Source organism: Streptomyces sp. NPDC043738 (assembly GCF_056436545.1).
In genome coordinates, this window is the sequence record NZ_JBWKCJ010000002.1 from 1 (window position 1) to 57,530 (window position 57,530).

At 70.8% G+C, this 57,530-nt stretch carries 51 protein-coding genes, 1 tRNA gene and 1 pseudogene (1 of these 53 running past the window's edge); 36 read left to right on the forward strand and 17 right to left on the reverse strand.

The annotated features are described in order from the left end of the window. Positions 1-376: 376 nt before the first annotated feature. Both AC0680_RS03105 and AC0680_RS03110 read left to right on the forward strand, forming a co-directional pair. Positions 377-895 (forward strand): RDD family protein, encoded by a 519-nt coding sequence (locus AC0680_RS03105; protein ID WP_478624483.1) that lies wholly within the window; start codon positions 377-379, stop codon positions 893-895. A gap of 269 nt (positions 896-1,164) precedes the next feature. Beyond that, positions 1,165-1,386: a hypothetical protein gene (locus AC0680_RS03110; RefSeq protein ID WP_468975629.1), complete on the forward strand. Its 222-nt coding sequence runs from the start codon at positions 1,165-1,167 to the stop codon at positions 1,384-1,386. 503 nt (positions 1,387-1,889) lie between these two features. Here the strand turns inward: AC0680_RS03110 and AC0680_RS03115 are convergent. Both AC0680_RS03115 and AC0680_RS03120 read right to left on the reverse strand, forming a co-directional pair. Next, positions 1,890-2,285 carry a DUF5958 family protein gene (locus AC0680_RS03115; protein WP_478624485.1) on the reverse strand — a complete coding sequence of 132 codons (396 nt, stop codon included), beginning with the start codon at positions 2,283-2,285 and terminating at the stop codon, positions 1,890-1,892. A 277-nt stretch (positions 2,286-2,562) separates the two neighbouring features. Next, a complete protein-coding gene (locus tag AC0680_RS03120) occupies positions 2,563-3,318 on the reverse strand; it encodes a GbsR/MarR family transcriptional regulator (RefSeq protein ID WP_478624486.1) in 756 nt (251 codons plus the stop codon). Positions 3,319-3,583: 265 nt separating this feature from the next. Between AC0680_RS03120 and AC0680_RS03125 the strand changes: the two genes are divergently transcribed. The 3 genes from AC0680_RS03125 (at position 3,584) to AC0680_RS03135 (ending at position 9,168) form a co-directional block, all read left to right on the forward strand. After that, complete coding sequence (locus tag AC0680_RS03125) at positions 3,584-4,246, forward strand: DUF4097 family beta strand repeat-containing protein (RefSeq protein WP_478624488.1); 663 nt, start codon at positions 3,584-3,586, stop codon at positions 4,244-4,246. Between the two features lie 194 nt (positions 4,247-4,440). Continuing rightward, a complete protein-coding gene (locus AC0680_RS03130; protein ID WP_478624490.1) occupies positions 4,441-5,676 on the forward strand; it encodes a serine hydrolase domain-containing protein in 1,236 nt (411 codons plus the stop codon). An 807-nt stretch (positions 5,677-6,483) separates the two neighbouring features. Beyond that, positions 6,484-9,168, forward strand: coding sequence for a tetratricopeptide repeat protein (locus AC0680_RS03135; RefSeq protein ID WP_478624491.1), 2,685 nt, complete (start codon positions 6,484-6,486; stop codon positions 9,166-9,168). Between the two features lie 342 nt (positions 9,169-9,510). On the opposite strand, the gene AC0680_RS03140 is transcribed toward AC0680_RS03135, so the two are convergent. Continuing rightward, positions 9,511-9,597, reverse strand: a tRNA-Ser gene (locus tag AC0680_RS03140). A gap of 52 nt (positions 9,598-9,649) precedes the next feature. Then, positions 9,650-11,149: a S1C family serine protease gene (locus AC0680_RS03145; protein ID WP_478624493.1), complete on the reverse strand. Its 1,500-nt coding sequence runs from the start codon at positions 11,147-11,149 to the stop codon at positions 9,650-9,652. Between the two features lie 366 nt (positions 11,150-11,515). On the opposite strand from AC0680_RS03145, the gene AC0680_RS03150 reads away from it, so the two are divergent. The 3 genes from AC0680_RS03150 (at position 11,516) to AC0680_RS03160 (ending at position 14,313) form a co-directional block, all read left to right on the forward strand. After that, complete coding sequence (locus AC0680_RS03150) at positions 11,516-12,367, forward strand: glycerophosphodiester phosphodiesterase (RefSeq protein WP_478624495.1); 852 nt, start codon at positions 11,516-11,518, stop codon at positions 12,365-12,367. Between the two features lie 53 nt (positions 12,368-12,420). Continuing rightward, positions 12,421-13,128: an ATP-binding protein gene (locus tag AC0680_RS03155; RefSeq protein WP_478624496.1), complete on the forward strand. Its 708-nt coding sequence runs from the start codon at positions 12,421-12,423 to the stop codon at positions 13,126-13,128. Between the two features lie 189 nt (positions 13,129-13,317). Next, positions 13,318-14,313, forward strand: coding sequence for a DUF5926 family protein (locus tag AC0680_RS03160; RefSeq protein WP_478624498.1), 996 nt, complete (start codon positions 13,318-13,320; stop codon positions 14,311-14,313). Positions 14,314-14,589: 276 nt separating this feature from the next. On the opposite strand, the gene AC0680_RS03165 is transcribed toward AC0680_RS03160, so the two are convergent. Both AC0680_RS03165 and AC0680_RS03170 read right to left on the reverse strand, forming a co-directional pair. Further along, complete coding sequence (locus AC0680_RS03165; RefSeq protein ID WP_478624499.1) at positions 14,590-15,252, reverse strand: hypothetical protein; 663 nt, start codon at positions 15,250-15,252, stop codon at positions 14,590-14,592. A 160-nt stretch (positions 15,253-15,412) separates the two neighbouring features. Then, entirely contained in the window at positions 15,413-16,123 is a 711-nt protein-coding gene (locus AC0680_RS03170; RefSeq protein WP_478624501.1) for a bifunctional DNA primase/polymerase, read from the reverse strand. A gap of 707 nt (positions 16,124-16,830) precedes the next feature. Here AC0680_RS03170 and AC0680_RS03175 point away from each other — a divergent pair. Beyond that, positions 16,831-18,393, forward strand: coding sequence for a PP2C family protein-serine/threonine phosphatase (locus tag AC0680_RS03175; RefSeq protein ID WP_478624503.1), 1,563 nt, complete (start codon positions 16,831-16,833; stop codon positions 18,391-18,393). Positions 18,394-18,512: 119 nt separating this feature from the next. Beyond that, on the forward strand, positions 18,513-19,979 hold the full coding sequence (locus tag AC0680_RS03180) for an aminopeptidase P family protein (protein ID WP_478624505.1): 1,467 nt from the start codon (positions 18,513-18,515) through the stop codon (positions 19,977-19,979). Positions 19,980-20,014: 35 nt separating this feature from the next. Here the strand turns inward: AC0680_RS03180 and AC0680_RS03185 are convergent, their stop codons facing one another. After that, on the reverse strand, positions 20,015-20,665 hold the full coding sequence (locus AC0680_RS03185; protein ID WP_478624506.1) for a TetR/AcrR family transcriptional regulator: 651 nt from the start codon (positions 20,663-20,665) through the stop codon (positions 20,015-20,017). 822 nt (positions 20,666-21,487) lie between these two features. Between AC0680_RS03185 and AC0680_RS03190 the strand changes: the two genes are divergently transcribed. The 4 genes from AC0680_RS03190 (at position 21,488) to AC0680_RS03205 (ending at position 24,842) form a co-directional block, all read left to right on the forward strand. Then, complete coding sequence (locus AC0680_RS03190) at positions 21,488-22,510, forward strand: ATP-binding cassette domain-containing protein (RefSeq protein ID WP_478625061.1); 1,023 nt, start codon at positions 21,488-21,490, stop codon at positions 22,508-22,510. Further along, entirely contained in the window at positions 22,507-23,298 is a 792-nt protein-coding gene (locus tag AC0680_RS03195) for an ABC transporter permease (protein ID WP_478624507.1), read from the forward strand. The genes AC0680_RS03190 and AC0680_RS03195 overlap by 4 nt, the downstream gene beginning before the upstream one ends. A gap of 94 nt (positions 23,299-23,392) precedes the next feature. Beyond that, positions 23,393-24,634: a cytochrome P450 gene (locus AC0680_RS03200; RefSeq protein WP_478624509.1), complete on the forward strand. Its 1,242-nt coding sequence runs from the start codon at positions 23,393-23,395 to the stop codon at positions 24,632-24,634. 4 nt (positions 24,635-24,638) lie between these two features. Next, the gene (locus AC0680_RS03205; RefSeq protein ID WP_478624511.1) at positions 24,639-24,842 is read left to right on the forward strand and encodes a ferredoxin; all 204 of its coding nucleotides are present in this window, start codon (positions 24,639-24,641) and stop codon (positions 24,840-24,842) included. Between the two features lie 124 nt (positions 24,843-24,966). Here the strand turns inward: AC0680_RS03205 and AC0680_RS03210 are convergent, their stop codons facing one another. After that, the gene (locus AC0680_RS03210) at positions 24,967-25,203 is read right to left on the reverse strand and encodes a hypothetical protein (protein ID WP_478624512.1); all 237 of its coding nucleotides are present in this window, start codon (positions 25,201-25,203) and stop codon (positions 24,967-24,969) included. A 373-nt stretch (positions 25,204-25,576) separates the two neighbouring features. After that, complete coding sequence (locus AC0680_RS03215) at positions 25,577-26,074, reverse strand: ATP-binding protein (protein ID WP_478624514.1); 498 nt, start codon at positions 26,072-26,074, stop codon at positions 25,577-25,579. 246 nt (positions 26,075-26,320) lie between these two features. On the opposite strand from AC0680_RS03215, the gene AC0680_RS03220 reads away from it, so the two are divergent. The 9 genes from AC0680_RS03220 (at position 26,321) to AC0680_RS03260 (ending at position 36,573) form a co-directional block, all read left to right on the forward strand. Next, positions 26,321-27,220, forward strand: coding sequence for a hypothetical protein (locus AC0680_RS03220; RefSeq protein ID WP_478624515.1), 900 nt, complete (start codon positions 26,321-26,323; stop codon positions 27,218-27,220). Between the two features lie 164 nt (positions 27,221-27,384). Next, positions 27,385-28,107, forward strand: a complete 723-nt coding sequence (locus AC0680_RS03225; RefSeq protein ID WP_478624516.1) for a YcnI family copper-binding membrane protein — start codon at positions 27,385-27,387, stop codon at positions 28,105-28,107. 71 nt (positions 28,108-28,178) lie between these two features. Beyond that, entirely contained in the window at positions 28,179-28,823 is a 645-nt protein-coding gene (locus AC0680_RS03230) for an SCO family protein (protein WP_478624517.1), read from the forward strand. Next, a complete protein-coding gene (locus AC0680_RS03235) occupies positions 28,820-29,266 on the forward strand; it encodes a copper chaperone PCu(A)C (protein WP_478624519.1) in 447 nt (148 codons plus the stop codon). The genes AC0680_RS03230 and AC0680_RS03235 overlap by 4 nt, the downstream gene beginning before the upstream one ends. A 60-nt stretch (positions 29,267-29,326) precedes the next feature. Beyond that, positions 29,327-31,351: a copper resistance CopC/CopD family protein gene (locus tag AC0680_RS03240; RefSeq protein WP_478624520.1), complete on the forward strand. Its 2,025-nt coding sequence runs from the start codon at positions 29,327-29,329 to the stop codon at positions 31,349-31,351. Then, positions 31,351-32,694 (forward strand): iron uptake transporter deferrochelatase/peroxidase subunit, encoded by a 1,344-nt coding sequence (efeB, locus tag AC0680_RS03245; RefSeq protein ID WP_478624521.1) that lies wholly within the window; start codon positions 31,351-31,353, stop codon positions 32,692-32,694. Before AC0680_RS03240 ends, efeB begins: the two co-directional genes overlap by 1 nt. Positions 32,695-32,899: 205 nt before the next feature. Then, positions 32,900-33,826 (forward strand): prephenate dehydratase, encoded by a 927-nt coding sequence (gene pheA / locus AC0680_RS03250; RefSeq protein WP_384424318.1) that lies wholly within the window; start codon positions 32,900-32,902, stop codon positions 33,824-33,826. Positions 33,827-34,456: 630 nt separating this feature from the next. After that, on the forward strand, positions 34,457-35,746 hold the full coding sequence (gene serS, locus AC0680_RS03255; protein ID WP_478624523.1) for a serine--tRNA ligase: 1,290 nt from the start codon (positions 34,457-34,459) through the stop codon (positions 35,744-35,746). After that, positions 35,743-36,573, forward strand: coding sequence for an HAD family hydrolase (locus AC0680_RS03260; RefSeq protein ID WP_478624525.1), 831 nt, complete (start codon positions 35,743-35,745; stop codon positions 36,571-36,573). Before serS ends, AC0680_RS03260 begins: the two co-directional genes overlap by 4 nt. Here AC0680_RS03260 and AC0680_RS03265 read toward each other — a convergent pair. Next, entirely contained in the window at positions 36,561-37,244 is a 684-nt protein-coding gene (locus tag AC0680_RS03265) for a rhomboid-like protein (RefSeq protein ID WP_478624527.1), read from the reverse strand. The genes AC0680_RS03260 and AC0680_RS03265 overlap by 13 nt on opposite strands. Positions 37,245-37,548: 304 nt before the next feature. Here AC0680_RS03265 and AC0680_RS03270 point away from each other — a divergent pair, with 304 nt between their 5' ends. The 7 genes from AC0680_RS03270 to AC0680_RS03300 all read left to right on the forward strand — a co-directional run bounded on the left by AC0680_RS03270 (position 37,549) and on the right by AC0680_RS03300 (position 45,370). Then, entirely contained in the window at positions 37,549-38,562 is a 1,014-nt protein-coding gene (locus AC0680_RS03270; protein ID WP_478624529.1) for a LysR family transcriptional regulator, read from the forward strand. Positions 38,563-38,833: 271 nt separating this feature from the next. Continuing rightward, the gene (locus AC0680_RS03275) at positions 38,834-39,244 is read left to right on the forward strand and encodes an SAV_915 family protein (protein WP_478624530.1); all 411 of its coding nucleotides are present in this window, start codon (positions 38,834-38,836) and stop codon (positions 39,242-39,244) included. Positions 39,245-39,259: 15 nt separating this feature from the next. Then, a complete protein-coding gene (gene lysA / locus AC0680_RS03280) occupies positions 39,260-40,717 on the forward strand; it encodes a diaminopimelate decarboxylase (protein ID WP_478624531.1) in 1,458 nt (485 codons plus the stop codon). A gap of 389 nt (positions 40,718-41,106) precedes the next feature. Next, positions 41,107-41,820, forward strand: coding sequence for a FadR/GntR family transcriptional regulator (locus AC0680_RS03285; RefSeq protein WP_478624532.1), 714 nt, complete (start codon positions 41,107-41,109; stop codon positions 41,818-41,820). A 183-nt stretch (positions 41,821-42,003) separates the two neighbouring features. Beyond that, positions 42,004-43,293 carry a CynX/NimT family MFS transporter gene (locus AC0680_RS03290; protein WP_478624533.1) on the forward strand — a complete coding sequence of 430 codons (1,290 nt, stop codon included), beginning with the start codon at positions 42,004-42,006 and terminating at the stop codon, positions 43,291-43,293. A gap of 270 nt (positions 43,294-43,563) precedes the next feature. Then, positions 43,564-44,385 (forward strand): endolytic transglycosylase MltG, encoded by an 822-nt coding sequence (mltG, locus tag AC0680_RS03295; RefSeq protein ID WP_478624535.1) that lies wholly within the window; start codon positions 43,564-43,566, stop codon positions 44,383-44,385. 140 nt (positions 44,386-44,525) lie between these two features. Continuing rightward, positions 44,526-45,370 (forward strand): IS5 family transposase gene (locus AC0680_RS03300; protein WP_478624536.1). Its coding sequence is split into 2 segments (ribosomal slippage): positions 44,526-44,865 and positions 44,865-45,370, totalling 846 coding nucleotides; the frame shifts between segments, so codons are not numbered across the junction. A gap of 137 nt (positions 45,371-45,507) precedes the next feature. On the opposite strand, the gene AC0680_RS03305 is transcribed toward AC0680_RS03300, so the two are convergent. From AC0680_RS03305 to AC0680_RS03320, 4 genes are all read right to left on the reverse strand, one after another. Next, entirely contained in the window at positions 45,508-46,227 is a 720-nt protein-coding gene (locus tag AC0680_RS03305; protein WP_478625062.1) for an ABC transporter permease subunit, read from the reverse strand. Positions 46,228-46,303: 76 nt separating this feature from the next. Further along, positions 46,304-47,215 carry an ABC transporter ATP-binding protein gene (locus tag AC0680_RS03310; protein ID WP_384424308.1) on the reverse strand — a complete coding sequence of 304 codons (912 nt, stop codon included), beginning with the start codon at positions 47,213-47,215 and terminating at the stop codon, positions 46,304-46,306. A 49-nt stretch (positions 47,216-47,264) separates the two neighbouring features. Continuing rightward, positions 47,265-48,176, reverse strand: coding sequence for an ABC transporter permease (locus tag AC0680_RS03315; RefSeq protein WP_478624539.1), 912 nt, complete (start codon positions 48,174-48,176; stop codon positions 47,265-47,267). Then, the gene (locus AC0680_RS03320) at positions 48,166-49,227 is read right to left on the reverse strand and encodes an ABC transporter ATP-binding protein (RefSeq protein ID WP_478624540.1); all 1,062 of its coding nucleotides are present in this window, start codon (positions 49,225-49,227) and stop codon (positions 48,166-48,168) included. Before AC0680_RS03320 ends, AC0680_RS03315 begins: the two co-directional genes overlap by 11 nt. A gap of 367 nt (positions 49,228-49,594) precedes the next feature. On the opposite strand from AC0680_RS03320, the gene AC0680_RS03325 reads away from it, so the two are divergent. The 4 genes and pseudogenes from AC0680_RS03325 (at position 49,595) to AC0680_RS03340 (ending at position 53,699) form a co-directional block, all read left to right on the forward strand. Beyond that, positions 49,595-50,461: a M24 family metallopeptidase gene (locus tag AC0680_RS03325; RefSeq protein ID WP_478624542.1), complete on the forward strand. Its 867-nt coding sequence runs from the start codon at positions 49,595-49,597 to the stop codon at positions 50,459-50,461. 104 nt (positions 50,462-50,565) lie between these two features. After that, positions 50,566-52,296, forward strand: a complete 1,731-nt coding sequence (locus AC0680_RS03330) for an SDR family oxidoreductase (protein ID WP_478624543.1) — start codon at positions 50,566-50,568, stop codon at positions 52,294-52,296. Positions 52,297-52,488: 192 nt separating this feature from the next. Next, positions 52,489-52,674, forward strand: a pseudogene (locus AC0680_RS03335) (metal-dependent hydrolase); the annotation flags it as partial. Between the two features lie 11 nt (positions 52,675-52,685). Further along, entirely contained in the window at positions 52,686-53,699 is a 1,014-nt protein-coding gene (locus AC0680_RS03340) for a MerR family transcriptional regulator (RefSeq protein WP_478624545.1), read from the forward strand. 161 nt (positions 53,700-53,860) lie between these two features. Here the strand turns inward: AC0680_RS03340 and AC0680_RS03345 are convergent, their stop codons facing one another. Together AC0680_RS03345 and AC0680_RS03350 are read right to left on the reverse strand one after the other, a co-directional pair. Beyond that, complete coding sequence (locus tag AC0680_RS03345; RefSeq protein ID WP_478624546.1) at positions 53,861-55,210, reverse strand: carotenoid oxygenase family protein; 1,350 nt, start codon at positions 55,208-55,210, stop codon at positions 53,861-53,863. Continuing rightward, a complete protein-coding gene (locus tag AC0680_RS03350; RefSeq protein WP_478624548.1) occupies positions 55,207-55,797 on the reverse strand; it encodes a DUF3159 domain-containing protein in 591 nt (196 codons plus the stop codon). Before AC0680_RS03350 ends, AC0680_RS03345 begins: the two co-directional genes overlap by 4 nt. A 124-nt stretch (positions 55,798-55,921) precedes the next feature. Between AC0680_RS03350 and AC0680_RS03355 the strand changes: the two genes are divergently transcribed. After that, a complete protein-coding gene (locus tag AC0680_RS03355) occupies positions 55,922-56,518 on the forward strand; it encodes a PadR family transcriptional regulator (protein ID WP_478624550.1) in 597 nt (198 codons plus the stop codon). A 60-nt stretch (positions 56,519-56,578) separates the two neighbouring features. Then, the gene (locus AC0680_RS03360; protein ID WP_478624552.1) at positions 56,579-57,121 is read left to right on the forward strand and encodes an RNA 2'-phosphotransferase; all 543 of its coding nucleotides are present in this window, start codon (positions 56,579-56,581) and stop codon (positions 57,119-57,121) included. A gap of 27 nt (positions 57,122-57,148) precedes the next feature. Here the strand turns inward: AC0680_RS03360 and pspAB are convergent, their stop codons facing one another. Beyond that, positions 57,149-57,530, reverse strand: partial view of a PspA-associated protein PspAB gene (gene pspAB / locus AC0680_RS03365; protein WP_478624554.1) — the 3' portion only. 182 nt of this gene lie beyond the right edge of the window; the window shows 382 of its 564 coding nt (coding positions 183-564); the start codon falls outside the window, past its right edge; the stop codon is at positions 57,149-57,151.

Sequence of the window (57,530 nt, forward strand, 5' to 3'; positions counted from 1 at the left end):
CGACCGTCTTGATCACCACGCAGTACGAGACCCTGGTGAAACGATCCGTCGTTCCCGCCGCTGACCTGGGGATTCACGGAACTGCGGTCAGAGCCCTGAATTCGGCCAAGGACGCTCCTTAATCCTCACCTGGTGGAAAGGCGGACGGTACGGGGGAACGCATGGGCACGGGGAGAGCGAGAGCGCACGGGGTTCATGGCAGGATGCCCCCGCATGACTTCCGGCCGACGGCCATCTTCGCGAGGGAGATGACCGCTGTCCGAGTGATCAAGCGGTTTACGAAGAACCAGGGCGGCCGGGCCGCGCCTGTTCGCCCCAGCCGTGACCGGAGGAACGGCCACGTGATCGAAAGCGTGAAAGAAGGATGCTCGGACGTATGTCATCGGGCGACGGCCTCGAAACCGACCTCGGCTCCGGCCTCGGCTCCTCATCGCTGCCCTGGATGGTCGTCGGATCCCGTTCGCGCCCAGGCTCCCCAGCCGACATCATGCGGCGGGGCGCTGCCGTGGCCGTCGACACGGTCATCGCCGTCGTCGTCGTACTGGGCCCGCTGATCGCCCTCGACCGGATCCTCGTGGCCGCCTCGATGGATGACGTCTGGCTGCCCGCGGCCGCACTGTGGTCGCTCGTCTTCCTGCTGCTGTATTCGCCGCTGAGCGTGTCCCGCAAGGGCGGCACGGCGGGCAAGCGACTCCTCGGCATGGAGGTCGTCCGGGACGCCGACGGGGCACGCCTCACCTACGGCGCCGCGCTGGTGCGCCACCTCGGCAACCTCGTGACGGCCGCCATCCCGGTGCTCCTGATCGCCAATGCGACGGTGACCAACCTCGACGCGAAGAGGCGGAGCCTGCACGACCGCCTGGTCGACAGCAGGGTCGTCATGCGGGGGCGGTGACGGGGCGGGATCACCGGCGACCGAGCCCGTAGACCGAGTACGTCTACTGCCGGGACCCCAGCCCGACATCGCGACGCCCTTCCGCGAGCCCTGTCCGCACCATGGCCACACATACTCATCAGCGATGAGGCCCAAAGGCACGGGGAGTAAGACCGCCAACGCCGGCAAACCGGGCCCCGGGTGACTCCGGAACCCACTCCGACCTGCATTTTTGTCTACCTGGGCGGAGGCTGCACACAGCTCCGCGTCTTGGGCGCATACTGAGGGCAATGACAAAGCCCGCTGCACCGAAGCGTCAATTGCCTACCAGCCCCTTCAAGGCCCCGGTCACACCGGCTCCCAAGCACTTCGCCATGGGCGACCAGGTCACACACGACATGTACGGCCTCGGCCGGGTGATCGGCATCGAGGAGGGAATCGCGGCGCTCGTGGATTTCGGCTCGACGCAAATGCGGATCTTGAGCCCGTACGCCAAGATGACCAAGCTGTAGGACCGCTGTGCCGGGTCACGGCACGCCGGGCCCCTTCGGGGGCCTGTAACGAAAGGGAGCTCTCTCATCGATCTGACGTCGCTGTTCTCCGCCCTGGAAGGGCAACCCCGCAGTTCCACCGCAGCGTCGCCGCCTCCGACGACAAACCCCTTCCAGGCCCCGGACTTCGGGGAAGACGAGACCTTCCTGCCCGAGGAGGAAAAGGGACCCGCCTCCTAACGCCTGGGTCAGCCTGCCGCGCCGTACAGCAGCGAAATACAGCAACCGCGGCGTTTTCAAGCGGCTGTCATCTCGGCGGCCCTCGTGCCGTAGTTTCCAACGAGCGGGCACCCAGCACCCACCCAGCACCCCCGTCCGGGCCGTCTCTGCGCCGTGCGGGGGGTGCTCAGCAGTGGCCGACGACGACCAATGACGGCCGGTCGGTCGGCCCCCTGCCACCACCGCTTTGACCAGCAAAGACGCAAGTCACCAAGGTCCCTGACAAGACCCGGCAAGAAGTAGCCCTAGATCGGGTCCTGCGGCTGACCTGACAAGTTGTGCCACTCGTGACCGCACCCGCCGGCGCAGTACAGCGTCCGCCTGCGGGTGTCGGCGATGCTGAAGAGGGCGACAAGCAGGCGGAATGCCTTCGTGAGTTCATAGGCCGGAAGTCGGTCCATCCTGAAGTGCCACTTGGTGAGCATCACCGCAGGCGTGTGGGTGGGGCGCACGCCAGAGCGCACGATGCTCTCCGGCACATCACCCTCGCGCGCACGGGCCTGCCCGCAGAACAGCTCCAGCATGTGCAATGCCTTGCGCTGGTCATCCTCCGAGAGGCGCTCGAACCATTCGACCCCCTCAGCCGTCGGTCGGAGCCCTTGTGCGAGTTCGTTCAGGACCACCTCGTATGCGTACAACATGAACTCCCCCCCATGCGATGCGGTCGACGGTAACTCACGACCGCTCGCGAGCAGCGCGGTTTTACGCGTTCCACGTGCCCCTCCCGTGCCCGATCCACCGGGGAATCACGGGGGGGGGAACGCCGGGCACCAAGGAAGTCCACCTTCCGCCGAGGGCGCGCCGAGCACCGGCGCTGCTTGGTGCCGGCGACGGGTGGGTTCACGGACGTTCCCGAGCACCGGGCCGCGAACTCAGCCGACTTCGTCGCATTTCCGTGGCGGCCATCGGGATGGCTGTCTATTCGCGATCTGAACGTGGCGTGGCGGTGCCGTCCTGGGGCGTTCGGGCTCTGGTGTAGAGGACCTCGCGACCCTGCTCCGCGGCGCGGATGAGCCCTTCGCTGACGAAGTCGAGGAAGCGGGCGGCATTCTCGAGGCGGGTGGCGGCCGGGGTGCCGTGACCGAGGATGCCGATGCCCTGCCGTGCGGTCTCGATGAACTGGTCGTTGGCCCGGGCGCTGCGGATCATCGCCTGGTACCAGAGGTCGTCGTCGACGACGTAGCGCTCACGGCGGCGTTCGTCGCGTTCCCGGCGGACGAGGTCCTGGCTTTCCAGGAAGGTGATCGCTTTGGAGATGGACGCCGGGCTGACCTGGAGGCGCTGGGCGAGTTCGGAGGCGGTGAGGCTGCCGGTGTCGGTGGTGTACAGGCAGCCCAGCACTCGGGCCATCATCTTGGGCAGGCCCGAGGCCATGTAGACGGTGGTGAGGGCCTCCTGGTAGTCGCGGACGGCCTCGGCGTCGCGTCCGTAGGGTTGCGGGAGGGCCTGCGCCCCCTGGGGCGCGGCCTGCTTGCGCCGCTGGGTGCGCTGCTGGGTGGCGCGGTGGGCCAGGTCGGCGCGGTAGCCGGCGGGGCCGCCGTTCCGCGTCACCTCGCGCGTGATCGTGGAGGTCGGACGGTCGAGGCCGCGGGCGATCTCGGCGTAGGCCAGGCCGTCGGCCAGCCCCACCGCGATCTGCTGACGCTCCTGCTGGGTGAGCCTGCCTTTCGGCATCACGACCCCCTTCATGTCCCACGGGTGCGCCGTGGTGCTGCTCTCGTGCTCCTTGACGCCTCCACCATAGCGTTCACCTTCAAAGCATTGCAACGATCGACCACTCCAACGTTGCATTAAGCGCGAGACCGTTGCAACGATTATTACCCATCTACCTGCATAAACGCCGACTCCAAGCAAAGATCTCGTTGCACAGATATGGAAAGCAACGTAGCGTTTCCAGCGTTCGGAAACCACCAGCCGCAAGGCGCAAAAGGAGACCACCATGCAGAAGTTCGACACCCCCGCCCCGATCTCCGCCGTCCTGGAGATCCCCGCGGGACGCGTGCAGTTCATCGCCGCCGACCGGGCCGACACCACGGTCGAGGTCCTGCCCGCGAACGCCTCGAAGAACCGCGACGCGAAGGCGGCGGAGCAGACCACGGTCGAATACGCCGACGGAGTCCTGCGGATCGAGAATCGGGCGAAGGACCAGTACTTCGGCCCCTCCGGATCCATCGAGGTGACGGTCAAGCTGCCCGCCGGTTCCCGCATCGAGGCCAAGGCGGCCAGCGCCGAACTCCGGACCGTCGGCCGCCTCGGCGACGTCGCCTTCGATGGTGCGTACCGTCAGATCAAGCTGGACGAGGCCGCGAGCCTCCGTCTCACTGCGGTCGACGGCGATGTCGAGGTCGGCCGGCTGGGCGGGGCCGCGGAGATCAGCACCGCACGGGGCGACATCCGGATCGCCGAGGCCATGGGGGGCACGGTCGTGCTCAGCACCCAGTCCGGCGACATCACGGTCGGCGCCGCCGCCGGCGTCTCGGCGGCCCTGGACGCCGGCTCCGGCCACGGCCGCATCAGCAACGCCCTCAAGAACGACGGCACCGCCGATCTCGAGATCCGCGCCACCACGCCCCACGGCGACATCACCGCCCGCAGCCTCTGACCCGCCCTCCAAAGAGCACCCTCGAAGCCCCCGGCCATCGGGGCGCGCACGAACTCGCGAACGCCATGGACGCCGCGCCGGGGAGGCGTCCCGCACGGCGAACGCGGCACGGCCATCGCCCGGACGCGCCCGACGGCAGCCACACCTCACCGCGCCGACCACCCACCCGTACACCCCACAAGGAGCACACAGCCATGTCCCTCAACCTCACCGGCCAGCACAGCGGCTTCTCCGAAACGGGGCTGCGCAGAGTCCGCGACGTGCTGGCACGGCACGTGGAGTCCGGAAAGATTCCCGGGCTCGTCGCCCTGGTCAGCCGGGGCGGTGAGACACACGTCGAAGCGGTCGGGACGATGCGCCACGACGGTGGCGCGCCGATGCGCCGGGACACGCTCTTCCGGATGGCTTCGACGTCCAAGCCGGTCACGATGGCGGCGGCGATGGTCCTGCTGGACGAGTGCCGGCTGCGCCCGGACGACCTGGTGCAGGAGTGGCTGCCCGAACTCGCCGACCGGCAGGTGCTCAAGCGGGTCGACGGCCCGCTGGACGACACCGTGCCGGCGCGGCGGCCGATCACCGTACGGGACCTGCTGACCTCCACCTTCGGTCTCGGCATGGATCTGACGGCGCTGGGCACCCCGATCATGGACGCGGTCTTCGAGCGGGGCATCTTCAGTCAGGCAGCGCTGCCCGCGCCGGACGAGTGGATGCGCCGCCTGGGCACGCTGCCGTTGATGCACCAGCCCGGAGAGCACTGGCAGTACCAGATCAGCCACGATGTGCTCGGCGTGCTCGTCGCCCGGGTCACCGGGCAGTCGTTCGAGACGTTCCTGAGTGAGCGGATTCTGGAACCGCTGGGCATGAAGGACACCGGCTTCCATGTACCCGCCGGCAAGATCGACCGGCTGCCGCCCTGCTACACGCCGAACCCGCAGACCGGGGAGTTCACCGTGTGGGACGAAGCGGTGGGCGGGCAGTACAGCGCCCCTCCCGCGTTCCAGTCGGGCGGCGGCGGTCTGGTCTCCACCGTCGACGACTACCACGCCTACTTCCGGATGCTGCTGAACCACGGGACGCACGACGGCGAACGCATCCTGTCCCGGCCGGCCGTGGAGCTGATGACCACCAACTGCCTCACCCCCGAGCAGCAGGCCGCCCGCAACGACCTGGCCCGCAACAACGTCCACATCTCCTTCGGCCAGGGACAGCACGGCGGCTGGGGCTACGGCATGGCGGTACGCACCTACCGCGGCGACTACGCGCCGATCGGCCAGTTCGGCTGGGACGGCGGTACCGGCACCACCGCCTACGCCGACCCGCACAGCGGACTCGTCGGCGTCCTGCTCACCCAGGTCGGACTGTCCCTCCCGGCCCCGGCACAGCTCATCCAGGACTTCTGGACCACGCTCTACCAAGCGATCGACGACTGACACGCCCGTAGCCGAGCCCATCGCCGCCGGCGTTCCCCTACCGGATCTGCCCACCGAGGCCAACGAACGGCTGGGCCAAGCGATCAGCTCACTGCGCGACCCGCACGGCGAGTGATCGGAAAAACCCCGCGCCCCGTCGCGCCCGTCCCACCGGGAAACCACGGGACACGGGGAACGCCGGGCGATCGCAGTACGCGGACAAGGCGAAGGCCCCCGACCGATCTTCCTGGTCAGGGGCCCTTTCGCGGTACCTGGCTGCGGAGGCTGTGGGATGTCAGCCCACGGTGACGTTGCCGCCACGACAGTTCGCAAACTGCTTTGTACACAGGCACTGCAACCGTCCTGACCTGGCGCGTAGCTACGCCGGCCACTTCCAAGTGCCAGCGTCGGGACACACATTGGCCACACCCGTCACAAGCGCCCTGCAAGGTTGCGGCTCCGGTCGTATCTTCTTCCTCAGCGACGAGTCCGTGGTGGAGACGATGGGTGTTGGGGGTTGCATCGGATGACACAGACCGTGCGTTGGCTGTTGGTGACGGTGGGGGGCTTGATCATCTTCGGGCTGTGCGTCTGGCTGGGCGACACGGTGCTGCCGTGGGATCGGCCCGAGCGCATCGCAACCGGAGGCGGGGCGGGGGCAGTCATCGCCGGTCTGATGGGGGCCTGGGCCGCGTCCGCCCTGAGTTCTACTCCACCACCCGTGGCGCCTCCGACAGGTCAGGGCTCAAGTGCGTCGGGTGAGCGTGCAGTTGTCACCGGGGACAACTCTGGGGTCATCGTGACTGGTGATGCGGGCACGGTACAGCAATGACCGCCAGTGCGTCCCCGTCGCCGTCCGCAGCGGGTGACCGGTCAGCAGCAACACGAACCAATCCCGGAGTCATCGCCACCGGTGACCACGCTCGCGTCGAGCAGCGCACCCTCGTGGTGCCGGATGGAGCATTGAGCACGGCGGTGCCCAATGAGACCGTGGCACGGCTGCACAACCTCCCCGCCCGTAGCAGCGCGGTGTTCATAGGCCGGGAGGAGGCCCTGGCCGCACTGGACGCGCTGCCCGCAGCGGAACTCGGAATCGTGACACAGCGCGTTTGGGGCCTCGGAGGCATAGGCAAAAGCACGCTGGTCCTGCACCACGCCCACCGGCAAATGGCGGCGGGAATCGGGCCAGTGTGGTGGATTGAAGCCGAGACCACGGCGTCGATCGTGAGGGGTTTGGCTGACCTGGCCGCAGCCCTGAATCCGGTGCATACTGCCCTGCCCCCCGAGGATGCGGCACAGTGGGCAGTCGCATGGCTTCAGGGGCGCACCGGCTGGCTCGTGGTACTGGACAACGTGGAAGATCCAACTCACGTGCAGCAGCTGCTCGGCCGGCTCAACACCGGTCGCGTAGTCATCACCACGCGACGGGACCAGTCCTGGCAGGACCTGGGCACTCCGTTGCGGCTCGATACGCTGGCCCCAGAAGCGTCACGGGCCGTCTTGCAAGAGCTGACAGGGCGTTTTGATGAATCCGACCAGCCTGCCCTGTCCGCTCTGGCCGACGAGCTCGGCCACCTCCCTCTGGCTCTCCAGCAGGCTGGCGCCTACCTTGCTCAGACCCGAACCAATGCCAGGGATTACCTGACTCGACTGCGCACCGACCCCGCAGATGTCCTTGCCACCACAGCTCCCGGGGACCCTCAACAGCGCACTATCGCCCGCCTGTGGACGCTTACCCTCCGCGCTTTGGAGAGCACGGATCCACGCTCGGTGGAGTTGCTGCAGATCCTGGCTCACTGTGCTGCCGAGCCGCTACCACGCGATGTACTCGCGACATCGCTCCCGACCCGCGACGCGGTTGATCAGGCCCTCGGCCTGCTCGCCGCCTACAGCATGGTCGTGCTCACCGACAGCACCGTCACGGTGCACCGGCTGGTTCAAACCATCGTTCGCGCCGACACTCCGTCTGCGCCCCCACCACCTCGGATCAGTCGGCTACGGCGGTGGCGGAGTCGCTCTGCCCCTGACACCTCACCACATCCCCATACGGCCACCTTGTGTCTCCTCAGCGACGCCGTACCGAGTGGCAGTCCTACAGAAGTGGTCAACTGGCCCCGGTGGCAATCCCTCTTGCCGCACATCCATGCCGCATTTAGCTATCAGACCGATGCGTCTTCCCACCCGCGCTTCGTCCGCCTCATGAACGAGACGGGCTACTTCCTTCGCGCGCGAGGCCAGGCTGCTCAGGCTTTACCACTGGAACGACGTGCTCTGCAGATCACCGAATCCACCCTGGGACCCGACCACCCCCGTACTGCTGTCAGCCTCGGCAACCTCGCCAGAACGTTGTGCGACCTGGGACAGCTCGCGGAAGCACTCCCACTGGACCAGCGGGCCCTACAGATCACCGAAACGGCAATGGGACCCGACCACCCCGATACCGCCGCCAGCCTCGGCAACCTCGCCAGAACGTTGTGCGACCTGGGACAGCTCGCGGAAGCACTCCCACTCGAACGACGGGCCCTGCAGATCACCGAATCCACACTGGGACCCGACCACCCCCGTACCGCCATCCGCCTCAGCAACCTCGCCACCACCTTGAGCGAACTAGGACAGCACGCAGAAGCACTCCAACTGGGCCAGCGGGCGCTGGAGATTACTGAGGCCACGCTGGGTCCCGACCACCCCAGTACCGCCATCCGCCTCGGCAACCTCGCCGCTGCCTACGACGACCTCGGGCGTTATGAGCAAGCATTGCCGCTGAAGCAGCGGGCGCTTGAGATCGCTGAGTCCACACTGGGACCCGACCACCCCAGTACCGCCACCCGTCTCGGCAACCTCGCCAGAACACTGAACGAACTGGGACAGCACGCAGAAGCACTCCCACTGGACCAGCGGGCCCTGCAGATCACCGAAACGGCACTGGGACCCGACCACCCCGACACCGCCAGTCGCCTCGGCAACCTCGCCAGAACACTGAGCCAACTGGGACAGCGCGCAGAAGCACTCCCACTGGACCAGCGCGCGCTGCAGATCACCGAAACCACACTGGGACCCAACCACCCCAGTACCGGCACCAGCCTCGGCAACCTCGCCTCCACTTTGAGCGAACTGGGACAGCACTCGGAAGCACTCCCACTGGCCCAGCGGGCCCTGCAGATCACCGAAACGGCGCTGGGACCCGACCACCCCGACACCGCCAGTCGCCTCGGCAACCTCGCCAGAATATTGAGCCAACTGGGACAGCACCCGGAAGCACTCCCACTAGACCAGCGGGCCCTGCAGATCACCGAAACGGCACTGGGACCCGACCACCCCGACACCGCCCTCCGCCTCAGCAACCTCGCCAGCACCTACGACTACTTGGGACGTTACGAGGACGCACAGCCACTGGCGGAACGGGCACTGGAAACTACCGAGGCGACACTGGGGTGCGATCACCCCAGAACCGCCTTGCGTCGCACGAATCTCAATCAAATCCGAGAAAACGCTGCATCAGATCGCAGTAGTTGAAGCTGGCGCTGAACTGCGCTCGATGGCAGATCAGCCGCCTTCTGAGGACCGCTTTGCCACGGTCCCGATAGGCCTTCCTGCGGCCAGGCGCCGAGAAAGTCGATCTCTGGCGCGAGGCGTATACCGGTGCACTCCAGGATCCGATTGATGACGCCCGGGTGGCGTCGGAGGGAGTCGCCACCACAGAGCGAGGTCGCGCCGCCGGCCGGAGCTTGGCCACAGGCTGGCCACACGTGCTGATCAGGACCGGGCCCCCGGGAATGCGGTGAGGCAGCAGACGAGCCGGAGCGGGGCCCGGATGACTCCGGACCCCGCTCCGACCTGCATGTTTTCCTACCTCGGCGGAGGCTGTGGGATTTGAACCCACGGTGACGTTGCCGCCACGACAGTTTTCAAGACTGTTCCCTTAGGCCGCTCGGGCAAGCCTCCCCGCTGCACCGGCGCGCGGTCGCGCGGGTGTCGCGGGGATCAGACTAGCGCGTCACTTGTCGCCGGTGCGCTGGCCCAGGGTCACTTTGGCGGTGTGCTCCTTGCCGGCGCGCTTGTACGTGAGGGTGACCGTGTCGCCGGGCTTGTGCTGCCAGATCTCGCTGATCAGGGTGGGGCCGCTGTCGATGACCGTGTCGTCAAGCTTGGTGATGGTGTCGCCGGGCTGGAGGCCCGCCTTGTCGGCCGGGCCGTTCGGGGTGACCGCGTCGGAGCCGTTGTTGCCGGTCTGGGCGATGGTCGCGCCGTCGCCGGTGTCCCGCATGCCGACCTGGACGCCGATCTGGGGGTAGACCGGCTTGCCGGTCTTGATCAGGTCCTGGGCCACGCGCTTGGCCTGGTCGATGGGGATGGCGAAGCCCAGGCCGATGCTGCCGGACTGGCCGGACTCGCCGCCCAGGCCGCCGTTGCCCGCCGACTGGATGGCGGAGTTGATGCCGATGACGTTGCCGGCGGCGTCCATCAGGGGGCCGCCGGAGTTGCCGGGGTTTATCGACGCGTCCGTCTGCAGGGCGCTCATGTACGAGGCGCTGCTGCCACCGCCGTCGCTGGAGGCCACCGGGCGGTCCTTGGCGCTGATGATGCCGGTGGTGACCGTGCCGGAGAGGCCGAAGGGCGCGCCGATCGCGATGGTGGCGTCGCCGACCTGGACGTGGGACGACCTGCCCAGGGGCAGCGGGTTGAGGGTGGCGTCGGAGGCGTTCTTGAGCTTGAGCACGGCGACGTCGTAGCCCTGGGCGTTGCCGACGACCTCGGCGTCGTACTTCTTGCCGTTGGAGAACGTCGCGGTGAGCTTGCCGCCGCCGGCCGCGCTGGCGACGACGTGGTTGTTGGTGAGGATGTGGCCCTGCTTGTCGTAGATGAAGCCGGTGCCCGTGCCGCCCTCGCCGGTGGCACCCTGCGCCTCGATCGTCACGACGCTCGGCAGCGCCTTCTGCGCTATGCCCGCGACCGAGGTGGGCTTGCGGTTCAGCGCGCCGGCGTCACCGGTCGCGGAGACCGTCGTCGAGGCGCCGTCGTTCTGGCCCGCGGCCCAGAAGCCGATGCCGCCGCCGATCCCGCCGGCGACCAGTGCGGCCACCAGGACGGCGGCGATCAGGCCGCCGTTGCGCCGCTTGGGGGCGGGGCTGTCGGGCGGCGCGCCCCAGGGGTGGCCACCGTACGGGGGCTGGCCCCAGCCGCCACCGGACGAGCCGTGGCCGGCACTCGCGTACGCGGGGATCTGGGCGGTCTGCTCGGCTCCGGTCGCGGGTTCGCCTCCGGGGTGGGCCGGGTGCGGTGCGTGCCCGGGGGAGCCCGGGGCGCGGTCCTGATCACCGGGGCCGCCGTCGACGGGACCGGCGACGGTCGGGGCGAAGGCGGGCGGCGGGGGCGCCGCGGCGGGCGCGTGGGGAGCCTGGGCGCCGGAGGCGGACGCGGGGGCGCGGTCCGGCTGCGGGCCGGTCGGCGGCGTGGCCTCCGGCGGGACGGCGGCTCCCTCGTTCTCGGTGCTCACAGCTCTCTCCTCAGCTTCACGCGGGCCTTACGGTCCCGTACCGGGCCGGCGGCGCCCGTACGGGGTCTTGCGGGTCGTACAGCTCCTCGCCGCGGGTCCACCGGGAACCCGTACCCCGTCACCCAGGATTCAGGATCCGGATGATCCGGGCGAGTCCCGGTGGGCCGGTCCAGGTCCGAAAGACCGGACCGGCCAGTACGGGCAAGTCTGTGTCCCAGCCTTTCCCACCGCGCGTCAGAGCGCCGTAAGCCGAGGCTGTGACTGTCCCCTCATTCTTTATGTCGGACAAAGCAGACGCATTGCCTGTTCCGCGCCCCGGGGGTACGCACCGGCGGCCGGTCGGCGATGGAATGGCACGATAACTCGGTGACCTCTGCACGCCCCGCCCAGGACGCCCGTCCGAATCGTCCGGCGATCTCCGTCGTAGCCCATCGGGGTGCCTCCGAGGATGCCCCGGAGCACACCCTGGCCGCCTACCGCAAGGCGATCGAGGACGGCGCGGACGCCCTGGAGTGCGATATCCGGCTCACCGCGGACGGCCATCTGGTGTGCGTCCACGACCGGCGGGTGAACCGCACCTCCAACGGGCGCGGGGCGGTCTCCGCCCTGGAGCTCGCCGATCTCGCCACCCTCGACTTCGGATCGTGGAAGGAAGGGGCCGAGGACGGGTACGGGGAGGCGCCGGACCGGCAGCACGAGGACCCGGAGCGGACGTCCGTGCTGACGCTGGAGCGGCTGCTGGAGCTGGTCGCCGACGCGGACCGGCGGGTGGAGCTGGCGATCGAGACCAAACACCCGACGCGCTGGGCCGGACAGGTGGAGGAGCGGCTGGTCGAGCTGCTCGACCGGTTCGGGTATGCAAAACCGGCCAAGCGCACCGATTGGACATCCCCGGTCCGCGTCATGAGCTTCTCGGCGCGCTCGCTGCACCGGCTGCGGGCCGCGGCGCCCGGCATCCCCGGCGTCTACCTCATGCAATTCCTCACCCCCCGCTACCGCGACGGCCGGCTGCCGATCGGCGTGGGCATCGCGGGCCCGGGGATGCGGATCATCCGGGCGCACCCGGAGTACGTCGCCAAGGCGCACCGCGCGGGCCACCGGGTCCATGTATGGACCGTCAACGACGCCGCAGATGTCGAGCTGTGCCAGGAGTTGGGCGTGGACGCGGTCATTACGAACCGCCCCAAACAGGTGCGAATGCAACTCGGCCTTGGCTAAAGCCCATCACAGGGTGTGCACCGGCGCATTCGACTCGTATTCGATCGTGTCTAGTGCGTCACTGCGTGCCGCCTGGCCGGTTTCCGGTCCAGTCCATTGGGGCATTCATCCCGTGGCGTGGGGCAAAGGAGGTCTCGGGGGTGGCGTTGGTGATGGCACAAGAGGTGCCGACGTCGTCGATCATGGCCGTACCCCATGGCCCAGCGGGTGTGGGCATGGCCAGGCGACGCATGCGAGAAGAGCTGTTGGCAAGCGGAGTTCAGGACAATGTCGTGGATGACGCGGTGCTCATCCTGTCGGAGCTGCTGAGCAATTCGTGTCGCCATGCGCGTCCGATATACGAAAGCGGATCACCGGGCTCCGCAAGGGCCGTGGCGGGTGACACGTCGCAGACGGCGCCCAAGGACGGTTCGCCGGGCGCCCCGTTCGCATCCGTACGCGCATCATGGCGCGTCGACGCACAGGGCCGGCTGACCGTCGCGGTCACGGACGGCGGCGGCCCGACCCGACCGCTTCCGGCCACTCCGTCGGTGACCGCACACGGCGGCCGCGGACTGGCGATCATCCGGTCGCTCGCGAAGGACTGGGGCGTACGCGACACCACGGCCGGTGAAGTGACGGTCTGGGCGGTGCTCTCTCTTCAAGGCGCGTTCGCTACGCGCGTGGAGCTGACGCCCGACATGCCGCCGTCGGTCACCGCCGGCGGGCGGCCGGTGATGCCGCTGGGGCCGGCCTTCGCGGACCTCGACGACCTGACGTAGCGGCCGCGCGCCGGGCGCGGGGCGCTCGGGCGGACGCGGCTCGCTCTCCCGACACGGGGCAGGACACGCCAGGGACACCAGGGCGGGACACGGCGTTGTCCACAGCCGAGCGCGACCTCGTACGCGATCCTCTAGGCTCGCGCCGAAAAGCGTCCGTACGTCCAGGATCGACCAGGAGAAGCCGTCGCCATGGCCAAGAAGCGCCGCCCTCAGCCCCAGGCCGCAGCACACGCCCGCACCAAAAACGGGGCGCCCGGCGGAGCCGCTGATGAGAACTACCCGGTCGTCGGCGCTCGTGAGCCCTGCCCCTGCGGCTCCGGCCGCCGGTACAAGGCGTGTCACGGGCGACGCGCCGCGCACGCCGCCACCGAGCTGGTGCAGCGCCCCTTCGAGGGCCTGCCCGGGGAGTGCGACTGGGTGGCGCTGCGGGAGCTGGTCCCCGCCGCCACCGCGGAGTTGACGCTCAAGGGCGGGCTGCCCGAGGGCGTGCCCTCCGTGACGCTCGCGACCGTACTGCCGATGGCCTGGCCCGCGCTGCGCCGCGAGAACGGCGCAGTGATGCTCGGCCTGCAGAACGACACCGCGTCCGGTGACCTCAGCCGCGGCCTCGCGGACACCCTGCAGCGCGCACTGGCGACGGAACCGGGCAATCCGGTCGCTGCCGGGCGGCCCTCCCCCGAGGGACCGCGGCTGCAGGACCTGCTCGACCTGGACGCAGGTTTTGAGCCGACCGTCCACACCGGGTTCGAGTTCTGGGTGGAGAACGCCGAGAACGCCACGGGAGAGGTCGCCGCCTCCCTGGAGCGGGCCAACGCGGCCGCCATCCCGACCGCCCGGATCCCCGGCCTGGAGGGCGCCTACTGGTGCGAGGCCCCGGAGAAGAACCATCTGCGCTGGGTCACCTCCCACCCCGAGGAGCAGCTGCTGGACGCCCTCGCCCGGCTGCATGCCGCGGGCACTTCCTCGCTCGGCGAGGGCACCCGGCTGGTGGGCTCGTTCCGTGCGCACGGCCTCGTCGTGCCGGTCTGGGACCTGCCTTCGTCGATGGGCGCCGAGGACGTCGCCAAGCCGGCCGAGGAGTTCGCCGAGCGGCTGGCCAAGGCCCTGGCGACCGACGCCCCGCTGACGCCCGACGAGCGCCGGGCGCGCGGCGGTCTCACCAACCGTCAGATCACCCTGAGCTGACGGTTGGGTCCCCCTGCGCGGAGCGTGGGGGAGACCCCGGTCGTGTGGGGCGTACGGCCCCGGTCGTGGGGACCGTACGCCCCTGGGGACACCCGCGTGACACCGGTCACAACTCCCCGTACCTGCCGGTAAATAGGCGTCCGGAAATCCACGATCGAATTTGCTAACCGCCGATCTCTTGTTACGGTTCTAAAAGCCCGGTCGCTGGTGCATCCCCCGTCGCCAGCGACCGGGCGCTTCCATGTCCGGAACCAGGCATTCCGATCGGCCCGGCCGTCAGCGGCCCGCACGCCCCCGCCGGTCCGAACCCCCGCCGCCCGCAGCCGAGTTGCTGCCGGAGCGCAGCAGCAGCCGCTCCCCCGCCGCGTCGGCGATCTCCGCCACCGCGGCGTACGCCTCCCGGCCCCTGCGCACGGTCCCCCCGGCGGGTGTCTCGCACAGGCCCGGGGCGTCGGCCGCCGGCAGGTCGCAGTCCACCTGGACGGTCCGGCCGTCCGGCCGCATCAGGGTCAGCACGGCGCGCAGCGGGCTGCCCGTGATGTTGCGGTAGTACGTGCGCGCCCAGGTCCGGCCGCGCTCGGCGAGCACACAGGTCTGCACCTCGACGCCCTGGGCGGAGGCGAGTTCGGGGCCGCAGCGGGTGGTGCGCCCGGAGAGCAGCGGGAGGCCGAGGCCGTCGAGGGGGCCGGTCGAGTGATCCGTGCCGACGGGCATCTTGCCCGGCTTGGCACCCACTTCACCCTTGGCGCCCGTTTCCTCCATACGGCTGTTTTCGGCCTTGGCTCTCGCCCGGGACTCGGCGCCCGACGCCGGCCTGTCCGGCCTGTCCGGCATCGCCGAGTCCGCCGGACCGGCGATCGCGGCGCCCAGCGGAACGGCGATGGCGAGCACCGCCGCCCCGCCGAGGCCGATCATGCGGAGTTTCTGCGCACGCTGCATGGGCCCCACCTGCGATTGAGTTGCCGCCGACGGCGGCTTGACGGTGGGCCGAACCTATCGGCCGGGAAGGGGCCACCCGGCCGCCCGGACACCCGTTTCCCGTAGTGATCCGGGGTGGTCACACCCGTACGGGTGAACCGGGCGCGGGTCGCCCGACGGCTCAGTACGCGAGCCGGCTGCCGCCGTCCGGAGTGGCGGTGCTCGCCATGACCAGGGCGTCGACGATGGTGTCCACCTTCGGCAGCCAGGGCGCCGCGGAGGTGGCCGCCGGCGGCCGCTCCCAGCGCACCCGGCCCGCGCCGATCTGGGACGGCGGGAGCACCACATAGCCGCCCTCCCCGTGGAAGCGCAGCGAGCTGGGCACCCAGTCCTGGGAGTACAGCAGCTCGCCCAACTCCGGGAGGCCGTAGGGCGATACGAGCAGCGACCACCGGCTGGGGGTGGCCACCACGGGGCCGAGGCGTACGCCGAAGTGGTCCAGGACCGCCAGGGCGCGGGCGCCGGCGACGGCGGGCAGGCTCACCGCGCAGGGCGCGCGGCCGCCGGTGGCCAGCACGACCGGGGCGTCGGGGCGGTTGGTCCACCACCAGCGCACCATCCGTGGATCGGTGGTGGCCGCCAGCAGCCCGGGGTCGAAGGGGTGCGCGCCGGGGACCACGCAGTCGGGGTCGAGGCAGTGGCACTGACGGGCGGGCCGCTCGGCGAGGCCGAGTCGGGCGCCCGCCGGCTGGCGGCCGCCGGACCTGAGTCCCACACCGGGAAGTACGGGCCACTGCCACTCGGTGGCGCAGTGCAGCGCCGCACCGAGCAACGCCGACCTTCCGCCGCGCCGGAACAGGAGCTTGCGTCGCCTTCCGAGGATCTCGCGCATGAGCGCTCGTTCCTTTCCGTTAACGCCGAGGGCTTCGTCCATCGCACTACAGGGCACTACTGGGCACTGCTCACCGGTTCACCTGCGCTTCGCGCCGCGCCGCTTCATGCCGTGGTGTGGCGTCTGTTGCGGCCCGGCCAAGCGCTCCGGGGTCGATCGCGCATCGATCACGCCACGTGGATCTCGGTCACCGCGTGTACAGGGCAGCGCATCACGCCGTACGCCGAGCGGGAAACGTGGCGGGGGGTGGCGCGCGCATGGCGCTTGCGCTTCCGTAGTGCAGTCCCGCCACTTGGGAGTGCGTCGCGGTGGTCGCCCTATGAGACGCCGGTGCCCGCCGGAGAGTTCCGGTGCGACCCCAACTGGCCCCGCACCTTTCCGATTACGTACCCGCCACTGTGGTGATGACGCGCTGCTGATCGCCGTCAGTCGACCTCAAATTGACGCTCATGGGGCTGTTTTCAGGCCAATCTACAGACCTCGCTGACACCACAAACCCCATGGGAACAGTGCTGGACATCACATCGCTGGTGCGTGTACATGTGGAGGCATTGATAGCGGAGCAGCATGACATGGGGGTTTGCGATGCTATTGACGAATTTGCGCGGCCAAACGCACCGCACAGCATCACTCAACGAAATGCAACACTCCCTACCAAATTCCAGTCTGACCTGGAGCAATGACTGTCGCGACGATAGCCGCCAGTCATGACCGCGCCACACGTACCGAAAGTGGCTGGAATCGAACCAGCTCTCCCCGCCCCCACGCACACTACGGACCCGCGCGTGGCACAGACCCCCGCGGACCCCGCCGCCCGCGCCCCCTCCGGCGCCTCGCCCGGCACCCTTCCGGCCACCCCTCAAGGCGCCGCCGCCCTCCCGTCCGGCACCTCCCCCGAAGCCTCCGCGATCGATCAACTCGCCGCGATCCAGGACCGACTGGCCGGCTGGATCTCCGACCTGAGCACCCTGCACGACCTCCTCGAACAGCTCGCGCGCACCCGCACGCTCAAGGACGCGCTCCACGAGCTGCTGCGGGCCGGCGCCTCACTGGTCGGCGCCCGCCGCGGCATGGTCGTGCTCGCACCGGCCGATGGACTCGGCCCCGAGACCACCGTCGGCCTCGGCCTGGGCCACGCCGAGATCGGCCACATCGAGACCATCCCGCGCAGCGCCCTGTCGTACGCGCGGATACTGGACGGCCTCCCCGAGCCGGGCGCCGACGGGGCGGACGCCGCCGAGATCGCCGAGCCCGACATCCCCGGCGAGAAGGACCTCGACCCCCGTCTGCGCGAGGTCGCCGCCCGCCTCGGATACGCCGCCAGCTACGCCGTCCCGCTCACCGCCGACCCCATCGGCCGGACCGGCGCGGCGGTCTGGCTCTACGACGAACCGGCCGAACCCACCGAACGCCAGCGCCACCTCGTCGGCCTCTACCGCGCGCACGCCGCCGAGCACCTCGCCCGCCTCCTCGAACTCCACCGCGCCCGGCAGGCCAACCGCACCCTCCGTGAGGAGCTGCTGCCGCGCCGGCTGCCGCGGATCCCCGGCGTACGCCTCGCGGCGCGGCACAGCAGCGGGCCGCGTGGCGGCGGCGACTGGTACGACGCGCTGCCGCTGCCCGACGGCGCACTGGGCCTGGCCATCGGTTCGGTGACCGGCTCCGGGCCGAGCGCGGTGGCCGCCATGGGGCGGCTGCGGGCGTCGCTGCGCGCGTACGCGGTCATGGAGGGCGAGGACCCGGTGGCGGTCCTCTCCGACCTCGAACTGCTGATGCGGCTGACCGAGCCGGCGCGCAGCGCCACCGCGCTGTTCGCCTTCACCGAGCCGCCGCCCGGCGCGCCCGGCGGACCGCCCGCGCCCCCGATGCCCGGCGGTATCACCGATCCCTTCGCCCGCAAGGTGGTGCTCGCCGGGGCCGGCCACTGCCCGCCGCTGATCCTGGGCGATCTGCGGACCGAGTACGTGGAGACCTCGCTGTCCGCGCCGCTGGGCATGCTGGGCTGCTGGGAGGCGCCGAGCGTGGAGATCGAACCGGCCGGCGGGGAGACCCTGCTGTTCTACAGCGACGGGCTGCTGCACCGCACCGGTGAGCCCATGGACCGCGCCTTCGCCCGGCTGCACGCGGCCGCCGCGGGCGTCCCCCGGGCGAGCCGCCATGATCCGGAGGCGGTGGCCGATCACATCGTGCGCGCGATGCTGCCGCGGGGCCTGGAGGACGAGTCGTCGGAGGAGGACGTGGTGCTGTTGGTCGCGTACTTCGAGGAGTAGCGCCTTCGAGATCGTGCACCCCATGGGGGAAATGCCCGAGAAGTCACACCTTCTTCCCCCTGGACGGCCTTCCATCCGCACATACGATGGAATGCGGTTCAGTCTTAAAAGGAGGCATAGTGACCGACGAGCTCACGCCGGAGACCCCGGACGAGGACGAGCAGCCGATCAAGCAGCGCAAGAACGGCCTTTACCCGAGTCTCTCGGATGAGCTCGCGGAGAACATGAAGAGCGGCTGGGCCGACACCGAGCTGCGCGATCTGCGGCCGATCGAGCAGGCCCCGAACGCCGCCCGCCGCCGTGCCGCGCTGTCCGCGCGCTTCCCCGGCGAGCGCCTGGTGGTCCCCGCGGGCAATCTGAAGACCCGCTCCAACGACACCGAGTACGACTTCCGCGCCGCGACGGAGTACGTCTACCTCACCGGCGACCAGACCGACGACAGCGTCCTGGTGCTGGAGCCCCGCAAGGGCGCCGACGGCCACGACGCGACGATCTACCGGCTGCCCCGCTCCAACCGCGAGAACGGCGAGTTCTGGCTCAACGGCATGGGCGAGCTGTGGGTCGGCCGGCGCCACAGCCTGACCGAGTCCGAGGCGCTGCTCGGCGTCCCCTGCAAGGACGTGCGCGAGCTGGCCGAGGCGCTCAAGGAGGCCACCGGCCCGGTCCGCGTCGTGCGCGGTCACGACGCCGGCATCGAGGCCGCGCTGACCGACAAGGTCACCGCCGAGCGCGACGAGGAACTGCGGGTCCACCTCTCCGAGGCGCGGGCGGTCAAGGACGAGTTCGAGATCCGCGAGCTGCAGAAGGCCGTGGACTCCACGGTGCGCGGCTTCGAGGACGTCGTACGGGTCCTGGACAAGGCCGAGGCGACCAGCGAGCGCTACATCGAGGGCACGTTCTTCCTGCGCGCCCGCGTCGAGGGCAACGACGTCGGCTACGGCTCGATCTGCGCCGCGGGCCCGCACGCCACCACCCTGCACTGGGTCCGCAACAACGGCCAGGTCCGCTCCGGCGACCTGCTCCTGCTGGACGCCGGCGTGGAGACCACCACCCTCTACACCGCCGACGTCACCCGCACCCTGCCGATCAACGGCCGCTACACCGACCTCCAGCGCAAGATCTACGACGCGGTGTACGAGGCCCAGGAGGCGGGCATCGCGGCGGTCAAGCCGGGCGCGGCCTTCCGTGACTTCCACGACGCCGCGCAGCGGGTGCTCGCCGAGAAGCTGGTCGAGTGGGGCCTGGTCGAGGGCTCGGTCGAGCGGGTGCTGGAGCTGGGGCTGCAGCGCCGCTGGACCCTGCACGGCACCGGTCACATGCTCGGCCTGGACGTCCACGACTGCGCCGCGGCCCGTACCGAGACGTATGTCGACGGCACCCTGGAGCCCGGCATGGTGCTGACCGTCGAGCCCGGCCTGTACTTCCAGGCGGACGATCTGACGGTGCCCGAGGAGTACCGCGGCATCGGCGTCCGGATCGAGGACGACATCCTCGTGACCGAGGACGGCAACCGCAACCTCTCGGCCGGGCTGCCGCGGCGGTCGGACGAGGTCGAGGCGTGGATGGCGGGCCTGCTCGCGAAGTAGGCCGCGGCATCACCCCGTTCCGTCTCCCGGTGGCGTCAGGCGCCGCCGGGAGACGGTCCGTATGACGGCGCGTCGGCCTGCCGCGCGTACGCACCCGCACGGGCCGCCGCCCATACGGCGGTGGCGGCGGACTCGGCGAGGGCGGCGTCGACGGGACGACGGGCGATCAGGATCCGGTAGTAGAAGGGCGCCCCGAGGGCCGCCAGCACCTCCTCCGGATCCGTCTCCGCGGGCAGCTCGCCGCGTTCGACGGCGCGCCGCACCATCTGGCCGGCCAGCACCAGCCGTTCGTCGAAGAAGGACCGCAGCGCCTTGGCCGCCTGCGGGTCGCGGGCGGCGGCGGAGACCACCGCCTCGATCAGCCGGGTCATCCGCGCCTCCCCGTAGAAGGCGCTTATCGAGCGGGCCAGCACGCGCAGGTCCTCCGGCAGCGTGCCGGTGTCCGGCAGCGGCACATCGGCGCTCAGGTCGGTCAGCAGCTCGCAGACCAACCCCTCGGTGCAGCGCCAGCGCCGGTAGAGCGTCGCCACGTGGATACCCGACCGCTGCGCGACCTTCTCCATGGTGAGTTCGGCGAAGCCCCCGTCGTCCAACTCCTGTAAGACGGCGGCCAGTACGGCCTGCCGGGTGCGGGCCGTACGCCCGCCGGGCCGGGTCGCGCCCGGGGCATGGTGCGCTGTCGTCACGACGGCTCCGTATTGCAGTGCGGGTTCACGCCAAGTATTGTCCGACAAAGACTAACGCGATTGGCTTCGCGTTAGCCCTGGTGTGCGCTGGTCTCGTAGGGACAGGGGACGCCGCGGGGGAGGTCCTCCCACCGCGAGACCGCGCTGCCCCGGGGTGATTTCCGGCCAGTCGTCAGACTGCCGATGTTCGCCCTGGTTTGACACTCTCAACGGTAGCCCCGGACGGCAACCCCTCATGGCGCCCGGACTTCACGGTCCGCCCGCCGGCCAGGACGAGGGCCTCCCGCTGCCGCGGCGCCACCCGTGCGCGCCGCCGCCCAACGGGAGTTGACGCGGCGGTACACCTCCCGGGACCACGACGTCCTCGCCACGACCCGCCGGACTCCGATTCACAGCAGCGCGCGAACGGGCTTCGTACGCGCCTCACCACGGCTCACCACTCCTCGCCACTCCTCACCTCACCGCGCCTCACCACTCGTCACCGCACCTCATCGCAGCTCAATGGCGCCGCCGTGGCGCCATGTATGCCAGCCTGGCGCCACATGGACTTGTCATGGCATCACGGTGGTGCCATAGTGGAGCCATGGACCTCGCGCCCCACGTCGTCGCCCTTCGGCACGAGCTCACGGTCGCCGCGGACGCCGGCGCCCAGGAGGCCGCTGCCCGGCAACTCCGCCGATGAGCCGGACGCAGGGACCGCGGAGCAGGCCGAAGTCACCTGCTCGGGCGGCGAGTTGCTGACCACGGTCGGCACGCTCGCAACTCCCGCACCGAACACCGAACGCCACACCACACAGCACGGAGGAGTGCCCTGTCATGCCCATGACGACCCCGCCACCTGCCGCTCCCGCTCCCCCACCCGCCCCCGCCCGGGCCGCCGCCACACCGGCGATCACCGCAACCGGCCTGTCCAAGTCCTTCGGCGACAAGGTGGTGCTCGGCGGCATCGACCTGCACATCCCCGAGGGCACGATCTTCGCGCTGCTCGGTCCCAACGGCGCCGGCAAGACCACCACCGTCCAGATCCTCTCCACCCTCATCTCCGCCGACGCCGGCCAGGCGCGGATCGCCGGGCACGAACTGGCCGGCGACGTCGATGCCGTACGCGCCGCGATCGGCGTCACCGGCCAGTTCGCGGCGGTGGACAACCTGCTGACCGCCCACGAGAACCTGATGCTGATGGCGGACCTGCAGCATCTGCCCCGCCGCGAGGGCCGACGGCGCGCCGCGGAGCTGCTGCACCGCTTCGAGCTGACCGAGGCGGCCAAGAAGCCGGTCGCCACGTTCTCGGGCGGCATGCGGCGCAAGCTCGACCTCGCGATGACCCTGGTCGGCGATCCGCGCATCATCTTCCTCGACGAGCCGACCACCGGCCTGGACCCGCGCAGCCGCCGCACCATGTGGGAGATCATCCGCGGCCTGGTCGCCGACCACGGCGTCACGATCTTCCTGACCACGCAGTATCTGGAGGAGGCCGACCAACTCGCCGACCGCATCGCCGTACTCGACCACGGCAAGCTGGTCGCCGAGGGCACCGCGGACGAGCTGAAGCGCCTGATCCCCGGCGGCCACATCCGGCTGCGCTTCGACGACGCGAACGGCCTCGAAACGGCCGCGGCCCTCTTCGCCTCCGCCGCGCGCGACACCGAAGAGCTCACCCTCCAGATCCCCAGCGACGGCGACATCCCCACGCTGCGTGCCGTCCTCGACGTCCTCGACAACGCGTCGGTCAAGGCCGAGTCCCTCACGGTGCACACGCCCGATCTCGACGACGTCTTCCTCACCCTCACCGGCCAGACCCAGTCGGGCGCCGGGGCCGACTCCCAGAAGGAGAGCGTCCGATGAGCTCCCTGTCCTACGCCGTCAGCGACTCGATGACCATGCTGCGGCGCAACCTCAAGCACGCGCTGCGGTACCCGTCCATGACGGTCTCGGTCGTCGCGATGCCCCTGGTGATGCTGCTGCTGTTCAACTACGTCTTCGGCGGCGCCCTGGGGAGCGGGATCGGCGCGATGCCCACCGGCGGCGGCGAGTACATCGACTACGTCGCGCCCGGCATCATCCTGATGGCCGCGACCTCCGGCGCGCTGTCCACCGCCATCAGCGTCTGCTCCGACATGACCGAGGGCATCGTCAACCGCTTCCGCACGATGTCGATCTCCCGCGCCTCGTTCCTGACCGGGCATGTCGTCGGCAGCGTCATCCAGACGCTGTTCAGCGTCGCGCTCGTGGTCGGTGTCGCGCTGCTGATGGGCTTTCGCCCCAACGCCACCGCCGTGGAATGGCTCGCGTTCCTCGGCGTCATGGTCCTGCTCATCCTGGCGCTCACCTGGCTGTCCGCCGCCATGGGCCTGATCGCCAAGACCGTCGAGACCGCCAGCAACATGCCCATGCCGCTGACGTTCCTGCCCTTCCTCGGCAGCGCCATCGTCCCGCCGGAGTCGATGCCCACCGGGCTGCGCTGGTTCGCCGAGTACCAGCCCTTCACCCCCGTCATCGAGACCCTGCGCGGCCTGCTCATGGGCACCGAGATCGGCAACAGCGGGATCGTCGCCCTCGCCTGGTGCGTCGGCCTCACCCTGGTCGGCTACCTGTGGGCGCGCTCGGCCTTCAACCGGGACGCCAAGCGGTGACTCCCCCGCCCCACAAGCCACTTCGCACCACGGCGCACCGCGCCGAGCACCACGCCTTAGCCCACCGCATCTGACCCCGTATCCGGAGGACACCATGCACGACGACCCGTCGACGAACGCTCCCGAGACGACCGCCGGGGACCCGGCACCGCTCTCCGAGCTGCCGGTCAACCGCCCCACGGGCTGCCCCTTCGACCCGCCCGCCGAACTGGCGCAACTGCGCGAGGAGCGGCCGCTGCGCCGGATGACCTACCCCGACGGCCACGTGGGCTGGCTGGCCACCGGCTACTCCACGGTCCGCGCGATCTTCGCCGACCCCCGTTTCAGCGCACGGTACGAGTTGATGCACTATCCGCTTCCCGGCGGCCCCGAAGGCGGCCTGCCCCCGGCGCCGGTCGGCGACATGACCGGCATGGACGCTCCCGAGCACACCCGCTACCGCAAGCTGCTCGCCGGCAAGTTCACGGTCCGGCGGATGCGCGCCCTGACCGACCGCGTGGAGGAGATCACCGCGCAGCACCTGGACGCCATGGAACGCGAAGGCGGCCCGGTGGACCTGGTGCAGGCGTTCGCCCAGCCCGTCCCGGCCCTGATGATCTGTGAACTGCTCGGCGTGCCCTCGTCCGAGCGGGAGACCTTCCAGCGGCAGACGCACACGATCACCGACCTCAGGGCCACCGACGAAGAGCGGTACGCCGCCATGACGGGGATGGGGGAGTATCTGCACGCGCTGGTGCTGGCCAAGCGGGCCGAGCCCACCGACGACCTGCTCAGCGACCTGACCACCAGCGATCTCACCGACGAGGAACTCACCGGCCTGGGCGGTTTCCTGCTCGGCGCCGGCCTCGACACCACCGCCAACATGATCGCGCACGGCACCTTCGCCCTGCTGAGCAACCCGGACCAGTTCGCCGCCCTGCGCGACGATCCGGACCTCGCCGAACAGGCCGTCGAGGAGCTGATGCGCTACCTGACCATCGCCCACACCTCCATCAAGTCGGCGCTGGAAGACGTCGAACTGGACGGTCAGCTGATCAAGGCCGGCGAGACGGTCACCATGTCCATGGAGGCCGCCAACCGCGACCCGCTGCGCTTCCCCGACCCCGACAGCCTCGACCTGCACCGCAAGGCCACCGGCCACCTGGGCTTCGGACACGGCATCCACCAGTGCCTGGGCCAGCAACTGGCCCGCGTCGAAATGCGCGTCGCCCTCCCTGCGCTCGTCACCCGCTTCCCCACGCTGCGCCTGGCCGTCCCGGCCGACGAGGTCCCGCTGCGCACCTTCTCGAACATCTACGGGGTGCGCCGGCTGCCGGTCACCTGGGACAAGGAGTAGCCCGATGGCCCTCACCATCAGCATCGACCGCGACCGCTGCGTCGGCGCCGGAATGTGCGTACTGACCGCGCCCGAGGTCTTCGACCAGGACGACGAGGACGGCCGGGTACTGCTGCGCACCACCGCACCGTCCGCCGCCCACACCACCGCGGCCCGCCAGGCCGCCGGCTTCTGCCCCGCCGCGGCCATCACCACGACCGAACGGTAGCCCGGCGGTTCCGCCCCACGCGGGGGGCGAACGCGCGCCCCCCCAGCACCGGAAGCTCACGGCCCAGGTCCCCGGACCTGGGCCGTGTCCGTCCTGGGAAGTCCGCCGTGCCGGCGCGCCCGCGCTACTTCTGGCCGGCCAGGCTGATGATGATGAGCAGGACGAGCAGGCCGAGTGCGATGGCGCCACAGCCGCCGCAGCCGCCTCCGCCGCCGCCTCCGTTGATCTGCTGGGCGCCGCCCGGTACGACGTCCGGATGGTGGCGGGCGTAGTGCTCGACGAGCCGCCGTTCCGCCTCGGATTCCTTGAGCCAGGGTGTGATGTAGCGGCACTCGCCGCACGCGTTCCTGAACGTAGCCACAACTCCCCCTTGGTCTAGGCCAATTGACTCACCAGGGCAGCACGGGGCGAGGCGAATGACAAGTCCCTCGGCGGGCCCGGTCCAGGGGGTTCGGGCGGCCGAGCACGCGCCGGAGCGAAGGCTGATCAGTTCCGGCGGCGACGCCGCCGGCCGTACGGGCCGCCGCTGTCGTGGGCGCGCCACTCCTCGTCGTGGAGGCCCCGCACCCGCTGTCCTGTTTCCCTCCGGGCGCGGCGACCGTCTCGCCTTGGCGGACCTTCTCCAGTAACGAGTCGAGCGGATCGAACCCAGAGCACCCGTGGATAAACGGTCGATACCAGCCCGTAGCGGCTGATTTCGGCGGGTCAGCGGGCGGTTCCCCGTGCGCGACCGGTCACGACGCCATCGGCAGTGCCGCGCCGTCCCGCCACTTGAGGATCTTGTCGAAGCTGACGATCGCGCCGGGGCGGCCCGTGCGGTTGCGGTAGCGGACGTGGTCGGTGAGGGCCTCGATCAGAAAGAGCCCCCGGCCTTCCTCGGCAAACACGGGAGCCTGCGCGGGGGTGGGCACGGGGGCCGGGGTGGAGGCGCGGTCCGCGGCGGTATGGGGAGGGGCCGGGGGTGCGGAGCTGCCGTGGAAGCCGGGGCCCGAGTCGGCGACTTCGATCCGACAGGTGTCGCCGTCGATGAAGGCCGTGACGCGGTAGTCCTCGGTCGCGGCGTCCCCGCCGTGTTCGACGGCGTTGGCGCAGGCTTCGGTGAGGGCCACCGACAGGTCGTAACAGATGTCCGGGTCGACGCCCGCAGTCTCCATCGTGCCCAGCAACAGGCGACGGGCGAGCGGCACGCTTGCCGCCTCGCGCCGCAAGTGGAGTGACCACCAGATGCTCATCGCTCCAGCCTCCTGGCCGCGGCTCGACATATCGTTACCTATTGCCGTGCCACAAGGTCCGTAAGCATGTCCGGGACGTGATACCGCTCATTCGGCGGATGCGAAGACTGAGCGCATCGGTGTAGGTGAAGCGCCGCGTACGCGCCGTCGCGCGCCCCGCCTGCCACCCTTGACGCCCCGGGAGGCGCCCCTCGCCACCGCCCTGCCGTAGGCGGCGGGCAAGGGCAGTGGGATGATGGCGCGGCCATGTTTGCCCCACCTGCCCCGACCGCGCGCGCAGCCGCCGACCTGCGGCTGCTGAGGGCTGCGGTCTTCACCGTGGTCTGCGTCGCGCTGTCCGCGGCCGGGCACATGATCGCGTCGTGCGCGACGGTCCCGCTGTGGACGCTGGGTGTCGCGGCCGCCGTGGTGTTCGCGGTGGCGGCCCCGCTGGCCGGGCGGGAACGCTCGCTGCCGGGGATCGCGGCGGGGCTCGCGGTGGGCCAGCTCGTACTGCACTCGCTGTTCACGTGGGGGCAGGCACCCGTCCTTCCGGCGTCCCGCGCGGCGGCCATGGCCGGTATGGCGGACATGGCGGGGATGTCGACGAGCGGCCGGGCCGGCAGCGGCTTCGGCGGCGCGCTGTCCGATTCGGCGGCGATCGCGCTCGCCCGGCACATGACCTGCGGGCTCGGTGCGGGCCGGGTGGACGGCGACCAGGCGCGGCGGATGCTCGGCACGGCCGGCTTCGACGCCGCCTCCGCCACCGCACCGGCCGGACACGGAGCGGCCGGTGGCGCGGCCACCGGCGATCTGTCCATGGCGCACTGCGTGGTGCCGTCCGTGCCCATGCTGTTGGGGCATCTGCTCGCCGCGCTCGCTCTCGGCTGGCTGCTGCGGCGGGGCGAGGCGGCACTGTGGCGACTGGTCCGGCTGTCGGCTCCGGCGGCGTACGAGATCACCGTAGCGGCGCTGGTCGGTGCGCTGCGCGGAGCACTCGCGCTGGTCCGCGCCCTGCTCGCGGTCCTCGGTGCGGCGCACGACGATGCGCTGCGCGCCTCCGTTTCGTACGGGGATGACAAACCCGGCCCGAAGGACGTCGCGCTCCACCACAGTGTCGTCAGGCGAGGACCCCCCTCCCCGGCCGCCCTGGCCCTCGCGGCCTGACGTCGCGCAGCACGCTCCCACACGGGGCCCCCTCCCACGCCCTTGCGGCCTGGGGGAGGGTACGGGCTCGCGCGCCGTCGCCGTGCGCGCGCCGCCGACCACCGTCAGCGTCACCCGTGCCCTTTCTCTTCCTGTGGAGCGTTTTGATGTCGAATAAGTCTCGTATGTCCAAGTTTTCCCGCCTGTCGCTCGTGGGCGGCGTCGCGGCCGGCAGCGTCCTGCTGCTCGCCGGCCCGGCCTTCGCGCACGTCAGCGTCCAGCCCGGCGAGGCACCCAAGGGCGGCTACGCGGTCGTCAACTTCAAGGTGCCCAACGAGCGGGACGACGCCTCGACGGTGAAGCTGGAGGTGACGCTGCCGACCGACCACCCGCTGGCGTCCGCCATGCCGCAGCCGGTGCCCGGCTGGAAGGTCTCGGTCACCAAGTCCAAGCTCGCCAAGCCGATCGAGATGCACGGCGAGAAGATCAACGAGGCGCCCTCGAAGATCACTTGGACCGCCGAGGGCAAGGGCGTCGAGCCCGGCCAGTTCCAGCAGTTCCCGGTCTCCGTCGGGCAGCTGCCCGAGGACGCCGACGAACTCGTCTTCAAGGCCCTCCAGACGTACGACGACAAGGACGTCGTGCGCTGGATCGAGCCGACGAAGGAGGGCGCGGCGGAGCCGGAGAACCCGGCGCCGGTGCTCAAGCTCACCGCGGCCGAGGACGACGGCCACGGCTCCTCCGGCGCGAAGCACGCCGGCGCCAAGAGCGACGCCAAGATGACGACGGCCGCCGCGGAGACGTCCGCCAGCGACACCACGGCGCGCGTCCTGGGCGTCATCGGCATCGTGGTCGGCGTCGCCGGAGTCGGCTTCGGCGTGTTCGCCGGCCGTCGCCGCAGCGCCTGACCACCGCGGGGCCGGCGCCCGACCCGCGCCGGCCCGGCTCCCCTCGGAAGAACGTATGGGATTCATCTGCAATGCATAGAAGGACCCTGCTCGCGTCCGCCCTCGCGGCGGCCGCGGCCCTCAGCCTGACCGCCTGCGGCGGCGACGAGAGCAAGCCCGCCGCCGTCGTCTCCGGCGGGACGACCGCCAAGCCGATCGTCACCCTCGACAACCCACTGGAGAAGCCCGACCTGGTCCTGACCGGTACCGACGGCAAGAAGTACGACCTGCTGGAGCGGACCAAGGGCCACCCGACGCTGATCTACTTCGGCTACACCAACTGCCCGGACGTCTGCCCGCTGACGATGGCCAACATCGCGGTCGCCGTGAAGCAGCTGCCCAAGGCCGAGCAGAAGGACCTGCGGGTCGTGTTCGTCACCTCCGACCCGGAGCGCGACACCCCGGCCGCCCTCAAGAAGTGGCTCGCCGGCATCAACAAGGACTTCGTCGGGCTGACCGGCGCGTTCGACACCATCCAGGCGGGCGCGCGCAGCGTGAACATCGGGATCGAGAAGCCGGTCAAGAAGAAGAACGGCGATGTCGTCTCCACCCATGGCGCGCAGGTCCTGCTGAGCTCCCCCAAGGACGACAAGGTCCATTGGATGGGCATGCAGGAGGCGACCTCCGACAACTACACCACCGCACTTCCGAAGATCATCAAGGGACAGAACCCGTGAACCGCCGTACCACCTTCGCCGCCGCCCTCGCCCTGACCGCCTCTCTCGCCCTCGCGGGCTGCGGCACCGGGGAATCCGACCCGCAGATGACCGTCGAGGGCGCCTACATGCCGCAGCCGGTCACCCAGGACATGGCCGGCGGGTTCCTCACGATCAAGAACGGCGGCGCGGCCGACAAGCTCACCGCGGTCACCACCAACGAGGCCAAGGACGTCACGATCCACAAGACCGCCGGCAACAAGATGGAGCAGGTCGAGTCCCTGCCCATACCGGCGGGCGGCGAGCTCAGGCTCGAACGGGGCGGCAACCACCTGATGCTCATGGGCCTGAAGCACAAGCCGGCCAAGAGCGACGTCATCCGCGTGCAGCTGCAGTTCGCCCACGCCGAGCCCGTCAACGTGGACCTCCAGGTCAAGGCCGCCGACTACCAGCCGAAGAAGTAACGGGCGGCACAGCAGGTCACGGCAACAGCACTCACACGGCAGTTGAGGGGAGCGATCACTATGGTCACCACCGGGCTACCGCCACGACGGTCCGCCGCGCTGCGGCTGCTGATCGTCGCGGTGGCGCTGGCCGGCGCGCTGTTCGGCGGCGCCGCCCCGGCATCCGCGCACGCCGCGCTGACCGGCAGCACGCCGGCGCAGGGTTCGGTGGTCGACCGCGCACCCGAGCAGGTGACGCTCACCTTCTCCGAAGGCGTCGCGATGGGCGACGACTCCATCCGGGTCCTGGATCCGCGGGGCAAACGGGTGGACCGCGGCAAGCTGCGCAACCTGTGCAGCGGCAGCGTCGTCAAATACGGCACGGGGCTGCCGCCGGGGCTCCGCGACGGTACGTACACCGTCGCCTGGCAGGCGGTCTCCGCCGACAGCCACCCCGTCTCCGGCGCCTTCACCTTCTCCGTCGGCGCGCCCTCCAAGTCCGCCGCCCCGCTCCCCCAACAGCAGGTCGGCGGCGGGCTGGTGGGCGCGCTCTACGGTGTCGCCCGCTATCTGGCCTACGCCGGGTTCGTGCTGCTGGTCGGCGGTGCCGCCTTCGTGGTGGCCTGCCGGCCGGCCGCCGCGCTCGTACGGTCGGTGCAGCGGCTGGTCGTCCAGGGCTGGGTGGCGCTGACCGCCACCACGCTCGCGATGCTGCTGCTGCGCACCCCGTACACCGGGTCCGGTGACCTCGCCGACGTCTTCGACCTCGGTGGCCTCCAGCAGGTCCTGATCACCAAGCCGGGCGCGGCGCTGGTCTCCCGGCTGCTGCTGCTCGCGGCAGCGGCGCTGTTCGTCGCGGTGCTCTTCGGGGCGTACGCACGGCTGCAGGAACCGGAGCGGGCGCGGGAGGAGGGAGCCGAGGGGGACGGGACCGAAGGGGACGGGACCGCAGAAGCCGACGACGAGGCCGGGCGGGCCGCGGACCCCGCCGAGGAGGCCAGGCGGCGCAAGGACCTCACCTTCGGGCTGGGCGTCGGCGGGGTGATCGTCGCGATCGGGCTCGCCGCGACCTGGGCGATGGCCGAACACGCCTCGACCGGGCTGCAGCCCGCCGTCGCGATGCCGGTCGACGTGCTGCACCTGCTCGCGGTCGCCGCCTGGCTCGGCGGGCTGGCGGCGCTGGTGGTGTCCCTGTACTGGGGCCCGCCGGTCGAGCGGAGCGCCGTACGCCGCTTCTCGCGGATCGCGTTCGGCTCCGTGGTGGTGCTGGTGGCCACGGGCGTCTATCAGTCCTGGCGGCAGGTCGGCACCTGGCACGCGCTCACCGACACCGCCTACGGGCGGCTGCTGCTGCTCAAGGTGGGCCTGGTGGTGGTCCTCGTCGGGATCGCCGCGGTGTCGCGGCGGTGGACGGGGCGCCTGGGCGAGGTACGGCAGGCACCCGACCGCGAGCCCGTTCCCGCCCTCGTCCCCGATCACGGCCCGGAGGCCGAGCCCGACGAGGACCCGGCCGCCGGAACCGCTCCGGACGCCGCCCGCGCCGCTCAACTGGCCCGTCAGCAGGCCGCGCTGCGCACCGCCCGGACCAAGCGGCTGCGCGACGCGGACCCCGAGCGGCTGGGGCTGCGCCGGTCGGTCCTGGCCGAGGCGACGGTCGCCGTCGTCCTGCTGGTGGTCACGACGGTGCTGACCGCCACCGAACCGGCCCGTACGGAGGAGGCGGTCAAGGCCGCTTCCGGCGGGCAGTCCACCGCGGCCAACCAGCCGCAGGTGCTGACCGTCCCGTTCGACACCGGCGGTCCGGGCGGCAAGGGCACCGCCCGCCTCGACCTCGACCCCGGGCGCAGCGGCAACGCCAACGAGCTGCGGCTGCGGCTCTCCGACCCGTCGGGCAAGGCCATGGACGTTCCCGAGGTGAAGGTCTCCTTCACCCAGAAGTCCCAGAAGATCGGGCCGCTGCCCTTCGTCCCCCGGCACGTCGGCAAGGGCCACTGGCGCGCGAGCGGCGTCCAGCTGCCGGTCTCCGGGCAGTGGCAGCTCTCGCTGCTCGTACGGACCTCCGACATCGACCAGGTGACCGAGACCAAGAACGTGAAGATCGGCTGATGAGCAAGCGAACCGAACAAGCCGCCGCCGCTCCCCGGGCCGCCGGCCCGAAGACCTCCGGCGCGGCGAAGACCTCCGGCGGCGCGAAGGCCTCCGGTGACCCGCAGGCCCCGATGGAGCTCTCCCGCCGCCGGCTGCTGGGCACCGTCGGTGCGGCCGGCGCGGCCGGGCTGGTCGTCGGCGGGGCCGGCGGCGCCATCGGCGCCTCCGCCTCCCACCAGGACGCTCCCAAGGCCCTCACCACCATCGGGTCGACCGAGGTGCCGTTCCGGGCGGCGCGTGCCCGGCACCAGGCGGGGATCACCACACCGCTGCAGGCCAACGGGCATCTCGCCGCCTTCGACCTGGCGCCCGGTGCGGACCGCAAGGCCGCGGCGGCGCTGCTGCGCCGCTGGTCGCGGACGGCCGAGGAGCTGATGGCCGGACGCGCCCCGGACGCCGACACCGGGATCGCCCTGGACGCCGGCCCGTCCTCGCTGACCGTCACCTTCGGCTTCGGCCACAGCTTCTTCGGGCGTACGGGCCTTGTGAAGCGGCGCCCCGTACAGCTCGACCCGCTGCCCGAGTTCTCCGCGGACGCGCTGGACCCCGGGCGCAGCAACGGCGATCTGTGGATCCAGATAGGCGCCGACGACGCACTGGTCGCCTTCCACGCGCTGCGGGCGCTGCAGAAGGACGCGGCCGGCAGCGCCCGGCTGCGCTGGCAGATGAACGGCTTCAACCGCACGCCGGGTGCCACCGCGCACCCGATGACCGCCCGCAACCTGATGGGCCAGGTCGACGGCACCAACAACCCCAAGCCGTCGGACGAGGACTTCGACCAGCGGATCTTCGTGGGGCGGGACGCCGAGCAGCAGTGGATGCGCGGCGGGTCGTACGCCGTCGTCCGCCGGATCCGGATGCTGCTGGACGACTGGGAGAAGCGTTCCCGGCACGAGCAGGAGAAGGTCATCGGGCGCCGCAAGGACAACGGGGCGCCGCTGACCGGCGGCTCGGAGACCACCCCGATGCGGCTGGACGCCACCGGCCCGGACGGGCTGCCGGTCATCCCGGCCGATGCGCACGCCCGGATCGCGGCGCCGGAGTCCAATCAGGGAGCGGCGATGCTGCGCCGCCCGTTCTCCTTCCACGACGGCTTCCGCGAGGACGGGGCCCCGGACGCCGGACTGCTGTTCATCTGCTGGCAGGCCGATCCGCTGCGCGCCTTCACCCAGATCCAGCGGAAGCTGGACCGCGGGGACGCGCTGTCGCCGTTCCTGCGGCACGAGGCGAGCGGGCTGTTCGCGGTGCCGCCGGCCGCGGAACCGGGCGACTACGTGGGCCGGCCGCTGCTGGAGGGGTGATCCCCCGGCGGCCGGGGTGATCCCCGGTGGCCGCCCCGCGAGCCGGTCCGCGGCGGCCGCGCGCCAGGGGCTGTCCCAGGGGGCCGTCCCCCGGCCGTCCAGCGGCTGGAAGCCCCACCCGGCGGCCGGAACGGCTCGGTATCGTGGCAGGGCAGGGAGAAGATCGGCGGGGTGCCCCCGCAGTTGCGCGAGGGAGTGCTCAAGGATGTCGGCCAGCCGCTATACCTATCTCGGCCCCGCGGGCACGTTCACCGAGGCCGCGCTGCGCAGCCTTCCCGAGGCGGCGACCCGCGAGCTGGTGCCGATGGTGTCGGTGCCGGCCGCCCTGGACGCGGTGCGCGCCGGTGAGGCCGCGGCCGCGCTGGTGCCGATCGAGAACTCCGTCGAGGGCGGGGTGACCACCACCCTCGACGAACTGGCCTCCGGCGAGCCGCTGATGATCTACCGCGAGGTGCTGCTGCCGATCGCCTTCGCCCTGCTCGTACGCCCGGGCACGGCGCTCGGCGACGTCAAGACGGTGACCGGCCACCCGGTCGCCCAGCCGCAGGTGCGCAAGTGGCTGGCGGCTCAACTCCCGGAAGCGGTGTGGGAGTCGGCGGCCTCGAACGCCGACGGCGCGCGGCTGGTGCAGGAGGGCCGCTACGACGGCGCGTTCGCGGGCGAGTTCGCGGCGGCGACGTACGGCCTGGAGCCGCTGGTCACCGACATCCACGACGCCCAGAACGCGGCCACCCGCTTCGTCCTGGTGGGCCGCCCGGCCCGGCCCGCGGCGCCCACCGGCGCGGACAAGACCTCGGTCGTGCTGTGGCTGGCCGAGGACCACCCCGGTGCGCTGCTGGAGCTGCTGCAGGAGTACGCGGTGCGCGGCGTCAGCATGATGCGGATCGAGTCCCGGCCGACCGGGGAGGGCATCGGCCGCTACTGCTTCTCGGTGGACTGCGAGGGGCACATCACCGACCGCCGGGTGAGCGAGGTGCTGATGGGACTCAAGCGGGTCTGCCGCGAGGTGCGGTTCCTCGGCTCGTATCCGCGGGCGGACGAGACGACGCCGAGTGTGCGGCGGCAGATGACGGACTCGGCGTTCACCGAGGCGTCGGACTGGCTGGCGCGCTGCCTCGACGGGCGGGGCTGAGCCGCCCGCGGTCCCGGCACGACCTGCGGCTTTCAGCGGCCTGTGGGTTGTCCACAAAGTTATCCACAGGCACGGTTCTCGACCTGTGGGTAAGTCGACATGAAAGCCGTACGGAGTCGACAAATCGGTCTACTGACACCACATCGTTCCACAGCGCACTACCACGCCCTCCGTCAGCACAATTCATGCGATCAATCCTTTAGAGCGAGGCAATCCCACACGAAAGAGTGCGTGAACGGGGTTTGGACCGAGAATCCATAGCCGAGCATTTCGACAGCGGAATGATCGACTCCGACTTCCACAGATCTCACACACAGCCTGTGGATAAAGGTCGGAGAACCCTCATCCCCTGTGGACAACCGAGGGGTCTCCGGGGAAAACCAGGGCCCCAACTCCCGCTGTCCACATGATGGATCACCCGGCGCCCACCCCCACGAAAGCCCCCATCGCGGACATCGGGAATTCCACCGCACTCCCCCTCGCACTTATCCGCCGCTTACCGGCCGACCCCTCACGCACTCCCACCTCCACCCCGAACCCCTAAGGGAATAAGTACCCCAAAACGGGCAAATCGATATGCCGGGGAATATCGCGTCGAGGAGCCGTGCGCGGCCCCGGTAGCCTGGGGGTGTGATTGACCTTCGCCTGCTCCGTGAGGACCCCGACCGTGTGCGCGCGTCCCAGCGCGCCCGTGGAGAGGACGTCGAGCTCGTCGACGCGCTTCTCTCCGCCGACGAGCGGCGCAGGTCCTCCAGCGTCCGCTTCGACGAGCTGCGTGCCGAGCAGAAGGCGCTCGGCAAGCTCATCCCCAAGGCCAGTGGCGACGAGAAGGCCGAGCTGCTGAAGAAGGCCGGCGAGCTGGCCGCCGCCGTCAAGGCCGCCGACGCCGCCCAGGACGAGGCCAAGGAAGAGACCCAGCAGCTGCTGCTGAAGCTCGGCAACCTCGTCCACCCCGACGTACCGGTCGGCGGCGAGGAGGACTTCACGGTCCTGGAGACGCACGGCACGATCCGCGACTTCGACGCCGAGGGCTTCGCCCCCAAGGACCACCTGGAGATCGGCGAGCTGCTCGGCGCGATCGACGTCGAGCGCGGCGCCAAGGTCTCCGGCTCCCGCTTCTACTACCTGACGGGCGTCGGCGCGCTGCTGGAGCTCGCCCTGGTCAACGCCGCCATCGCCCAGGCCACCGCGGCCGGCTTCACGCCGATGCTGACCCCCGCCCTGGTCCGCCCGCGCGCCATGGAGGGCACGGGCTTCCTCGGCCAGGCCGCCGAGAACGTCTACCACCTCGAAAAGGACGACTACTACCTGGTCGGCACCTCCGAGGTCCCGCTCGCCGCGTACCACATGGACGAGATCGTCGACGCGGCCAAGCTGCCGCTGCGCTACGCCGGTTTCTCCCCGTGCTTCCGCCGCGAGGCCGGCACGTACGGCAAGGACACCCGCGGCATCTTCCGGGTCCACCAGTTCGACAAGGTGGAGATGTTCTCCTACGTCGCGCCGCAGGACGCGCAGGCCGAGCACCAGCGGCTGCTGGACTGGGAGAAGCAGTGGCTGACCTCCCTGGAGCTGCCGTTCCAGGTCATCGACGTCGCCACCGGTGACCTCGGCGCCTCGGCCTCCCGCAAGTTCGACTGCGAGGCGTGGATCCCGACCCAGGGCAAGTACCGCGAGCTGACCTCGGCCTCCAACTGCGACGAGTTCCAGGCCCGCCGGCTCTCGGTCCGGATGCGCGAGACCGTCGACGGCAAGCAGAAGGTCCAGCCGCTCGCGACCCTCAACGGCACGCTCTGCGCCGTACCCCGCACGATCGTGGCGCTCTTCGAGAACCACCAGCAGGCGGACGGCTCCGTGCGCGTCCCCGAGGTGCTCCGCCCCTACCTGGGCGGCCGGGAGATCCTGGAGCCCGTCGCCAAGTGAGCGCATCGGCTCCGCCGGCAGCCGCACCGCTGCCGTACAAGCTCATCGCGACGGATCTCGACGGGACGCTGCTGCGCCCCGACGAGACCGTCTCCGAGCGCACCCGCCGGGCGCTCGCCGCGGCCACCGCGGCGGGCGCGGCGCACATCGTCGTCACCGGCCGTTCGGTGCCCTGGACCCGGCACATCCTCGAAGCCCTGGACTACCACGGCCTCGCGGTGTGCGCCCAGGGCGGGCAGGTCTACCACGCCGGTGAGCAGCGGCTGCTGACATCGGTGACGCTCGACCGGCAGCTGGCAGGTCTGGCGCTGTCCAAGATCGAGGCCGAGGTCGGCCCGCTGTTCCTGGCCGCGAGCCGGGACGGCCTGGACGGTCAGGTGCTGATCGGCCCCGGCTACCGCGTACAGGGAGGCCCGCTGGCGAACGTCCTGATGGACGACCCCGGCGAGCTGTGGGCAGCGCCGCTGAACAAGGTCTACGTCCAGCACCCGACGCTGGACGACGACGCGCTGGCACGGGCCGCACGCCAGGTCGCCGGTGATCTGGTGGGCGTGACGATGGCCGGGCCGGGCGTCGTCGAACTGCTGCCGCTCGGCCTGTCCAAGGCCACCGGCCTCTCGCTGGCCGCCCGCCGCCTGGGCATCACCGCCAAGGAGACCGTGGCCTTCGGCGATATGCCCAACGACATCCCGATGTTCGCCTGGGCGGCGCACGGTGTGGCGATGGCCAACGCCCATGACGAGCTGAAGGCCGTCGCGGACGAGGTGACGTCCTCGCACGAGGACGACGGGATCGCGGTCGTGCTGGAGCGGATCTACGGGCTCTGACCGGCCTCCGGTTCCGCCTCGTCGGCGACGGCCGCCGCCGGGGTCAGCGGCCAGGCCGCGAAACCCATGACCAGTGCGATGGCGTGGCCGAAGTCGGTGAAGGTCGCACCGGTCGTCAGCGGAACGCCGAAGAACACCAGCACCGCGACGAGGTAGACGTAGCTCCAGGGCGGGGGCAGCCGGTAGGTCAGTACACCGGCGGCCGCGGCCAGCCCGTAGGAGACCCCGATGTCGACGACATGCGTCATCGAGCGCGGCAGCTGGTGGCCCTCGATGGCCAGCAGGACGAGTTCCTGGCTGGCGAGGGTGGCGGCGACATGCGCGCCGCCGACGATCAGCAGCCAGCGCCAGGTCCCCACCCAGCGCTCGACGTTGGCGTGCACCAGCTCGAACATGACCGCGTAGAGCAGGAACGACTCCGGCCGTTCGATCCAGAAGCCGCTGATCAGCAGCGAGGGCAGCGGATGCTCGTTCAGCTCGTGGATGTTGCTGCTGGTGCGGTGGACGAGGAACTGCCCCAGCCCCTCGGAGGCGGAGGCGATCACGAGGCTGGTGACGCCGATGATCAGAAGCCAGATATGGGTGCCCGGGCTCGTCCGCACCCAGTCCTTCACCCAGTCGGCGGGGCCGCGCCCGGACCACCGCGACCGGCCGCCGCGCAGCGGCTCCATCAGCGGTCCCCTCGCCGGTGGTCGGGTACGGCGAGGCCGTGGGTACTGCCGAGGCCGTCGGTGGGTCTGACGGCTTTTCGGTCGGTCTTCACCCTTTGAGGGTAGAGGGTGTCCCCCCTACGGGAGGGCTGGACGTGCGGGTCGGCACCCGGAACCGTACGGCCGTACGCGGTTCCGGGTTGCCGCCCTGGGCCCTGTGACGATCTTCGCGGCGATGCCACACCCCAGTCAATCCTCTGGTTTCGTTCCAAATCCCTTAGCCACAGCTTGGGTAGCGGCACCGGGAGGGGGCTACCGTACCGGGGTGACCCTCGATGACCTGCGCGCTTTCGTGGCCGTGTGCGAGACGGGCAGCCTCAGCGCCGTCGCCCGACGTCTCGGCTGCACGCAATCCGCCGTCAGCCAGCGCATCAAACGCCTCGAACGCGAGGCGGGCATCAGCCTGTTGGAGCGCCGGCCGCGCGGTGTCGCACCGACCCAGGCGGGCCGGATCCTCAACCGCGCGGCGGCGGACGGCCTCAGCGGCCTGGACGTGGCCCTGCGTCAACTGGGCGATCTGCGCGCGGGCGACGGCGGCACGGTCCGGGTCACCACCGGTGCCACGACCGTACGGCACTTCATGGCCGACGCGGTGGTCGCCTTCCGCACCCGCCATCCGCACGTCAACCTGGAGTTCCAGACCGAGAGTTCCAGCAGCCGCTGCTTCGAGGCGGTCGCGGACGGCGGCTCCGAACTGGCCTGGATCACCATCGGCCCGCCCGTGCGCGGCATCGAGCAGCATCCGGTCATCGGCCTGCCCTGGGTGCTCGCCGTACGCGCCGACGACCCGCTCGCGACCCGGGAGCGGATCGAGCCGGAGGAACTGGCCGGCATCCGGCCCATCCGGCTGCCGGAGAACTCCACCTCCCGTATGCGGCTCGACGGCCACCTCAGCCACCGGGACGCAGGGCAGCTGCCGCCCCCGAGCACCACCAGCGTCGCCGACTGGGACACCGCCCTGCTGCTGGCCGAACTCGGCGTCGGTCACGCGGTCGTCCCTCGTCTGCCGGGTCTCGCGGCCACCGCCGACTCCCCCCTGCGCCTGGTCCCGATACCCGCGCTGCCCCCACTGGCCACCGGCTGGGCGGTGCGTACGTGGGCGGCGCTGAGTCCGGCGGCGGTGGAGTTCGCGGAGACGGTCACGGCGTGTCTCGGCGGTGGCCGTGAGCAGCACTCCAGGTCCGGTGCGCGAGGGGCTGAGCGGCCGGCGACATCGGGGGCCGGGCCGGCGCATCGGGGTCGTCAGACGGTCTCCGAAGCCGGGGCATCGGGTCCATAGGGCGATATCCGGGGCCGTGCCCCGGGGCCTTCCCGGCCGGGATCCGGCCGCGATCCGGCCGCGCCCCGGCTGCCGCGCAGCGTCACCGCCGCCCCACAATCGGCCACCACCCGGCAGCATCGCGTCAAACAGTGTCCACAACCCGTCAATGACGCGTCAGCGACTGGCGGAGGGGCCCGTTCCCCGGGCATAGCGTCGTCAGAGCCGAGCCCCGGCACATGCGTCATCCACTGGTCCGGGGCCGCCGATGTCCTGTTCGAGGAGCAACGCCGTGTCCCACCATCTGTACGCGGAAGATCCTGAGCCTTCTGATCGTGTCCCGGCCGGGCCTCTCTTCGTCCCCGTCCGGTCGGGCCCCGCGGGCTGCACGGCCCGCCTGTTCCGCACCCCGCTAGGCGGCCGGACGGCCGTCGGCTTCACCTCCGCCCAGCGGCTCGCCGCGGCTCTGGGCGGCGGTCAGCCCTGGGTCAGGCTGTCCGAGCCCGCGCTGCGTGCGCTGGCCGAGCCCGTCGGCGCGAGCGTGGTGACCGTCGACCCGCGGCTCTCCCCCGAGGTGTCCCGTACGGCGGCGCGCACCCCCGAGGTCTCGCGCCCCTCGCGCACCCCTGAGGTCCCCCGTACGACGCGTACCCCCGAGGTGCTCCGTGCGGCCCGTACGCACCATCACCTACGGGCTGTCTGAGGGAGGGGCGACACCATGAGCCACAGCACACTGCCCCGCACCGCCCAAGAGCCCCCCGTTCCGTCGCCGGCCGCCGCGGTGGCGCCCACCACGGCGTCGCCGCCCGCCGGACCGGACGCCCTGCTCACATCCCCTGAGGGCGAGCCGACGGCCGCCGCCCGACCCGCCGCCGACCGCGGTCCGCTCGCCATATGGCCCGGCTCCGCGGCGCCGCTCTGCCACGACGACGTCGCCGTGGGCGGTGTCCCGCTCACCGAGCTGGCCGACCGCTTCGGCACCCCCGCCTATGTCCTGGACGAGGACGAGGTGCGCCAACGCTGCCGCGCCTACCTACGGGACTTCCCCGACGCCGACATCTACTACGCGGCCAAGGCGTTCCTGTGCCGCGCCCTGGTCCACTGGGTGCGGGAGGAGGGCCTCGGCCTGGACGTCTGCTCCGCCGGCGAGCTGGAACTGGCCGTCACCACCGGCTTCCCGCCCGAGCGGATCGTGCTGCACGGCAACGCCAAGAGCCCGGCCGACCTGCGAACCGCGCTGCGGCTCGGCGTCGGACGGATCGTCATCGACTCCACGTCGGAGATCGCCCGGCTGGCGGCCGCGGTCCCGGCGGGCTCCCGGCAGAAGGTGCTGATCAGGGTCGTGCCCGGGATCGCCGCGGGCGGCCACGCCAAGATCCGTACCGGGACCGACGACCAGAAGTTCGGGCTGTCGATCGCCGACGGCTCCGCACAGCACGCCGTCACCCGGGTGCTCGCCCAGCCGCGCCTCCAATTGGTCGGCCTGCACTGCCACTTGGGTTCGCAGATCACCACCGCCAAGCCGTACCTGTCGGCCGTACGACGGCTGGTCGGCCTGCTGGCCCGGGTCCGTGAGCAGCACGGCGTCGCCCTCCCCGAGCTGGATCTCGGCGGCGGCCACGGCATCGCCTACCGCCCGGGTGAGCCCGTGCTCGACACCGCCGCGCTCGGCGCCAAGGTGCGCGCGGAGCTGGCGAGCAGCTGCGCGGCGGCGGGTCTGCCGGTGCCCCGGCTCGCCGTCGAACCCGGCCGGGCCATCGTGGGCCCGGCCGGTGTCGTCCTCTACCGGGTGCTGTCCGTCAAACGGACCGGCGCGCACACGTTCGTGGCGGTGGACGGCGGGATGAGCGACAACCCGCGGCCCGCGCTGTACGGGGTGCGCTACGCCCCCCGGCTGGTCGGGCGCAGCTCGCTCGCCGCGTCGGAGCCCGTCACCGTCGTCGGCCGGCACTGCGAGGCCGGCGACGTGCTCGCCACCGACGTGCGGCTGCCGGGCGACATCCGGCCCGGCGATCTGCTGGCGGTGCCCGTAGCCGGCGCCTACCACCTCTCCATGGCCTCCGGATACAACCTCGTCGGCCGCCCACCGGTCATCGCGGTCACCGACGGCCGCGCCCGCCTTCTCGTACGGCGGGAGTCCCTGGCGGATATCCAGGGACGGGACGTGGGGCTGTAGGGCGGGCCGGGAGCGGTGATCCTGTTGCAGCGGTGATCCTTTTGCGGCGGTAGTCCCGTTGGAGCGGTAATGCCGTTGCAGCGGTAGTCCCGTTGGAGCGGTAGTCCCGTTGGAGCGGTAATCCCGTTGTAAGGGACAGGGGTTGGGGCTCCTCGGGGGCGGCGATCGCGGTACGGCCGGCCCCGAGGAGCTCGCCACCGTTGCCCGCGCCCCCTACACCCGTCACCGTTGCCCGCACCCCTACGCCCGTCACGCCGCTGCCCGCACCCCTACAGCTTCCATGTAGCATGCATGGATCGGTTGTAGGATGACTGGGCAACCGGGCGGACAGATGGCACAGAGGGCACCCATAGGCGGCACCCACAGGCAGACGGGCGGACGGAACGGACATGGCACTGCAAGCGGCAGGACGGCAATCCCTCGTGGACACCGTCGTCGAGGCACTGCGGTCCCAACTGACCGCCGGGGAGTGGCAGATCGGGGACCGCATCCCCACCGAGCACACGCTCGCCGAGCAGCTCCAGGTCGGCCGCAACACCGTCCGCGAGGCGGTGCGGGTGCTCGTACACGCCGGAATGCTGCGCTCACGGCAGGGCGAAGGCACCTTCGTCGTGTCCACCGCGGATCCGGGCGACATCATGCGCGGCGTGCAACGGGCCGGCATCCGCGACGTACTGGAACTACGGATCGCCCTGGAGGCGGAGGCCGCCCGGCTCGCCGCGCTGCGGCACCGGCCGGACGACCTGCAGCGGATGCGGGCGGCCCTGGACGCCCAGGCGGACCTGGCCGACGCGGACGGACGGCCCGACTCCGGCAACCTGGAGCTCTACGCCGACCACGACATCGCCTTCCACAAGGCCGTCGTCGAGGCCGCGCACAACACCGCACTGACGGCGACCTACGGCTGGTTCAGCAGCTCGGTACGGGAGGCGCTGGTCAACGCGCTCGACGACCAGGCGATGCCGAAGATCGTGCACGGTGACCACCGCGCCGTCATGGAGGCGATCGCGTCGGGCGACCCGGAGGCCGCGGAGCGCGCCACCCGCGAGCTGCTGGAGAAACCGAAGCGGGCCGTGGAGGCCCTGCTGGACGACGGCCACTGAGGAGCCGGTCTCCATCTCCACGCTCGGGTCTCCTCGCTCCGGTCTCCACGCTCCGGTCTCCGCTCTCCCGCGCCCAGTTCCCTCCCTCTCCCCTCTCCTCCCTCTCCCTGCGCTCATCCGACTCCTTCTTCCCTTCCTTCCGGTTTCCTTCGCGGAACACACTCATGGCGAGGTAACGCACGCATGTCAGGGTCCAGGCCCCAAGCACCACTGATCGACGCCGAGGAGGACCTGGTCGCGACACCGCCCGTCGCCGCCGCCCGCCGGCGGCTGCGGGCCGTCCACCCGGCGCTCGTGCTGGCCGGGATCGTGCTCGCCGCGCTCAACATGCGGGCGGCGCTGGCCGGGGTCTCACCGCTGCTCGGCGAGATCGGCGCGCACTTCCACCTGGCCGCGACCGCCAGCAGTCTGGTGACCACGATCCCGCTGATCTTCATGGGTCTGGGCTCGATCGTCGCGCCGAGGCTGGCCCGGCGGTGGGGTACCGAAGCGGCGCTGTGCGCGGCGCTGGTGGCGCTGTGCGGCGGCATCGCGCTGCGGATCGCGCCGCCGGTGGTGGCACTGTTCGCCGGGTGTGCGGTGGTCGGCTCCTCCATAGCCCTGCTGAACGTGCTGATGCCGGGGCTGATCAAGCGGGACTTCCCCGATCGGGCCGCGGGTATGACGGCGCTGTATTCGACGGCGATGATCCTGGGCGCCACGGTCTCCGCCGCCTCCGCGGTCCCGCTGGAGAACGCACTCGGCAGCTGGCAGGGAGCGCTGGTCTCCTGGTCGCTGCTGGCCGCCGTCGCCGCGGTGGCCTGGATCCCGCAGGCGCTCATGGCCCGCCGTGGCACCCGGCACGGCGCCGCCGCGGCCATGTCCGTACACCAGGCCGAGGCGGGGCCGAGGTTGAGCCGCTCGCCACTGGCCTGGCAGGTCACGCTCTTCATGGGCTCGCAGTCGCTGATCGCGTACGTGGTCATCGCCTGGATGCCGACCGTCTTCACCGACCACGGCATGGGCAAGGGCGAGGCGGGGCTGGTCTTCGCCTTCAGCACGCTGGTGCAGATGGTCGGGTCGTTCGTGGTGCCGATGCTGGCGGGACGGATGCGGCGGCAGCGCCTGCTGGGGGTGGCCGTCTCCGCGCTGATGGCCTGTGGCGTCGCCGGTCTGCTGCTGGCACCGGTGGCGGGCGCATGGCTGTGGGCCGCCCTTCTGGGCATCGGCCAGGGCGGCGCGCTGGGGCTGGCCCTGACGATGATGGTCCTGCGCTCGGGCGACGCGCACACCGCCGCCCGGCTGTCCGGCATGGCCCAGACGGGCGGCTACCTGCTCGCCGCCGCCGGGCCGCTGGCCCTTGGCGCCGTCCATCAGGCCACCGGCGGCTGGACGGTTCCCCTCGTGCTGCTGCTCGGGGTCTGCGCCGGTCTGGCGCTGCTGGGCATGGGCGCGGGGCGCGACCGCAGGATCGGGGACGCGGGCGGGGCGTAGCGCTACGGGGGCGTAGGAAGTAGGGGCGTAGGGCGTAGTGCGTGGTGCCCGTGCCCGGTGGCAGCGCGTGTGGGCGCCTGTGGACGCTGGGCCGCCCGTGGCCGCCTGTGGACGCCTGTGGGCATGTGCACGCTATGCGTGGCTCTGCGGGCACTCACGCGGGCGCCTGTGTGCGCGCCCCATGACGAGGGGGTGAACGATCTACGTCGTCGGCAACGATCCGGGGGTGGCCCCCGCCCCGCCGTACGGCCGTGGCCTACCGTGCCCCCCATGAGCGACGTTCAGCACCCCGCCCGCCGCCCAGGCCCGCGGCTCTCCCGCACCGGCTGGCTCATCGTTGTCGCCGTCCTGGCCGCCCTGGCCGTCCTGGCCGTGCTGCTCGTGCCGCGGTTGCTGCGCGGGCCGGGGGGCGAGGAGAAGCTGACGGTGCCGGAGGGGCAGCGGGCCACCCAGGTCTACGCCGCCGTCGACAAGGCGCTGCGGCTGCCCAGCGGCTCCACCGCGAAGGCCGCCAAGAGCGCGAAGCTCCCGCTGCCCGACGCGGCACAGGGCAATCCGGAGGGCTACCTCTTCCCGGCGACCTATCCGATCCACTCGGACACCACGCCGACGTCACTGCTCTCGTACATGGTCAAGACCGCCAATCAGCGGCTGACCGCGGACAAGATCACCTCCTACCGCACGGTCGTGATCGCCAGCATCGTGCAGGCCGAGGCCGACCGGCCGGCCGATATGGGCAAGGTCGCCCGGGTCATCGACAACCGGATCGCCCGGCACATGCCACTGCAGATGGATTCGACGATCAACTACGCACTGGGCCGCAGCACGCTCAACACCAGCCACGCCGACACCAGGACCAACAGCCCGTACAACACCTACAAGCACGAGGGCCTGCCACCCACCCCGATCGACAACCCCGGGGCGGACGCGCTCAAGGCGGCCGGCGCGCCGCCCGCGGGCGACTGGCTGTACTTCGTCACCGTCAAGCCGGGCGACACCCGCTTCACCGCTGACTACCAGGAGCATCTGCGCAACGTGCGGGAGTTCAACGCCCAGCAGAAGAACGGTGCCGGCGGCGGGGGCGGCGCGTAGGACGCGTCGGTCGGGCACGGTCAGGACAGCGCAGGCGGGGCGATGGGGCCGCGACGGTCCGAGGCCACCTGGCGCGCCCAGGGCCACCCGGAGGCGGCCCTAGGCCGTTTCGTTCGGATCATCGGATCGTTGGTCCGGGTATGCCGTTGACTGACGCGCAGTGGGCGCGGATCGAGCCGTTACTCCCGGACCGGACTCCGAAGCGGGGCGGTCGGTGGCGCGATCACCGTGAGGTGATCGACGCGATCGCCTGGAAGTTCCAGACCGGGTCTCAGTGGGTGCACCTGCCCGAGAAGTACGGCAATTGGCGGGGCGTCTACAACCGGCTGCGGATGTGGGCCGTGGACGGCACCTGGGAGCGGGTATTCACCGCGTTGATGGCTCAGGCGGACGCGGACGAGGACCTGAACTGGGCAGTCTCGGTGGACTCCACGATCGTGCGCGCTCACCAGCACGCCGCCGGGGCCCGCAAAAAGGGGCCCCGACCGGCGAACCGACAGACCACGCCATCGGCCGGTCCCGCGGCGGGCTGACCACAAAGATTCACCTCGCCGCCGATGGCAACTGCCGCCCCCTCGCGTTCGTTCTCACCGCCGGACAAGCCGGAGACGCTCCCGCCTTCCCGCAGGTCATGGCCCGCTTGCGTGTGCCCCGCCACCGCGGACGACCTCGCACCAGGCCGGACGTGGTCCTGGCCGACAAGGCGTACTCCTCACGCGCCATCCGCGAGCACCTGAGCAAGCGTGGCATCCGGGCGGTGATCCCCATCCCTGCCGACCAGCGGAGCCACCGTCTACGCCGAGGCAGCCAGGGCGGCCGGCCACCCGCCTTCGACCGCGAGACATACAAGCAACGCAACACGGTCGAACGATGCATCAACCGCTTGAAGCAATGGCGCGGCATCGCCACCCGCTACGAGAAGACCGCGGCCATTTACCTGGCCGGCCTGCACGTCGCAGGCATCTTTCACTGGTCCGCCCAGTGATCCAAACGAAACTGCCTAGGTGTGCTGACCGGCCGTGATTCTTCACCGGCAGGCTCTAAGCGGGGTCCGGCCTCCCCGGCCCCACCGGACCGAGGAAGCCGGACCGGGCCCACCGGATCGATCGGCTCTACTCCTCTCTACTCCTCGCCTGCCAGGGTCAGTGCCTTCAGCCGGCGGCCCGCGTACCAGGTCGCGAGAACCGTGAGGGCGACCAACAGGCATATTGCGAGGGGCAGTTGGACATCGGAGGTGATCGCGCCGTCCGCGGCCGTGTGCTGGCCGACCGCCAGCGCCCACTGCTGGATGCTGAGGGTCTTCGCGCCCGGGACGAGGGTGCCGACGAAGGCCTCCCAGACCAGGGCGTAGACCAGGCCGAAGACCACGGCGTGCCGGGTGATCGTGCCGAAGAGCAGGAAGAGCGCGCTGTAGGCGACCGAGGCGATGGCCGCCGCTACCGCGTACCCCACCGCTATCTGCTGGCTGTTGCCGTTGAGCAGGAAGCCGGCGAGCAGGACGGGCACTGCGGAGAAGGCGACCGTGACGCCTATGGCGACCAGGAGTTTGGTGAAGATGATCGTCGGCCGGGGGACCGGCTTGGCCAGGAGATAGACCACCGAGCCGTCGTCGATCTCCGGTCCGATGGCACCCGTACCGGCGATGACACCGATCAACGGCACCATCGTCCCCAGCGCGAAGCCGCCCAGGATGCCGCCGGCGGTGGAGTCGTCGGCTCCGGTCAACGTACGGACGGCCACCGCGATGACCACCAGAAGAGTGGGCAGCGCGAAGAGGATCAGGGCCCGCCGCCGGCCGAGCAGCGCGCGGTAGGTGAGCCTGGCGACGGTCGGGTGGAACAGCGTGGCCCTGGGCCCGGCGGGCGCCGGCGGGGCCGTCGGAGTGGTCGTGGACATGCCTCGGGGCTCCTTTCTGGCCTCAGGCCGCGACGAGGTAGGAGAAGACGGATTCCAGCGATTCATCGGAGGGCGAGACCGTCAGCAGGCGGATGCCGTGGTCCCGGGCGACCCGTGGCAGGAGTTCGGTGAAGCGGCCGAAGTCGACCGCCTGGATGCGCAGCGCGCCCTCGGTGAGGTCGACCTCGATCCCGGACGTCGAGGGATCGGCGATCAGCGCCCCGGCCAGCGCCCGGTCGTTGTCGGACCGGACGAGGTAGCGGTGCGGCCGGTCGGTCATCAGCCGGCGGATCTTGCGGAAGTCGCCGGACGCGGCATGCCGGCCGGCCACCACCACCTCGATGTGCGAGGCGAGTTGCTCGACCTCTTCGAGGATGTGCGAGGAGAACAGAACCGTGCGGCCCTGGTCGCCCATCCGCCGCAGCAGCTCCATCAGCTGCATCCGCTGGCGCGGATCCATGCCGTTGAAGGGCTCGTCGAGCAGCAGCACGGAGGGGTCGTGGACGAGCGCGGAGGCCATCTTGACGCGCTGCCGCATGCCCTTGCTGTACGTCGAGATCTTGCGGTCCTGGGCGTACTCCATCTCGACGGTGGCCAGCGCCCTGGCCGCCTCCGCCCGGCCGAGGCCGTGCAACTCCGCGTTGGCGACGACGAATTCGCGCCCGGTCAGGAAGTCGTACATCGCCTCGCGCTCGGGGACGATGCCGATGTGGCGGTAGATACCGGCGTTGCGCCAGATCGTCGTCCCGTCGAGGGTGACGGAGCCGTTGGAGGGGGCGAGGAAGCCGCCCATCATGTTGATGAGGGTGGACTTGCCGGCGCCGTTGGGGCCGAGCAGGCCGGTGACGCCGGGGCCGATGGTCATGGTGATGTCGTTGACGGCGACGACATTGCCGAACCAGCGGGAGACGTGGTCGATGGTGACAGTGCTCATGGGCGCGGCCCATTCCTTCGAGGGGTGGTGGTGGGCGACGGGCGGGCGGTCACAGTCCGGCCTTCCGGTAGCGACGCATCAGCAGGGCATAGCTGCCGGCGATGACGATCAGCGTGACGAGGAGGTAGACGAACCCGGCACCGGTCGTCGGCGCGAGACTGTTGGGGAAGGAACTGGTGCCGCCGAGGAAGGACGACTGCACCCCGTCGATGAGCGTGATGGGGGAGAACAGCCCCAGCCAGCCCACGGCGGACTCGTTGCCCTGGACGAAGGCGATTCCCTGGACCGCGCTCACCGCACCGTACGGGATGGTGAGGACGGCGATCACGGCGGCGACACCGAAGCCGCGGCGCGGTGTGAGCGCGGAGATGACCAGGCCTATCCCGGCGAACAGCAGGGAGAGCAGGAGTACGGAGACGAGCCCCTGCGCCAGCCCCTTGGTCTGGTCGAGGAAGTCCATCTTCGCCAGCAGCGCCCCGGCGTAGAGGACCAGCAGCGGCGTCGCGGTGAGGATGAACAGGGCGCTCGCCATGGCCGCGAACTTCGACGCCACATAGTCGCCCCGCTCGATCGGGCGGGAGAAGTACAGCGGTACGGACTTGAAGCGCAGATCGCGTGAGACGGACTGCGGCGCCTGGGAGGCGAGATAGAGGCCGATGACGGCCTGGAGGAAGATGGCGTAGCGGGTGTAGCCGACCGGGAGGCTGGCGGCCTTGGTGAACACCGCCACCGCGACCATGATCGCGGCGGGCAGGCACATCACGGCGAAGAGCAGCATCGGCAGCACCTTGCTCTTGGCCGAACGGCCCAGGCCGTAGGCGCCGCGCAGGCTCTGCGAGAACAGCGACCGGCGGGCGTAGGCACGCCCCAGCCGCGGGCCGTCGTAGTGGCGGTAGCCGATGTTGTGGATATAGGCGCCGCCTGGCGTGGCGGATACCGAGGTCGTGGGCTCAGGCGACATCGTGGGCGCCTCCGTCCTGGGGGGCGTACGGGGCGCTGAGCGCGCCTGCGGGGACGGCTTCGGGGGCGGCGTGCGCCGCGTCCGCGTCGCGGAAGACCTCGGCGATCTGGTGGCGGCGCTGTTCCATCCGGACCAGGCCCAGCCCGAGTCCGGCGACGGTGTCCCGCACCAGGTCGTAGGTCTCCTCGCCGGCCGCCTCGACGAACAGCAGATGGCCGGGGGAGGCGAGTCCCTCGGCACCGGCGCTGCGGGTGGTCACCGCAACCCCGGCGCCGGCCAGTGCGCCGCGCAGGGCCTCGGTGCCGTCCGGATGGGCGTCGGTGTCCGTGACCTCGACCACCAGCGAGGTCGTGACCTGCGTGAACTCATCGGTGGAGGAGGAACGCAGCAGCTTGCCGCCATCGATGACGACGACGTGGTCGCAGGTGCGCTCCAGCTCGCCGAGGAGGTGGGAGGTCACCAGGACGGAGATGCCGAAGTCGCTGTGGACGCGCCGGATCAGGCCGAGCATCTCGTCCCGGCCGGCCGGGTCGAGGCCGTTGGTGGGCTCGTCGAGGAAGACCAGCTGCGGGTCGTGCACCAGCGCCTGGGCGAGCTTCACCCGCTGCTTCATACCGGTCGAATAGCCGCCGATGGGGCGGTAGCGCTCCTCGTAGAGGCCGACGTGGCGCAGGGTGTCGGCGGTGCGCTCGCGGGCGGCGGTCGGCGGCAGGCCCGACATCCGGGCCATGTGCACGACGAATTCGGTGGCCGAGACATCCGGCGGCAGGCAGTCGTGTTCGGGCATATAGCCGACCCGCTCACGAATCGCGCTGCCGTCCTTGGTCACATCCAGGCCGAGGACATGCGCGGTCCCCTCGGTGGCCGGGGCCAGTCCGAGAAGGATCTTGATCAGGGTGGACTTGCCGGCGCCGTTGGCACCCACCAGGCCCGTTACGCCGGGGGCGATGTCAACGGAGAGCCGGTCCAAGGCGGTCACCCGCGGGAACCGCTTGCTCAGGCTTTCGGTCACGATCACAGTCACGTCATCGACGGTAGTGGCGTCCGCCACACCGGTCGTCAGCCCAGATGCTGGGATCTGCCTCCCCCTGCGGTATTACGGCCCGTAGGGGATCTCCTGCTTCGAGCGGTCCGGCGTCAGGGTTCGGAGGCCGCGGGACCGCCTGCCAGCTGCGACGCGGGGCGGAGACGGCGTCCGGGGCGGCGTCGGGGACGGGCCGAGGCCGGGGGAGGGCCGGGTCGGGCTCGGGCCGGGGCGAGCAGGGGCCGAGCCGGCGTGGGGCGACCGTCCGCGGTGGGCTGATTCCCTGGTCGGTGCGTGCGCACCCCTTGACGCAGCCGCCGGTCATTGTCACATTCATCAGTGTCAAGTTACGGGCACGTACCGCGATGAACTGCTCACGGACGGACGGTTGGCGATGGCCTCAGTCACCTCAGCGACCTCAGCAGCAGCCGGAGAACTCACCGCTGAGCTAAGGGGGTTCAGAGAGGTCCAGCGGCTCGCCTATGCCTGCGCGGAAGCCGTGGCCGCCCAGCTCAAGCCCGGGGTCACCGAGCGCGCGGCGGCGCGGATGCAGCGCGAATGGCTGCGCGAGCGCGGGGTGCGGGACTGGTTCCATCTGCCGTTCGCCTGGTTCGGCGACCGCACCGCCTTCGTCAACTTCCGCATACCGCTGCAGTTCTTCCCCACCAACCGGGAACTGGAACCGGGGATGGCCTTCATCCTCGACATGGCGCCGGTCCACAACGGCTTCACGGCCGACATCGGCTACTCCGGCTGCCTCGGCCTCAACCCCGTGCACGACCGGCTGCTCGCCGACCTCGAAGCCCACCGGGAGCTGATCCTGCGCGAAGTGCGCGAGCGGCGGCCGCTGCGGGAGATCTATGAGGACGTCGACCGGCTGATGGTGCGGCAGGGGTACGCGAACCGCCACCGTGCCTACCCCTTCGGCGTCATCGCGCACAAGATCGACCGGGTGAAGCAGCGCCGCTGGTCCCCCACTCTCTTCGGGTTCGGCACCCAGTCCCTCAAGGGGCTGGCCTCCGACGCCCTGCACGGCCACCGCGACGGCTGGTCCCCGCTGTGGAGCCCGTACACCTTCTCCGACCACCCGCCGCAGCCGGGGCTGTGGGCGGTCGAACCCCACCTCGGGTTCCGGGGCACGGGAGCGAAGTTCGAGGAGATCCTGGTCGTCACGGACTCCAAGGACCCGCAGGAGAGCGCCTTTTGGCTGGACGACGATCTGCCGCACGTGCGGCGCTGGCAGGAGGAGAAGGCCGCGTGAACACGGGAAGCGAACGGAACGAGGGCCGGGGTCAGCGACAGGTCCGGGGGCAGGAAAGCGCCCCAGGGCAGGGGTCGGGGCTCACCGGGGCGGTGGAACGCCGGGTGCGCACCGGCGGCGTCGAGCTGTGCGTCGCCGAGCTGGGGGATCCGGCGCAGCCCACGGTGATGCTGGTGCACGGCTACCCGGACAGCAAGGAGGTGTGGTCGGAGGTCGCCCGCGGCCTGGCCGACCGCTTCCACGTGGTGCTCTACGACGTCCGGGGCTGCGGCCGGTCCACCGCCCCGAAGCCGCTGCGCGGCGGTTTCACCCTGGAGAAGCTGACGGACGACTTCCTGGCCGTCGCCGATGCCGTCAGCCCCGACCGGCCGGTCCACCTGGTGGGCCACGACTGGGGCTCCGTGCAGGCCTGGGAGTTCGCCACGGTGCGGCGCACGGAGGGCCGGATCGCCTCCTTCACCTCGATGTCGGGACCGTCCCTGGACCACTTCGGTCACTGGATCAAACAGCGGATGGCGCGCCCCACCCCCCGGCGGGCCGCCCAGCTCCTCAACCAGGGCGCCAAGTCCTGGTACGTCTACATGCTGCACACCCCCGTGCTGCCCGAGCTGGCCTGGAAGGGTCCACTCGGCAAACGCTGGCCGCGGATCCTGCAGCGGGTGGAGAAGGTACCGGGCGGCGACTACCCCACCGCGTCGCTGCCGGCCGACGCGGCGCACGGCGCCTGGCTCTACCGCGACAACGTCCGCGCCCGGCTCCGCCGCCCGCGCTCCGACGCCTATGCGCACTGTCCGGTCCAGCTCATCACCCCCACCGGCGACGCGTTCCTCTCGCAGCGGCTCTACGACGACCTGGAGCAGTGGGCGCCCCAGCTGGTACGCCGCACCCTCCCGGCCAAGCACTGGGTGCCCCGCACCCGTCCCGACCAGCTCGTTTCCTGGATCTCCGAATTCGTCACCGCCAAGGAAGAGGGTGATCCGGCAAAGCAGATCGCGGCGTCGGGCACCTACGCCGACCGGTTCGGCGGGCAGCTGGTGCTGGTGACCGGCGCGGCAAGCGGCATCGGCCGGGCGACGGCGTTCGCCTTCGCGGAGGCCGGCGCACGGATCATCGCCGTCGACCGGGACGCCGAGGGCGCTGCCCGGACCGCCGACATGTCCCGGCTGATCGGGGCCCCGCAGGCCTGGGCGGAGGTGGTCGACGTCGCCGACGAGGCGGCGATGGAGAAGCTCGCCGACAAGGTCGACGTCGAGTACGGCACCGTCGACATCCTGGTGAACAACGCCGGCGTGGGCCTGTCCGGCTCCTTCCTCGAGACCAGCACCGAGGACTGGAAGAAGGTGCTGGACGTCAATCTGTGGGGCGTCATCCACGGCTGCCGGACCTTCGGCAGGCGGATGGCGGACCGCGGGCAGGGCGGCCATATCGTCAACACCGCCTCGGCCGCCGCCTTCCAGCCGTCGAAGATGCTGCCCGCGTACAGCACGTCCAAGGCGGCGGTCCTGATGCTCAGCGAGTGTCTGCGCGCCGAGCTGGCCGGCCAGGGCATCGGCGTCTCGGCCATCTGCCCCGGACTGGTCAACACCGCAATCACCGCCAGCGCCCGTTTCGCCGGTGTCTCGGCCGAGGAGGAGAAGCGCCGCCAGGCCAAGGCCGCGCGGATGTACGGGCTGCGCAACTACCCACCGGAGAAGGTCGCCGACGCCATCCTGCGTGCGGTGGTCCGCAACCAGGCGGTGGTGCCGGTCACTCCGGAGGCACGCGGCGCCCATCTGCTGTCCCGCTTCGCCCCGCGTGCCCTGCGCGCCCTCGCCCGCATCGAGCCACGGCTGTAACAGCGGCCCGCCCGTCCCTGCCTCCGGACCCGCGCCCCCGCGGGTCCGGGGCCGGCCACGGGGCTCGCAGAAGGGCCAAGGCCCCCGAGAACGGATAGCTGCGCACGTCAGGAGTCGTGCATGAGGACCGCATACCCGCAGGAGAGCCAGCACCAGTACCACGCGGTCACGTCCCGCCCGGTGTCGCACAACGGACCGCGTCCCACCCGGCGTGAGCTGGGAGCGGCGATACCGCGGTGTCCGCGGCGGTCGTACCATCCCCCGCAGGAAGGGTCGCTGCGCACGGCCGTCGCCCACCTGGCGTCCTCCCTGGCCGCACCGGCCGCGGCGGGTGCGGTGGCCCGGTCGGCCGTCTCGTCGCGCGCGGCCATCTCGTGAGGAGCACCGCAGTGACCGAGCAGCCGCCGACGGCCGCACCCCGCACCGCCGAATACCGCATCGAGGACCTGGCCCACATCAGCGGCGCCACGGTCCGTACGATCCGCGCCTACCAGGACCGCGGGCTGCTTCCACGCCCCGAACGCCGCGGCCGCGCCAATGTCTACGGCGATGCCCATCTGGCTCGGCTGCGGCAGATCACCGATCTGCTCGACCGCGGCTACACCCTCGCCAGCATCAAGGAACTCCTCGAGGCCTGGGACGCCGGTCTCGACCTCGGCGGGGTCCTGGGGCTGGTCGCCGAGATCGACGGGCCCTGGACCGACGAGAAGGCATCCCGCATCAGCCGCGCCGATCTGAGCGCAGCCTTCGGGGGCGTCCCGGACGAGTCGGCGGTCGCCGAGGCCGTCGAACTGGGCGTCCTGGAACGTGTCCCCGGCCGGGACGACGAGTTCCTCGTGCCCAGCCCGCAGGAGCTCGCCGTCGCCGCCGAACTGCACTCCGCCGGCGTCCCGCTGCCCGCCATCTCTGGGCATCTTCGGGAGCTGCGCGGCCAGGTGGAGCACATCGCCGCCCGCTTCCTGGACTTCACCACCGAGCATGTCTTCCAACCGTTCCTGGACCACCCGCCCACCGATGCCGAGGCGGCGGAGGCCGCCGCCCTGGTACGCCGGCTGCGCCCGCTGGCCCAGCAGACCATCGACGCCGAACTCGCCCGTGCCATGCGCACCCTGGCAGCCCGCCATCTGCGCCGTCACCTCAACGGGGCGCTCCTGGAAGCGGAGCGGAGGTCCCCCGGGACGCCCGACGTCCGGTCGGTCGCGGACCCCCGTACCGCGACCGACTCGGAGACGGACTCCGAGGCAGTGGTGCTGCCCGCCGAGGCGGTGCGGGCCGTGCGGGCCCTGGTGGGCACGGAGAACACCGCCGCGTTCATCACCGCCGCCGCCCACCGCGAGGTGCAGGCCCGCACCATGGACGCACTGGTCTCCACCGAGCGCCCCACGGACACCCCCGAGGCATAGGGTCGCCCCGGTCGAAGAGGGAGCCCTGGGCCTGCCCGGCCGGGCCGGGAAGACGCGGACACCTCGGCCTCCCCGCGCCCGTTCCCACCCGCTCTTCAGTTGTCAAGAATCAGTCGAGCGCGACCGCTCCGCGCCCCAGGCCACTCGCCGTACCGACTCCATCACCCCACGGCATCCGGCAGCCAGTTGCCGTGGAAGCCATAGGGCACACGCTGCGGAAGATGGACTGTGGCGACGGGGTCGGCGGATATGTCCTCGGCGTCGAGCACGACCAGATCGCTGGTGTCGGTGGTGGCGTCATAGACGTAAGTGATCAGCCAGCCCGGACCTCCCGGACGGTCGTCGGCGGGCGCGAAGACCGCCTCACCCGGAGTGCGCCCCGCGGCGAAGTCGTGCCGGACAAGCGCGCCGGTCAGCAGGTCGTAGCGGAGAAGGGCGCCGGGTATCTGCCCGCTCCCGGGACCCTCGGCCGCTATGGCATGGCCGAAGCGGGCCGGCTGCCCGGTGAGCCGGTCGTCGACCCTGGGGAATTCGCAGAACTGGTCGTCGAGCTGTTCCTCGCTGACGGTGCCGGCGGCGAGATCGATCGTCCAGCGCCAGAGGAAGGGCGGGGTCCTGCCCCCGAAGTCGGCATAGCGGGAGACATGGAGAACGATGCGGTGATCGCCGTCGTCATGGGCGTTCAGCGCGTGGAAGACATAGCAGGGGTCGATGGGCAGCCAGCGGACCTCGCCATAGGGGTCGTCGCGACGCAGCACGCCCAGCCGGGCGCCGTACTCCGGATCCCAGCGGTACGGCATGCCGGGGCGGTTGCGGTCATGGACGAGCGGCAGGTCCATGAAGACGACATGCCCCTCGGTCAGATGGAAGTCATGCATCATCGTGTGCCCCGGGACATCGATGGGGCGGCTGATCACCAACTCCCCCGACGCATCGGCACGGTGATAGGTGAGATAGGGCGGGGTGGAGCCGCCATAGCCGAAGAAATGCAGCTCACCGGTCGTGGGGCAGGTCTTGGGGTGGGCGGTCATCTGAGTGGTGAGCCGGCCGTCGAAGTCATGGACGCCGATGGTCTCCAGCTCATGACCGGGCCGGCAGTCGATCTCATAGGGGAACGACGACTCGACCAGTGCGAGCGTGCGGCCGGCATGGCGGACGATGTGGGTATTGGCCACGCCCGCCGTCAGATCGCGGCGGCCCCGGGCGTCCAGGACGGGCGCACCGTCGGTGAAGGTGGAGGTGCGCACCCAGCGGTTGCGGTAGGAGACCGCCCGGCCGCCCTCCAGGCGCAGTCCGTGGACCATGCCGTCACCGAAGAACCAGTGCGGTGTGGCGGCGTCCCGTGGGTTGGGGCCGTTGCGCAGGAACCAGCCGCTGAGTTCGGGAGGGATCGTGCCGGTGACCGGGAGGTCGTAGGCGGTCAGCTCCTCCTTGACCGGCGCGAAGTTGCCCGCCATGTGCGGTGCGGGGGCGGTGGATTCGGTTGCGGTGGTGGGGGGTGTGGTGGTCATGACGCCAGGCCTTCCTGGATGTCGGTACGCACACTGGACTGCTGCAGGAATCGAGCCCTGGCTCGCTCCGGATAGCTGGAGGTGAAGCGGACGGGAAGCACGAACCCGGCGACCTGGATGACGACCGTGAAGGCCGTGTTCAACTCGTAGGCGGAGACGACTGCCTGAGCGGTCGCGGTAAGGGTGAAGGAGACCGCCCATGCCGCCGTGAGCACCACGTTGATGCGGCGGAAGAGCGGGGTGTGCCAGACCTCCGGCGGGGCCATACGGCGTGCGATCCCCATCGTGAAGGGCCGCTGCACAGCGATCGACACCCAGGCGATGAGAGCCAGCCAGCCCATCGAGAGCGAGCTGCCGTACATCTTGAGCCCGCTGTCGGACTGGGCGAAGGCCAGCACGCTGAGGCCCGCGAAGAAGACGATCGTGCCGTACTCCAGCAGGCGGTAGTCCAGCGACAGGCCGGCGGCGCGGTCGGCTATGAGCAGCACGACCGAAACCACCAGGCCGGCCAGCGCGCCCCACTGCCAGCCGAACGAGCCCACGCCCGCGAAGACCAGCCATGGGATGAAGCCGCGCAAGTAGTTCATGATTCCCCCGCTTTCGATCGCGACCGCACGCTTGGAGGTCCGGTCCGCCACATTCCAACTTCGACATGTCGAATTTAGAAGCTCCACCTTTGACATGTCAAGAGTGGAAGGTAAAGTGCGAACCATGAGCCTGAGACATGCGGTACTGGGCCTGCTGGCCGAATCCCCGGCGAGCGGCTACGACCTGATGAAGCTGTTCAACGCCTCGCTCTCGAACGTCTGGCCGGCCACGCAGAGTCAGGTGTACGGCGAGCTCACCAAGCTCACCACCGCCGGCCTCGTCGAGGTCGCCGCCCACGGCCCCCGTGGCCGCAAGGAGTACGCGATCACCGAGGAGGGCCTGGCGGAGCTGCGCCGCTGGCTCACCGACGTCCCGCCCGGCGGCCCCACGCGCGACGACAGCGTGCTCCGCGTCTTCTTCCTCGGCATCGTCACCCCGCTCGAAGCGCAGGCGTACCTGCTCCAGAAGGCCGAGGTCGCCGCCCGAGCCCACGCCACCTACGAGCAGATCGCTCAGAACACCGACTGGGACGAGGAAATGATCTCGGTACACGGGCGGATCGTCCTGGAGTACGGCCTGCGGATGACCGCTGCCCTCGAGGAGTGGGCCCGCTGGGCGGCCGAAGAGGTGACCAGCGCAAGGGCGACGAAGGCGAGCGAGCTCGCGCGCGGGAGGCACGAGGGGAAGCCGCGCGGGGAAGCCGCCGAGGAGGCGGAGTGACGCCGTTGTCCGGCCGCGAATTCAGGTGCCGTCGTCGCCTCCGCGCGGCACCCTGGAGACATGGACGACCAGCGCTCCGTGCGCATCTCGAAGTATCTGGCGAAGCATCTGCGCCATGAACCGGAGCGGATCGGCATCACCCTCGACGCCCAGGGCTGGGTGCCCGTGGAGGAACTCATAGCGGCGGCCGCGCACCATGGATTCCGCTTCTCCCGGGCGGAGTTGGAGTCGGTGGTGGCCGACAACGACAAGCAGCGCTATGCCATGCAGGACGGCCGGATACGCGCCAGCCAGGGCCATTCCGTGCGGGTCGACCTCGATCTGCCCCCGGCCGTACCACCCCCGTGCCTCTTCCACGGCACGGTGGCCCGCAACGTGGCCGCCATCCGGGACGAGGGGCTGCGGCCGATGTCGCGGCACGCCGTCCACCTCTCGCCCGACCGCGAAACCGCGACCCGGGTGGGTGCACGGCGCGGCAGGCCCGTGGTTCTGACCGTGGACGCGGCGGCGATGCACCGGGCCGGCCACGTCTTCCAGGTCAGCGCCAACGGGGTCTGGCTCACCAGCCGCGTCCCGGCCCGGTTCCTGCGCTTTCCGGGCTGAGCCCCGCATCCCCAGGCACACAGGCGCTCACAGTCCTGGCGCCCCCCACACCGGGAACCACCGCGCCAGGTCCTTCTCGATCGTCAGATCGTCCCCGAGCATCGCCCGCACCTGCAGCTCCAGGGGGTTGTCGCGCTTCTCGCCGCCCTCCTGCTTGGGCGCGAAGGGGTAGAACGTGCCTCGCTTGTAGAGGTAGACCAGCGCCAGCGACCGCTGCCGGGCATCGCGGAAGCCGAGCAGCGAGCACAGCAGCTGCGGCCCGAACCCCGCCTCCTCCAGGGAGGTGTTGACCGCGTGCAGGTCGTTGACCAGGCCCGCCAGGTCCTGTGGCGAGTGCCGTACGAGCAGCCACGTATATCCGTAGGAGTCCTGCGAGAACTCCACCGACCCGTCCAGCAGAGCCCGCGCC

Bases quoted from the DNA above. Each gene is read 5' to 3' on its own strand.
- AC0680_RS03215 (WP_478624514.1), bottom strand. From the start codon at position 26,074: ATGAGCATCTGGTGGTCACTCCACTTGCGGCGCGAGGCGGCAAGCGTG.
- mltG (WP_478624535.1), top strand. From the start codon at position 43,564: ATGAGCGACGTTCAGCACCCCGCCCGCCGCCCAGGCCCGCGGCTCTCC.
- lysA (WP_478624531.1), top strand. From the start codon at position 39,260: ATGAGCCACAGCACACTGCCCCGCACCGCCCAAGAGCCCCCCGTTCCG.
- AC0680_RS03110 (WP_468975629.1), top strand. From the start codon at position 1,165: ATGACAAAGCCCGCTGCACCGAAGCGTCAATTGCCTACCAGCCCCTTC.
- AC0680_RS03220 (WP_478624515.1), top strand. From the start codon at position 26,321: ATGTTTGCCCCACCTGCCCCGACCGCGCGCGCAGCCGCCGACCTGCGG.
- AC0680_RS03240 (WP_478624520.1), top strand. From the start codon at position 29,327: ATGGTCACCACCGGGCTACCGCCACGACGGTCCGCCGCGCTGCGGCTG.
- AC0680_RS03230 (WP_478624517.1), top strand. From the start codon at position 28,179: ATGCATAGAAGGACCCTGCTCGCGTCCGCCCTCGCGGCGGCCGCGGCC.
- AC0680_RS03195 (WP_478624507.1), top strand. From the start codon at position 22,507: ATGAGCTCCCTGTCCTACGCCGTCAGCGACTCGATGACCATGCTGCGG.
- AC0680_RS03265 (WP_478624527.1), bottom strand. From the start codon at position 37,244: ATGGAGCCGCTGCGCGGCGGCCGGTCGCGGTGGTCCGGGCGCGGCCCC.
- AC0680_RS03315 (WP_478624539.1), bottom strand. From the start codon at position 48,176: ATGTCGCCTGAGCCCACGACCTCGGTATCCGCCACGCCAGGCGGCGCC.
- pheA (WP_384424318.1), top strand. From the start codon at position 32,900: ATGTCGGCCAGCCGCTATACCTATCTCGGCCCCGCGGGCACGTTCACC.
- AC0680_RS03170 (WP_478624501.1), bottom strand. From the start codon at position 16,123: ATGCGCGAGATCCTCGGAAGGCGACGCAAGCTCCTGTTCCGGCGCGGC.
- AC0680_RS03105 (WP_478624483.1), top strand. From the start codon at position 377: ATGTCATCGGGCGACGGCCTCGAAACCGACCTCGGCTCCGGCCTCGGC.
- AC0680_RS03130 (WP_478624490.1), top strand. From the start codon at position 4,441: ATGTCCCTCAACCTCACCGGCCAGCACAGCGGCTTCTCCGAAACGGGG.
- AC0680_RS03285 (WP_478624532.1), top strand. From the start codon at position 41,107: ATGGCACTGCAAGCGGCAGGACGGCAATCCCTCGTGGACACCGTCGTC.
- AC0680_RS03125 (WP_478624488.1), top strand. From the start codon at position 3,584: ATGCAGAAGTTCGACACCCCCGCCCCGATCTCCGCCGTCCTGGAGATC.
- AC0680_RS03190 (WP_478625061.1), top strand. From the start codon at position 21,488: ATGACGACCCCGCCACCTGCCGCTCCCGCTCCCCCACCCGCCCCCGCC.
- AC0680_RS03360 (WP_478624552.1), top strand. From the start codon at position 56,579: ATGGACGACCAGCGCTCCGTGCGCATCTCGAAGTATCTGGCGAAGCAT.
- AC0680_RS03225 (WP_478624516.1), top strand. From the start codon at position 27,385: ATGTCCAAGTTTTCCCGCCTGTCGCTCGTGGGCGGCGTCGCGGCCGGC.
- AC0680_RS03355 (WP_478624550.1), top strand. From the start codon at position 55,922: ATGAGCCTGAGACATGCGGTACTGGGCCTGCTGGCCGAATCCCCGGCG.
- AC0680_RS03345 (WP_478624546.1), bottom strand. From the start codon at position 55,210: ATGACCACCACACCCCCCACCACCGCAACCGAATCCACCGCCCCCGCA.
- efeB (WP_478624521.1), top strand. From the start codon at position 31,351: ATGAGCAAGCGAACCGAACAAGCCGCCGCCGCTCCCCGGGCCGCCGGC.
- AC0680_RS03325 (WP_478624542.1), top strand. From the start codon at position 49,595: ATGGCCTCAGTCACCTCAGCGACCTCAGCAGCAGCCGGAGAACTCACC.
- AC0680_RS03135 (WP_478624491.1), top strand. From the start codon at position 6,484: ATGACCGCCAGTGCGTCCCCGTCGCCGTCCGCAGCGGGTGACCGGTCA.
- AC0680_RS03200 (WP_478624509.1), top strand. From the start codon at position 23,393: ATGCACGACGACCCGTCGACGAACGCTCCCGAGACGACCGCCGGGGAC.
- AC0680_RS03205 (WP_478624511.1), top strand. From the start codon at position 24,639: ATGGCCCTCACCATCAGCATCGACCGCGACCGCTGCGTCGGCGCCGGA.
- AC0680_RS03115 (WP_478624485.1), bottom strand. From the start codon at position 2,285: ATGTTGTACGCATACGAGGTGGTCCTGAACGAACTCGCACAAGGGCTC.
- AC0680_RS03120 (WP_478624486.1), bottom strand. From the start codon at position 3,318: ATGCCGAAAGGCAGGCTCACCCAGCAGGAGCGTCAGCAGATCGCGGTG.
- AC0680_RS03310 (WP_384424308.1), bottom strand. From the start codon at position 47,215: ATGAGCACTGTCACCATCGACCACGTCTCCCGCTGGTTCGGCAATGTC.
- AC0680_RS03290 (WP_478624533.1), top strand. From the start codon at position 42,004: ATGTCAGGGTCCAGGCCCCAAGCACCACTGATCGACGCCGAGGAGGAC.
- AC0680_RS03160 (WP_478624498.1), top strand. From the start codon at position 13,318: ATGGCCAAGAAGCGCCGCCCTCAGCCCCAGGCCGCAGCACACGCCCGC.
- AC0680_RS03165 (WP_478624499.1), bottom strand. From the start codon at position 15,252: ATGCAGCGTGCGCAGAAACTCCGCATGATCGGCCTCGGCGGGGCGGCG.
- AC0680_RS03175 (WP_478624503.1), top strand. From the start codon at position 16,831: ATGACCGCGCCACACGTACCGAAAGTGGCTGGAATCGAACCAGCTCTC.
- AC0680_RS03350 (WP_478624548.1), bottom strand. From the start codon at position 55,797: ATGAACTACTTGCGCGGCTTCATCCCATGGCTGGTCTTCGCGGGCGTG.